The sequence below is a fragment of the Mucilaginibacter sp. P4_A11 genome (assembly GCF_056402535.1).
This window is the reverse complement of the sequence record NZ_JBFUHE010000010.1, coordinates 57,672-115,342: the sequence shown is the minus strand read 5'-3', so window position 1 is coordinate 115,342 and position 57,671 is coordinate 57,672. Positions and strand designations below refer to the sequence as shown.

Genomic DNA, 57,671 nt, shown 5'->3' with positions numbered 1-57,671 from the left:
ACCTTTAAAACCATATTGATCGTTACTTATTTTACTGCCCGGCCACCATTTATCCCACCCGCTTTTTGTGGTCAAAAACTTTGCAGTAATAACATCAGAAGCATCAATTGATATATGTTGTGCTATGACAGGTTTTTCGGGTAGTAAAATATAAGCTGCTGCAGCAATAACTACAAAAGCAGCAAAAACAATAAAAAAGATCTTCTTCATTCAGTTTATAAAAACACAGATAACAGGGGGCTATAAATTTAATAATATCGGGTGGATTATTGGTGTCTTTTACATAAAAACTCTGCTTTTTTATGTAAATAAAAAAAGAGGTGTCACAGGTTAAAAAACTCAAAAAACATGCGGTAGCATGCCAAAAAAAGCCTATATTGGCTGTTGATCAATTGAAAAAGCGGCAGATTTTACCTACAGATCTGCCTGTTTTTTAACCTATTTTACATTTTATGAGATCCTTTTTATTTTGCCTTACCGGAGTATTGTTTTTATTTGCATCCTGTAAAAAGCCCGACTATGAAAAAGTAATCCACGACCCCGAACTTTATCGCCAAACTGTTAAAAAGCTTAATGATATTGTGCTGGAAAACAACTTCCCGCCTGTTACGGCTTCCCGTAATTATGCATATGCCAATATAGCTGCATATGAAGTAATAGCCTCCGGTGATCCTGAACATTTTAAATCATTAGCCGGGCAAATCAAGCATTTACCGGCTATACCCAAAGCATCAAAAGATACCGCTGTTGATTACCAGTTTGCTTCATTACTTGCCTTTTGCACGGTTGGCAACGCGGTAACGTTTCCGGAAGGCAGTATGGATCAATATGTTGATGAGCTTAAAAAGAAAGCTAAAGATGCTGGTATGCCGTCAAATCTGTTTGAGGGCTCAGTAAACTACGCTGGTAAAGTAGCCAAATTTATATTGAAGTGGAGCAAAGGCGATCACTATGCGCAAACCCGTTCGGCAAGTAAATATACTGTGAAACAGCAGGATGGCCGCTGGATTCCTACTCCGCCAATGTACGCCCAGGCGCTGGAAGCGCATTGGGGCGAGATCAGGCCGATGGTGCTGGACTCTACGGCTCAGTTTATACCACCAGATCCACCAACTTTTAATGTTAAAGATCATAACAGTCCATTTTATAAACAGGCGCTTGAGGTAAAACAAATTGTTGACAGCCTAACCAAAGAACAAAAACACCAGGCCGACTTTTGGGATGATAATGCCTTTAAACTGAATGTAGTTGGTCATGCTTCGTTCGCAACCAAAAAGTTTTCGCCGGGAGGGCATTGGATGAATATTACTGCTATCGGCACAAGAAACAAAAAATATGATTTTGGCACCACTGTAAGCATTTATACGGAAACAGCTATTGCCATGTTTGATGGTTTTATCAATTGCTGGTACCTGAAATATCGTTCAAATTATGTCAGGCCAGAAACTATAATTACAAAATATATTGATGCCGACTGGCGCCCATATATCCAAACGCCGCCATTTCCGGAATATAGCAGCGGACATGCTGTGATATCTTCGGCTGCCGCCGAAGTGCTTACTAACGGGGTAGGTGATGACTTTGCTTATACAGATTCTTCAGAAATGGAATTTGGGATCGAACCCCTTTCGTTTAAGTCATTCCGGGAGGCTGCAAAATCGGCTGCCATGTCGAGAGTAATGGGGGGTATTCATTTTAAAAATGCCTGTATCATAGGCAATAAGCAGGGAGCCGAAATAGGGCAGCTGGTTATCAAAAAGCTGCAATTAAAGATTAAGTAATATTTAAAATTTAAAGCATTGATTTTGAATAAGATATTAAAGTTTGGTTTGTTTTTTACTTTGTTGGTCCCCGTAGTGTCAGATGCACAAAGCATTGATCCATGGAAAGTTAAAGCGGATAAAATTGATCCGGCTAACTATTACGGGATTACGGTGGCTAATGGGATGATCGGGATTGTATCAGCACCCGAACCTTTCAAGGTTAAAAATGTAGTACTGGCTGGCGCATATGATCTGTATGGCCGTGGACGGGTAAGCAATTTCCTGAACAGTTTTAACTTGCTTAACATGTATCTTGAAATTGATGGTAAGCGCATCGATGCCAAAAATATCAGCAATTTTAGGCAGGAACTGGATATGCAGCACGCTGCATTCACTACCTCTTTTGATTATGCCGACAAAGCAACGATAAAATACACCTACTATTCCCTTCGTCAATTGCCATTTACGGTTTTGATGGATGTTTCGGTAACAGCAAAACAGGCCATCAACATCACATCGGCCAGCGTAATGGAAGCTCCTGACGCGCTTAAAGAAGTGCAGAATTATTATAATGAAATTGACCGCCCGCATGTAACCATCAGTTTGCTTACTTCTACCGCAAAAAGCCCTACGGGCAAAATGCAACTATGCGCGTCTACCTCGTTTTTATTCAGTGAACCACACGGACAAGAGCCGCGCATTATCCACGAAATGTGGGATAACAACATGCACCTGATGAAATTCAGCAAGGCGATAGCCGCTGGGCAAACTTATAATTATGCGGTTACGGGCTCATGTATAACGTCGGCCCACCATGCCGACCCGCTGAATGAAGCTGAGCGTCTCACCATTTTTGCAAAACTGGAAGGCCGTGACAGGTTGATCAAATTTCACAACAAAGCCTGGGATGACCTGTGGACAAGCGATATCCAGATAGAAGGCGATGACCAGTCGCAGCAGGATGTTCATAGCATGTTATATCATTTATACTCATTTTCGAGGGCAGGTACAGCATATTCACCTTCACCCATGGGGCTTTCGGGTTTGGGTTATAACGGTCACGTTTTTTGGGATTGCGATGTTTGGATGTATCCGGCCATGCTGGTTTTGCATCCAGAAATAGCGAAATCAATGGTCGAATACCGGTTTGAGCGATTGGATGCCGCCCGGAAAAATGCATTTTCGCATGGTTATAAAGGGGCAATGTTTCCCTGGGAAAGTGCCGACAGTGGCGTAGAAGAAACGCCGGTTTGGGCGCTGAGTGGTCCGTTTGAGCACCATATCACCGCCTGTGTAGCTTTGGCCGCATGGAATTATTATTGCGTAACTCAGGATAAACAGTGGTTAAAAGAAAAAGGCTGGCCGATCCTTTCTGCCACTGCCGATTTTTGGGCAAGCCGGGTGGAGCGTAACGGTGCCGGTCATTATGATATTAAAAACGTAGTTGCGGCCGATGAATGGGCTGAAAATATCGACAATAATGCTTTTACCAATGCAGCCGCGAAAGCAAACTTGTTAAATGCGACAGCCGCCGCCAAAATTTTAGGTGAAAAAGCCGATGCCGATTGGGTAAACGTTGCCCAAAATATCCCGATCCTGAAATTAGATAATGGCGTAACCCGCGAGCATGCATCTTACAACGGAGAGGGGATCAAACAGGCAGATGTGAACTTGCTGGCTTATCCGCTAAAAACAATAACCGATCCGGCACAGATAAAAAAAGATCTTGAATACTACGAAACCCGTGTGCCCAACGAAGGCACCCCGGCCATGACACAAGCTGTTTTCGCCTTATTGTACTCGCGTTTGGGTAATGGCGATAAGGCATTTCACTTTTTTAAAGATGCTTACGAACCTAACCTCAACCCACCATTCCGTGTAATTGCCGAAACCAAAGGCGGAACCAATCCATATTTTGCCACAGGGGCTGGGGGAATTATTCAGAGTCTGTTGATGGGTTTTGGTGGTTTGGATATTACGCCAACCGGTATTATACAGGTAAAAAGCAAGTTACCCGCTAACTGGAAATCATTGAAGATTACAGGTGTTGGGATGAATAAGGCTACTTATACGATAAAGTAAATAATAAAAATGTCATTGCGTAGCGCGGCAATAGCACGAAAGCATACCCGCCTTGTATAGCATACGGTTGCTTCGTCGTTCCTCCTCGCAATAGCTAAAGACTTACGAAGTTTTCGAAACTTCGTAAGTCTTTAGCTATTTAGGGATTCCACATGCTGAGCGGATATGCAAGGCGTAAACTAAGCATGTGGAATATTAAAACCAATTATCTATGACAAAATTAAAAATGGGTGTCATGCTGAGCCAGTCGAAGCATGGCGGGCAGGCCTCTGCGCACGACCCTTCGACAGGCTCAGGGTGACAGGCCCTTTTTGTTCAATGTCATTTCATCTTCCGAGTCAGATGATTTTAAAACTCAACATAGCCTAATAACCTGGATAAAATCAATTCTGAACCTCCGCCGGTGTTTTTTCCAATTGCTCGGTATCGATATGGTACCTATTCACCAGATGCAGTAGTACCCCGTTGGTCCAGCCAAAGCCATCCTGTAAGGGGTATTCGCCGCCGCCGGCGGTTAATTGAGTATCAACTACATTATACTTTTCAAGCAATTTGCCGGTTTGCTTAAATACCCGGATGTTGAGCTTAAGCCATCGGGTGGCAATTTCTTTAGCCAGTGTATTATAGTTATATTTTTCAAGGCCATCTATAGCCATATATTGCAACGGGGCCCAACCGTTGGGGGCATCCCATTGCTGACCGGAAAAGTTTTGTGTAGTAACCAGTCCGCCGGGTTTTAGAAAGTTATTCTTAAGGCCATCGGCTACTAAGCGGGCCTGCTCATCGCTGGCAATTTTAAACTCCAGCGGAAACTCGCCGGCAAGTGTTTCCACTTCGGATTGTTTCTTCAACTGCCAGTTATAATCATCAAACCAGCCTGTTTTTTGGTTCCAGCAGTATTTCAGGATAGCGGCCTTACGGCTGTTTGCCCTGTATTTGTACATTTTAGCAAGCTTGGCATTGGGGAGTTGGTTCAGGCTGCGGGCGATGGTCATTTCCAAATTATATAATAAACAATTCAGGTCAACAGGGATAATATCAGTGGTTTGTATGGTTGGTAGCTTACCCGATGCATCAAACCAGCGTGTGCTGAAATCCCAGCCCGAAGCTGCGGCAGCCCGAATATTGCGGTAAAATTGCGCGGGCGGTTGTTTGGTTTCTTTGGCCGCATCAACATCTTTTATGTATGACTCTTCTCGCGGTTCATCGCTTTCGTCCCAATAGCGGTTCAACACAATGCCATCGGGCATGCGTACAACCCGGTGTGCTGCTTCATTGACCTTTATCGCTTCCCAGCCATGCATCCAATATTCATATTCTTTGATCAACTGCGGCCTGAAATGTACCAGCACTTTCTCTCCCTCAATTTTCGCTAATAAGTTTACCATCATGGCAAAAAAAGGCGGTTGCGAACGGGTAAGATAATAGCTGCGGTTGCCGTTGGGGATAAATCCGTATTTATCAATGAGGTAAGCAAAGTTTTCGACCATGTTGTGGATCACTTTAACCTGGTGGCTTTCCTGTAAACCAAGCATGGTAAAGTACGAGTCCCAATAGTAAATTTCCCTGAACCTGCCGCCCGGTACAATGTAAGGGTTAGGTAATGCAAGGGCTGATGAGAAAGGCTTTGCTTCATCTGGGCGGCGTTGTAATACCTGCCACAAAGTATCAATATGTTTGCGAATGCCGGCCGAGATATCAGTTTGGAAATTGTTATGTGATACAGGTACATTGAAATTAGCCGATACAAATGCCTGCAGGTTAAACCCGGGCTTATCTTTTTGCTCGTTATAAGCTTTCATGATCAGGGCCGGATCCTGCTTCGGTACAGCATCAACAAAAGTTTTATTGTCAGGGAAAATAGTTGAAGTTTGAACTGCCTCAAACAAGCCCGGGAACTGCTGCCGTGGCGTAGCAGTTTGAGAGTTAGCCCGTAATACGAAGAATAAAAATGTGAGTAAAAGAAGTTTTCTCATCGGCTTAAAATTATACCTTTTTGCAGGATAGGTAATTGGTTTATAACAGGATATAAATTTACTATTTTTGAAAAGAAAATAACTGGTATCTGCTTTGTTTTCAATGTTTTTTGTGCGATATTATTGCGGAGAGATATGGATATCAGGAATATCAACCAATTTAAAACAAAACACATAAGCCACTCATTATGATGAACTTTTTACGGAAGGGAAGTATTCTGTTTTCGTTATTATTTGCCCAGTTATGTTACGGCCAGTCGACTGCAAATAAGCTGCCATCGTGGGCATTTGGCGGGTTTGCCCGGCCTGCAAATATTAACCCGATCATATCGCCGGATACTACGTCCCGTTTCCTTGACCCTATGAGTAATAAGCAGGTTCAGTGGGAGGCAAATGACACTTTTAATCCGGCGGCAACCCTAAAAGGCAACAAAATAATAGTGATGTACAGGGCAGAGGACCTTTACGGTATAGGCATTGGCTTTCGTACCTCACGTGTAGGGTACGCTGAAAGTAACGATGGCATCAATTTTACCCGGAGGAAAGCCCCTGTTCTTTATCCTGACAATGACATCGCTAAAAAATATGAATGGCCCGGTGGCTGTGAAGATCCCCGTGTAGCCGTTACCCCCGAAGGTACCTACGTTGTTTTTTATACGGAATGGAACCGCGATTTACCAAGATTAGGTGTAGCTACTTCAAAAGACCTGATCCACTGGAAAAAGCACGGGCCGATATTTGAAACAGCCTACCATGGCAAGTTCTTCAATATCGCCAGTAAATCGGCATCTATACTAACCCAGGTAGTTAATGGCAAGCAGGTGGTTATTAAAACCAACGGAAAATATTGGCTGTATTGGGGCGAACATCATGTGTACGCTGCAACCTCAACAAATTTGGTGGACTGGTCGCCGGTGGTTGATAATAAAGGAGAGTTAAAAGAACTCATGTCACCGCGAGATGGCTATTTCGATAGCGATTTAACCGAATGCGGCCCACCCGCGTTGATGACTAAAAACGGTGTGATCCTGTTTTATAATGGCAAAAACAAACCGGGCGCAGGCGGGGACACCAGGTTCAACGCCAATTCATACTGCGCAGGGCAGGCCTTATTTGATGCAAAAGATCCTGCCAAGTTCAAAGCACGACTTGATATTCCGTTCCTGAGGCCGATGGAGCCTTTTGAGAAAAGCGGCCAATATATTAACGGAACAGTTTTTATTGAAGGAATGGTTTATTTTAAAAAGAAGTGGTTCCTGTACTATGGCTGTGCCGATTCGCGGGTGGCAGTGGCTGTATATGATCCGGCAAAGCCATCGCCCCCGGATCCAATAGATTAGGTTATCTGGTGTTAAATAAAAAAATATGAATTAAAACTTTTGGTTGTATTAGCCAAAGTATTATCTTCAGTGTTAAAATATTTAATATGCTTTATATTCTTGTTTCTGCCGCGGTTATTCTTTTTATTACTCACGTATTTTTGTTATTTACTTCATTTTCAAATGCGAGCCTGATCTCTTCAAGATATTTTTACTCGCATTTAACACTTTGGCTTACAGGTTTATCTGTTTTTGCTTTGGCTACATTGTATAGCGGCTCAAATCAGTCGGGCTTTCTTGATTATTTTGATACCTGGATGAGGAGATCATATATCCTGCTGTTTACTTTTGGTCTGTCGTTGGTTGCGCATTGTCTTGTTACCTTTTTAGTGCTGCCGTTATTACGAAAATCAAAAGCCTGATCGTAATTATAGAGAAAGAAGCGACAATTATTCACACGAAATTAGTACGGTTCTGAAACTAATTCAAGAGGTCGAGCAGGTCATCCTTTGAAAGTGAACTGGTAACGGTGCTATCGGGCTTGATCAGGGTATTGGCAATATCCTTTTTTGATTGCTGCATCACCATGATCTTTTCTTCGATAGTGCCGGGACAAATCAATCGCACAGCCACAATTTTTTTATCCTGGCCTATGCGGTGACAACGGTCTATGGCCTGGTTTTCGACAGCCGGGTTCCACCAGGGATCAACGAGATAAACGTAATCAGCTTCTGTCAAATTAAGCCCGGTACCGCCTGCTTTAAGGCTGATAAGAAATACCCTGATGCCGGGATCATTTTGAAACTCGTTAACCACTTGCTCGCGTTTACGGGTTTGACCGGTGAGGTATGAAAAGCGGATATCACGGGAACTTAATTCCTTGCGGATGAGGTCAAGCATTGAAACAAATTGCGAAAATATGAGGATCTTATGCTGATGTTTTTTACTCTCTATCTCTTCAATCAGCATCTCCAGCTTGGCCGATGCATCGCCCGGCATTTTTTCGCCTTTGATCAACATCGGCGAATCACAGATCTGCCTTAGTTTATTCAGCCCTTTCAATACGTTCATCGAGCTTTTTTTCAGTTCCTCGTTTGTTGTGGCCGAAATGTACTCCCTAAACTCCTTTTCGTACGAATCGTAGATATGACGCTGTTCCTGTTTCATTTCGCAATACAACACCATTTCTGTTTTTTCGGGAAGTTCGGCAGCTACCTGCTGTTTGGTACGCCTGAGAATGAAGGGTTTTACTTTTTCCTGTAGCTCGGCCGCGCGTTTACTGCCCTTGAACTTATCGATAGGAACAGCGTAAATATCTTTAAAGTACTGTTTGCTTCCTAACAAGCCCGGGCAGGCAAATGAGAGTTGACCATAAAGGTCGAATGTGTTATTTTCGATAGGGGTACCTGTTATGGTGATCTTATTACGCGATTTTAGCAACCGTACAGCCTTGTAGCGTTGCGATTCGGGATTCTTGATATTCTGCGATTCATCAAGGAAAACATAGTTGAAATTAAAATCCTTCAGGAAATTAATATCCGACAGTAAAGTACCGTAGGAGGTAAGCACGATCTCGTATTGGTGCAGGTGTTTGGTGTGTTTAAGCCGCTCGGCACCGTAAATGGTATGAATGCTGATAGATGGTGCAAATTTTTGCACTTCCTGCTGCCAGTTAAACAGGAGCGAGGTAGGTACAACAATAAGGTTGGTATTGTTTTCAGCCTTATGCCGTTGCAAAAGTATAAAAGCAATAACCTGGATGCTTTTACCCAAACCCATATCATCGGCAAGGCAGCCCCCAAAATTCAGGTTATCCAGAAAGTTTAACCAGTTCAAGCCCTGGTGCTGATAGGCACGAAGCGTTCCGTTTAATTCCGGAGGCACCAATACTTCATTAATAATTTCGGTGCCAGTAAGTTTCCTATTGTATACGGCAAGCTCATTTCGTACGTCCTCATCCAGCATTTCCTCATCATAATATTGCTGTATGGCTGTATAATTACTCTTTGAGGTGTGCAGGGTATCGTCATCAGAGATCTCGCCCGAATTAAAATAGTGGGTGAATTTCTCTATCCATTCGGCAGGTAAAATTCCCTGTGTACCATCATCAAGCCGTACATATTTGTTTTTGTTTTTTACAGCCTGATGCACCTGTTTTAACGACGCTCTTTTTTTGCCGAATTTTAAATCGATAACCGTATTGAACCAGTTGATCCCGCTCACTACATTGATAGTGATCTTTACTTTATGAGGGTTTAGCTTATTGCCCTCCAGTTCGTTAAAGCCAAGTATTTCGATGTTATGTTTATGCCATTCTTCAAATACATTCAAAAACCACTCTTCATCCAAAAAGTGCTTTTTATGCAGGTAGAAATAATCCAGGTCATTATCCAGTTGTTCGTTAAAATAGGGGTGTTGTTTTACAAGCAGGGCGGTAAAGGCTATTTCCTCATTGTCGCGGCGTTTAACCATAAACTGGTTACCTTTTTCGTCGGTGCCGTAGATCTGCCTTTGTGTGCGGATAGGGATCTCAGCCTCACCGTAACGCATCACTGGGATGATCATAACATGTGCCCCAAAATCCGACAGGTAAATGATCTTTTCGGCGGGCTGATCAAAGCCCTCTTTCTTTATTTGTTCCTGTGTTGCAGGTTTAATGTAGGTATAATCTATATGAAGCTTGTTTTCCAGCTTGTTAAGCAGGTGTGATTTCAACTCAGCAAACTTACTTTTATGCACCTGTAAACTGCCCTGTTTCTTTTTCAGCAGGTCGATTACATTTAAAACCTGCAAACTTTCAACAAGATAAAGCGTGTTGCCCGTACTGATAAAATAGGTATACTTAATATCAAGATCCTTTACATCATATAACAAGCCATCTATATTAAAAATACCATGTATCTCATAAAACTCATCCCAGGTATTCACTTTCAGTTCCAGGTTGCTTTTTAAGCTTTTAACTTGTACCGGGCTTACGGAAGTTGCTGTTACTTTATCAGATACACCGTTGTCATGCGCGTAAAAACTGTACGCCATAGGATTGCTAACGATAGCCTTTAGTGCTGCGATATCGGCTGTAGTTCTTTGGGTATTAATATGATTTTGAAACTTGTGTACCCCGGTAAAAAATTTGAGCTGTTGTGCATCATTAGTTTCCCAGATCAGGTCTAACGGCGCTATGGGCAACAACGGGTTCTTGATCTTTCCATCTTTAGTGCTTTGGGCTGCGTATAGTTCAACAAATAAATATTTATAGTATTTATGCTGTTTTAGTACTATACAGGTTGTTTTATCGGCATCGTCGCCGGGTTGTTCAATTGGTTCCGCGTTATCATTAACAATGATATTTTGCAGGTTAGCGAGGCTCTCTTTGGTAACGGCGGTTAAAGTTGCCGAACGGGGAATGATCTCAAAACTTTTAGATTGTGATCTGATCTCAAAGAACTTGTCGAGATCAGGTTCTTCTTCCAAACCATAATCGGCCGCTGCTTTTTTTAATTTTTTATGCCTTAACTGGTCATCAAAAAACACCCGCAGCTCATCCCGTTGTATGATGGCCGATAGTACCTGCGCCTGGTGTTCGCACAGTTTATTGCCTGTAGCATGGCATCCGCATGAAAGTGCCAGTTGCCCTTCATTGCTGGTAACAATTACCTCGGGGAAGGCAACTGTGCCCGATTGATTGGTAAAAGCCCCATGGTTAATTTCCAGGTGTTTGGCCAGTATTTGCCTGTAACTTTGTGAATCAAAATAAATACTTACAGCAGCGTGATGAGCGATAACACTTTCGCTTAGGTCGGTGATAGTTGCACCTTTAATGATGATGTTATGGTTGCTTTCGCCTTCCTGGTAGCTGATTATCCTGATCACTCTTGCTTAAATGTGTTGCCCGGTAAATATCATAACAATTATGGGAAACACTATAATTGCCAATGCATTTTCATAAACTATGTAACAATTACGTTCTTCATCAATTATTTACCTTTAGTAAATCTATCTGTCATAATTTTACTGTTTAGTTTAGTACTATGAAGTATCCGAAATTCTTATTGCATCTGTTCATATTAGCGCTCTCTTTTTGTTTTTATGCCTGCCATACCGTTACGGGGAACAAGCAAACCTCCGGCAATGAACAGGTTAATATGCACAGTGCTTATGACGATAGTACGCTTAACCGTCATATCCTGCCGGTTTTAATGCCTTATAACCGCATTATTGATCCGGCCGGAACAGTGATATCATTTGGCGATGCTGCTGATGAAAACCACAGCATGGATGTAAGATTAATACCCGGGACTAAGTTTATTGCCGTTGAAGACCGGTATGGTATCACCATAATTGATACAACCGTAAAAAAGGTAACCACCCGCTGGACCTACAAACAAGATACACGCTATCGCGGACTGACGAGCACCTATTCGGGTTTAAAAGTTGTAAATATTGCCGGTCAAACTCAAATATACTGGAGCGCTGCGGCCGGTAAGGGCAAAGATTCAAAATCGTGTGTTTTCCAGGCGATATGGAAAGATGGCAATATCAGTATACAAAACACTTTCAGTTTTAAAGCTGAAGGTGAATCGCCGCTGGCCTTACCTAACGATTTGGCTATTAATAAAGAAAACGGCGTAAATTATTTATATGTGGTCTTAAACGGAAATAACCAGCTGGTAAAGATCAATTTAACAGATAGCAAAACCGTTTGGACAAGATCAACAGGAGTTGCTCCTTATGGTATTACCATAGCAAAGGATAAAATATTTTTGACCAACTGGGCCGGGCCGAAAGCTATTGATACATTGAAGCGTGAAACAGCCGGCGTACCTTATGGCAAGGCTTACATAGATCCCAAAACCGGGGCAACGGCGCAGGGGACAGTAATGGTCATGGATTTGGCTAAGGGCGATGTGATCAAAGAAATTACTGTTGGTCTGCACCCCAATGCCATTATCAATAGTACCGATGAAGCTTTTGTTTATGTCGCAAATGGCAACAGCGATATGGTATCGGTAATTTCCACGAGCTCGCTGCAAAATATAGCTGCAATTGATGTTAAATTAAACCCGGGCAAAAAAAGTTATATAGGTGATACGCCAAATGCTTTAGCTATAAATGCTGATGGCTCCATACTTTACGTTGCCAATGGTTTAGATAACGCCGTTGCTGTAGTAAAACTGGGCAGTAAAACATCACTTAAAGGAACAGGTGGTAATGAAGTAAAAGGCTTTATCCCAACAGAAGCATATCCCGGCGGTTTGGCTGTTGACGGTAATAATTTATTTGTAACCAATCTGGAAGGAGAGGGCTCAAGAATAGGCACGGATGAAATAGGTAAAGGCAATTTAAAAGGTGATCTGCCAGCCGGTGCTGATGTTACTGCTTACAACTCGCACCACTTAAAGGCTACAGTTTCAGTGATAAGTATTCCGGGCGATGCTTTATTAAAACAATATACTCAAAAGGTTCAAAACCTGAACCTGAGTTTCCGTCAGCAAATAGCGCAATTATTGCCCCGCAAAAACATTGCACCAAAACCAATTCCCGAGCGTATCGGTGAGCCTTCGGTTTTTAATCATGTGCTTTATATCATCAAAGAAAACCGGACCTACGACCAGGTTTTAGGCGATATGCCGGAAGGTGACGGCAATAAGTCGCTTTGTATTTATGGCGATAGCATTACACCCAATCAGCATGATTTAGCGCGCAATTTTTTGCTGCTTGATAATTATTACGCTTCCGGCAAATGCTCTGCCGAAGGGCATCAGTGGACTGACGCTGCTATGGTTACCGATTATGTTGAAAAAAGTGTACGTTCATGGTTTAGAAGCTATCCGCACGTGCAGGAAGATGCGCTGGTTTATGATGGTAACGGTTTTATTTGGAATAATGCCGCTGATCATGGCAAAACAGTAAGAGTTTATGGGGAAGCCTGCGCCGTGCATTTTGATGATAAATTGAGCTGGAGCGATATTTATAATAATTATACAGCAGGAAAACCCTTTGCATTTAAAAACACCAGCACGATATCGCGCGTGAGGCCGATGTTGTCGCAGAATTTTCCGGGATCTGATGAACACAAGATCAATGAACAGTTAAGGGCCTCTGCCTTTATCAAAGAACTGCATGAATATGAGCAAAAGCCCGGCGACCAGTTGCCACAATTGATGATCATGGCGCTATCGGCCGATCACACGGTAGGCACCCGGCCCGGCTTCCCGACACCTGATGCTATGGTGGCAGATAACGATTTGGCGCTTGGCCGTATTGTTGAAGCAGTTTCAAAAAGCCGTTTCTGGAAAAATACGGTAATATTTGTCACCGAAGATGATTCACAGGCAGGGTGGGACCACGTTTCAGCTTACCGTACTACAGGGTTCGTGATTAGCCCTTATAGCCGGCTGCAACATAAAGTAAGTAAAAACTATAACCAGACCTGTATCGTGCGTTCTATTGAGCAAATACTGGGCTTACCTCCAATGAATATCATTGACGCTACCGCACTGCCCATGTTTGATTGCTTTACCAGCAAGCCATCACTATATACATACACCAGTTTAAAAAACAAGGTGCCACTTAATAAAATCAGCCAGCCTTTTTCTTCGCTTAAAGGCCCTGCTTTGCATTTTGCACAGCTGTCATCAAGGCCCGAATATGATCACATTGATGGGGGAAATGACGATGTAATGAACAGGATCTTATGGTTTGCCGCTAAAGGCAAAAAAGCTTATCCTGCCAAGCTGGCCGGGAAAGATGAAGATGATGACTGATTAAATTAGTTCGCTATAATCTCAATAATTTATAACGCTTGTCATATAATACTGGCCGCATAACATCTGCTTATGTTATGTGACAAGTGTTTTGTACGTGTCTGGGAAGGTGCTGGGAATTATTCTGTTTGATTATCAAATCCTTAAAGCAACAAACCCCTAAGGTTACATACGTAAAAATACGTTAAAAACATCTCGAAAATACCGTGAAAATACGGGGGCTCGTGTTCTCGATATTGCCTTATCTTTATTGTAACCTCATCAACGCCTGCAAGCGATTAATCAAACAATTTTACAACCTAACCAAAAAGATTATGAAAATTTCAGCGCTTGATGAAAGTGGCGAACCAGTTGACTGGTGGTTTATTTACAAAGTTCCACAACTTGATGGAGGTGTGGGCAACGACAAGGCTACGGGGTATGAGTATGTTTATTATGACTCCACCATCGATGCAAATACCGATGCCCGAAAAAGAATAATTGAAAAATCTCCTAATGTTCTGAACAGCGACAAGGGCGCGCTTAACCTCACAATGGAAGCGGTGTTCAAAAATTTCAAAACGCCTGCTCCAACCACCGGATGGATCCTTTACAACGATGAGATGCCCGAAAGCCTCAATAAACATGACGATGGCACCAGGGGGCATACCAAAGGGGTATTGGCATTTGACACCGAATCTGAAACCGCTTTCTGGTTGCTGCACTCATGGCCAAAATTTATGGAGCCGGGAGCAGAGAAAGATCCAACTCCCAAATATGGGCAAACATACTTATGTATTTCATTAGATTTAAAAACTGCGAATGCTATTGCCAAGCAAATGCTGACCCACCAGGAGCCGCAGATATACGATTTTAGAACTGCCAATTTGCCTCCGACGGCTGATCTATTCACACTAACACAACCATTGAAAAACCACCCGGATCCCCTCGGTGATTCAATTGATTTAAAATCCATTGGTGGCCTGGAATTTAAAGTTATAGCTAAGAACAGGGAATGGAATAAAGATTTTTGGAATGAATTAGTAGGTGACGTTTTAAAAGATGATCTGGATGTTGAAACATGGATCCGTGGCCCTATCCCGCCTATTGCAGATAGCGATGGTATTCATAAAACTTTTGACATTAAGTATATTAACTTGGGCTTTATGGGCGCACATTGGGCCTGGCCCGAAACAAATGACCACGCCAAATGGGGAGTTACCTTACATGACCCATGGATTTGCGTTGGCGATATTAACCGCATGATCTCACAACGAAAACGCGGAGGAGGGACTATTGCGTTTAAGAATCAAACCTTGTGGTCGGGACTTTCTAAAACAAGTTTGCTTTTGGCGCCTCCTGGGCATAACAGGACTGAAGCTCATGTCCTGATCCAAAAAACACATCACCTTCACGCGGAAGCACCACCAAGAACCCCGCCGGTATAAAAAATCACAAACTATTCTTTTCGATACAGGTACTGTTTTTACAAGGCCTGTATCGAAAGAATTGAATACATAGTAGAACACCGATGACATAATAAAAATTAAAGTCATGCTGAACTTGTTTCAGCACCCTACTCGCTAAGCGGCCATGCTAAGCAAAGCGGCCACCTGTCCTATGGGGTGCCGAAATAAATTCGGCATGGCGGTAGGCATATGTCATCTTTCCTTCAGAGGCCGCGGATTTTAATTCCTCAGCAGGACAGCTTCTTTACTAAATTATGCTGGATCATTTCTGAAACCTCGAAAAAGGTCATCAGCTTTTGCTGCTCGATACCTGCCTCAGCCAGTTCATTTATTTTTTCAACGCTCAGTTCAATATGCGGTATGGAGCTGAGGGCCAAGGCCGAAAGTGATAAATAATGCTGGCGCCTGTCGTTCGGATTGATGCTTATTTGTATCAGCCCGCGTTTTTCCAGATCAAAAACAATCACAGCCGTGCGCGATTTATCAATCTGAAGAAGCTCTGAAAGCCTGTTTTGTGTAATCTGCTTTTCCTCAACGGCAAGCGTTAATAGTGCTTCAAAGTGGTGATCGAGCTCAAAAGGAGACAGCTCGTTTAAGATCATTTTTGTGTATAGGTAGTTGATCTTTTTCAGTCGTTTTGATATCAATTGTACATTTTTCATATGCTTTTATGATAATAAGTCAATTCCCTTTATTAATTCGTTTCGCGTGATGATTCGTGTTCGGCACGTGCTTCCGCGATATCATACTCCAGTTCAGGATCGATATTCTGTGCCTCAACTTTCTTTGCTTTTTCCATCAACTCTTCATGATGGGCCTGCAAATAGGCCAGTTGCTTTTTTCCGTAGGAGAACCGGGTAAGCAGCACAAAGAGCACCGGCACAACAAAAATGGATATGGTTGATGACGCTATCATGCCCCCCAGCACCGTAACCCCTATGGTATTTCGCGATTCGGCACCTGCACCTGTAGCCAATACCAGTGGTAATACTCCTAAAATAAATGCTAAAGATGTCATGATGATGGGCCGTAAACGCAGGCGTACAGCCTCCAGTGTTGATTTAATCAGTTCTTCGCCCCGGTCAACCCTTAGTTTGGCAAACTCTACAATAAGAATGGCGTTTTTGGCCGATAAGCCTATCAGCGTTATCAAACCTATCTGTGCGTAAACGTTGTTAGTTATTGTTGGTGTAACAGATAGCGCAACTATGGCCCCAAATGCGCTGATTGGAACGGCAAGCATCACCGAAAAAGGCACCGACCAGCTTTCATACAATGCGGCGAGGAACAGGAATACAAAAATGATAGAGAATAGAAATATGTAAACTGTAATGGAGCCTGCTTTTATCTCCTCATAGCTTAAGCCCGAAAATTCATACGTGTAGCCGCGGGGTAACGTCTTGGCGGCCAGTTGCTTTAATGCCTCGATAATTTGGCCGCTGCTGTATCCCGGCGGGATGGCACCGTCAACCTCTGCCGAACGAAAAATGTTAAAGTGGGTGATCAACGGTGCGGCGACAATTGGCTTGTAGCTGATAACCGTACTTAGCGGCAACATCTGTCCCGCCGAATTGCGTACGTAATATTTGTTAATATCGGATACAAGCGCACGATAGGAGGTATCTGCCTGAACCACTACGTGATAGGTGCGGTTATATAGTGTGAAATTGTTTACAAACAAACTCCCCATATAAGCCTGCATTGTCGAAAATACATCCGAAATATTGATGCCCAGTTTTTCACATTTCTCCCTGTCGACATTTAATTCATAGCTTGGCGTATGCGCCGAAAAATAGCTGTAAGCACCTGCTGTTGCGGGTTCCTTTTTGGCGGCTGCTACAAATTTTTTCACTGTTTTTTCAAAGGCATAAATATCGTCGGTGGTATTCCCCTGTTCTATCTGCATGCTAAAACCGGCGGCCTGGCCTATGCCACGAATGGGTGGAGGCTGTGCAACAACTACGTTGGCATTCTTGATCCCGGCTTTGGCAATTTTCTGTTTAATTACATTCATTAAACCCGGGACCCTGGTATCGGGAGTTGTGCGGTCATCCCAGGGCGTAAGCATGCAAAACATGGAGCCGTTGTTTGAGTTAGCCCCGCCATTGAGGATATTAAACCCGGAAATAGCCGTGTAGTGCAAGATGCCTGGGGTTGATGCCACAATTTTCATCAATTTGGTCATCACATTAACAGACTGAATTGTTGACGATGCCTCCGGTAACTGATAAGTGATATATAACCTGCCACCATCTTCGGACGGTACAAAGCCAGAGGGTTTTATCTTAAACAGGATGTAGGTACCGGCGCAAATACATGCCAGCACGATGATAACATAGCGGGCTCCTTTTATGCAGCGTTTTACACTGTCGGCGTAGCTGAATGACATTTTCTCAAACATCCTGTTAAATGCATTGAAAAATCGGTCCAGCCAGTTTTGCTTTTGACCATTTACTTTACTGGGGCGCAGTAACAGCGTGCACAATGCCGGGGTTAAGGAAAGCGCAACAAAGGCAGACAGCATAACGGATATAGCAATGGTAATAGCAAATTGCTGATACAATCGCCCGACTATTCCCGGTATAAAGCCAACCGGCACAAATACCGACGCAAGGATAAGCGCGATGGCAATTACCGGTGCCGAAATCTCCTTCATGGCATGGTAAGTAGCCTCCTTTGGCGACATCCCTTTTTCGTCAATATAATGCTGTACAGCCTCCACCACTATAATGGCGTCATCAACTACAATCCCAATAGCCAGCACAAAGCCAAACATGGTAAGTGTATTTATGGTAAACCCCAATGGTATAAAAAAGCAAAATGTAGCCAGTATAGATACCGGGATAGCCATAATGGGGATCAAGGTTGACCGCCAGTTTTGCAGGAACAGGAACACTACTATGGCTACCAGTCCCAATGCTTTAAGCAATGTGCCAACTACTTCCTGCATCGAAACCTTGATAATGGTTATTGACTCAAATGGTACTACATAATCAACATCGCTCGGAAAAGATTTTTTAAGCTTCGCCAATGCTGCGTATACATTTTCGGCTGTTTGTAGTGCGTTGCTCCCGGGCGACTGGTATACCTGGATGGTAGATGCACGGTTACCATCGATAAACGCGTTGCTTGAAAAAGTAAATTTACCCAGTTCAACCCTCGCCACATCTTTCAGCCGCACAAGCTGGCCGGTACCCGGAATGCTTTTGATGATGATGTTTTCGTATTCTGTAGCTTTATTCAGCATACCATTAACCAATATCCCGGTTTCATAAACCTGCGATGATGATTGCGGAGGTGCACCTACAGCGCCTGCCGCAACATACATGTTTTGCGAGGACAGTGAGCTGGTAACATCGGCTGGCGTAAGATTATAGGATGCCATTTTATTGGGATTGAGCCATATGCGCATACTGAAATTATCTGTACGTGCAGATACATCGCCGACACCCGGTACACGTAATATGGCATCCTCAATAAATGTATTGGTATAGTTATCTAAAAAGGTGATATTATGAGTATGCTTTGGCGAGTAAATACCTATCATCATCAATTGATCGGGGTTACTGGCACGTACCGTTAAGCCCAGCTTGCTCACAACTGAGGGCAATAACGGCGAGGCGATCCCTACACGGTTTTGTACGTTAAGTGCCGCGATATGCACATTGGTGCCAATTTTAAAAGTAACCCTGATGCTCATGCCGCCACTGTTGGTATTGGTACTGGTCATGTATTCCATGCCCGGTGTTCCGTTTACCTGCTCCTCGATGGGAGTGGCGACTGTTTGCTCAACGGTTTGCGCGTCGGCACCGGTGTATGATCCGTTAACCGAAACACTTGGCGGTGAAATGTTCGGGTATTGGTCAACAGCCAGGTTAAACAGGCATATCAGCCCTGAAATCATCAATACTATAGATATAACGATTGCAGTGACCGGCCTTTTTATAAATGTATTTGCGATCATCGTTATTCAGTTTTATGTAACTCGCGGGATTTTTCAATCTCGTATTCCAGTTCAGGATCAATATTCTGGGCTTCAACTTTCCTGGCCTTTTCCTTCAGGCTTTCACTGTGGGCCTGCAGGTATTCGAGCTTCTCTTTACCATATGAAAAGCGGGTTATCACCACAAACAGCACCGGTACAATAAATATGGCTATGGTTGATGCGGCAAGCATGCCGCCAAGTACGGTATAGCCAATAGTTTGCCGGGCTACTGCTCCGGCCCCGGTAGCCAGCACCAATGGCAATATACCTAATATAAATGCCAGTGATGTCATGACAATTGGCCTTAAACGGAGGCTCACGGCTTCGAGCGTGGATTTGATGAGTTCCTCACCCTGGTCAACCCGTACTTTTGCAAACTCCACAATAAGGATGGCATTTTTTGCTGCAAGACCTATCAGGGTTATCAATCCTATCTGCGCGTAGACGTTATTGGTGAGGCCCGGAACCATTACAAGCGCCAGGATAGCACCTAAAGCTCCTATCGGCACTGCCAGTAATACCGAAAAGGGGACAGACCAGCTCTCATACAACGCAGCCAGAAAGAGGAATACGAACGTAAGTGAGAATATAAAGATGTAAATAGTAGTTGAACCTGCTTTTATTTCTTCATAACTCAGGCCCGAAAACTCAAACTCATATCCTTCGGGGAGTATGCGTTTGGCTAAGTCCTGCATTGCGGTTATGGCAGCACCGCTGCTGTAACCATCGTTGGTTGAACCGTCTACCTCGGCCGAACGGAAGATGTTAAAGTGTGAGATCAGCGGCGGTGCATCAACCGGCTTATAACTAATAAGTGTGCCCAGCGGTACCATACCGCCTGCCTGGTTACGCACATAGTATTTATCCATGTTAGATACCAGTTTGCGGTAAGCAGTATCAGCCTGCACTACGACGTGAAATGTGCGGTTATAGGTTGTAAAATCGTTGATGTAAAGGCTGCCCATATACGCCTGTATGGTGGTGAAGACATCCGAAACATTCACCCCAAGTTTTTCGCATTTCTCCCTGTCGACCGTTAAGCTGTAATTAGGCGTATGCGAGGTGTAAAAAGTGAAGGCCTTTTTTATGACCGGATTTTTATTGGCTTCGGTTACAAAGTTGTTCACCACCTTTTCAAATGCCTGCAAATTATCGGTGGTGCTGCGTTGCTCTATCTGCATGCTAAACCCAACAGTGGTGCCAATGCCCGGCAGGGGCGAAGGCTGGATCACCTCCACATTGGCATCATTTATACCGGCATCGGCAATGCGCTTTTGCAGTACGCCTATAATTCCGGGAACCTGTTCGCTTGTTTTATTCCTGTCATCCCAGGGGGCAAGCTGGCAGTAAATGGTGCCGTTATTTGAGTTGCTGGCATTGGTGACCACGTTAAGGCCCGACAATGCGGCATAATGCGCAACTCCCGGTGTAGAACCAATTACCTTCATTAGTTTCGACATTACTTCAACAGAACGTGCAGTTGATGATGCAGGTGGCAATTGAAAAGTAACGTATAAATTTCCATCATCTTCAGACGGTATAAACCCCGATGGCTTGCCCTGGAAAAGGAAATATGCGCCTGCACAAATACATATCAGTATAATGATGACCAGGCGTGATGCTTTTATACTTTTTTGCACGCCAAGCGTATACCGGCTGGTTATCCGTTCAAATACGTTATTGAAAACAAAAAACCACTTGTTGATACCCTTAGCTTCCTTGTTAATAGGTGATGGCTTAAGTAACAACGTGCAAAGGGCAGGTGTTAACGATAAGGCTATGAAAGCCGATATAATAACGGATATAGCTATGGTAATGGCAAATTGCTGATAAAGACTACCCACAATACCCGGTATAAAGCCCACCGGCACAAATACCGCGGCCAGGATCAGCGCAATGGCAATAACCGGGGCAGAAATATCCTTCATGGCCGTGTACGTGGCTTCTTTGGCCGACATATGATCATGATCGATATAATGCTGCACGGCCTCAACCACAATAATGGCATCATCAACCACAATACCAATGGCTAATACAAAACCAAACATGGTTAATGTATTAATAGTGAAGCCAAGCGGAATGAAAAAGCAAAACGTGCCGAAAATAGATACCGGTATGGCCAATACAGGAATGAGCGTTGAGCGCCAGTTTTGCAGAAACACGAATACCACCACGGCAACCAGGCCCAGTGTTTTTAAAAGCGTGCCTATTACATCACTCATGGATACTTTTACCACGGTAACCGATTCAAAAGGCACCTGGTACTGTACATCGGCCGGGAAATTTTGTTTCAGCTTGGCAAGGGCGGCGTATACACCGTTTGCGGTTTCCAGGGCATTGCTGCCAGGGGCCTGGTATATTTGCAGGTAGGATGCCTTATGACCATCGACAAAAGAATTGCTTGAGAAGGTGAATTTGCCCAGTTCAACCCGGGCAACATCTTTAAGGTAAACCATCTGCCCGGTTGACGGTATGGTTTTAACAATGATCTTTTCAAACTCGGATACTTTGCTTAACCTGCCGTTTACCAAAATCCCCAGCTCATAGGTTTGGGTTGAGGCTTGCGGCGGCACGCCTGCCGTGCCTGCTGCCACCTGTACGTTTTGTGCGTTAAGGGCGGCAATTACATCAGCAGGGGTTAAGCTGTACGATGCCATTTTTTCCGGGTTCATCCAAATCCGCATACTGAAATCGTCGGTAAAGCGGTTTATGCTTCCAACGCCCGGCACTCGTAAAAGGGCGTCCTGTATGAAAATATTGGTATAATTATCTAAAAAAGTAACGTTATGCGTGCCTTTGGGTGCGTATATGGCCACCATCATCAGCATGCTTGGGTTAACCGCGCGTACGGTAAGCCCCAGCCGGCTCACCACCGCCGGCAACAGCGGCGTAGCTATACTAACCCGGTTTTGAACATCAAGGGCAGCTACATCAATGTCAGTGCCTGGTTTAAACGTTACATTCAAAGTCATCTGCCCGTTATTGGTGCTGTTGCTTTGCATGTACTCCATGCCCGGAGTTCCGTTCACCTGTTCTTCAATAGGGGTAGCAACTGTTTGTTCAACAGTTTGAGCATCGGCACCGGTAAATTGGCCGTTAACCTGTACAATAGGCGGCGTAATATCGGGGTACTGATCTATAGGTAAAAGCAAGATGCATACCGTACCTGTAATTACCAATACAATGGATATTACAATTGCAGTTACAGGTCTTTTTATAAAGGTATTTGCTATCATAAATATTGTCCTGAATAAATTAAGTTGTTTTGTTGGCCCCGTTATTAACGGCCGCCTTTACCGCCTGTTGACGGTGCCGCTTTATTTGCCGTTGTTATCGGGGAACCGTTGCGCAGCAGTTGTACGCCATCAACCACAATCCGGTCGCCGGCTGTAATGCCACTTTTGATGATCATACCAGCGCCAATGGTTTGACCCGGCTGTACCTTTTTCTGCACCGCAAAAAGCCTGGATATTTTGTTTTTGACAGAGTCGGCCCCGGCCTTTGGATTATTAACCAGGCTGTCTTTGGCGGTAAATACAAAATATTCGCCCATTTGCTCAACTACAGCTTTGCCTGGCACCAGAAGTTGAGGCCCTGCTTCCTGGTTATGCACCCGTACAACGCAGCTCATTCCCACCTTTAACATACGTTGTGGATTGGCAAATACAAGTCTTATGGTAACTGAACCGGTTTGGGAATTAACCGCACGGTCAATAACCGAAATTTTACCATTTACAGGATAAAGTGAATTGTCTGATAATAAGAGCGTAAAAAGCGAATCTACAGTTGGGCTTTTGCGTTGTTGCAGGCGCTCAAATTGAGGCAGCTGTTTTTCATTGATTACAAAATCAACCGCCATCGGGTCATCTGTTGATATCGTATTTAATACGGTAGCGCCGGTGTTTACCACATCACCTAATTTAACCTGGCTAAAACCTATGGTGCCACTAAACGGCGCATAAACTGTAGCATAGTTTAAGTTGGTTTTAGCTGTTTTTACTGCTTGCCCGGCTGCACTTACCTGGTTTTGGGCGTTTTGCAACGCGATAACTGCATGGTCATAAAGCTGTTTGGCAACTGCATTGTATTTGTTTAAATACTCATACCGGTCGGCGTCCTGTTGTGCCTGGGTCAGGCTGCCTTCGGTAACTTTTCTGTTGGCAACTGCGGCATCATAATTATCCTGGTATATACGCCTGTCTATTTCAAAAAGCTTTTGCCCTTTTTCTACATGCGTACCTTCGGTAAAGAATATACCGGTTACAGCGCCCTGTACCTGTGGAAGCAGGTTGACCTGGCTTAAAGCGGCAGTTGTAGAGGGGTACTGATCGTAATAAAGCACATTTTTTGCTTTAACTTTCAGTAAGTTAACAGGTATTTCAGAATTAACAGGGGGCTGTTTTTGTTTGCACGAGCCCAGGATAAGGATGCTTATAAAGCTGGCGATTAATGATCTTTTATTCATGGAGGTTATATTTCTTGGCATTAATAAGTAATATCACCCATTGCCTTTTGCAGGTCTATCTTGCTTGACAGCAGCTGGAACAATGAGTTTGTATAATTTATTTCTGCGGTAATCAGATTTGATTCGGCTGTTATTACGTTCAGGTAGGCTACAACGCCTTGCTTATATTGCAGGTCGACAACAAAGTACACCCGCTTTGCCATGCCTACATTTTTTTGCTGCTCCTGGAAACTGTACAGGTTGCTTTTATAGTTGGCCAGGCTGACAGTATAATCTTTATAAAGCCCAAGTTTTAAGTCCTTCTCGTCCCAGTTGATCAGTTGTTCCTGCAAGTGAGCTTTATGTATATTATGTGTACGGGCAAAACCTGTAAAAATGGGGATGCTGAGCGATAAGCCAACCGATGAGCTTGGGTATGAGCCCGACAACAGATCTGAGAAGTGATTATTGCCAAACTGAAGCCCGTAGTTGAAAAAGCCGGACAAAGTAGGTAAAAAGGCATATTTATAATAGTTGGTAAGCTGCACCTGCAAATCTTTACGGGTTTGGATCTGCTGATACTCTATCCTGTTTCCGTATTGAAGCTGCTTTGTGGTATCGATACGGATATCGTTCATCATTTGCACGGTATCGATACTTACATTAAATTGTTTTTCGGGTTCGTACCCCATTAGTTGTTTCAAAGCTGCGTATTGCGGCACGAGGTTTTCCTTAGCTTGTTTTAATTGCGTTTTGGAGTTACTAAGGGTAATGGTTGCCTGTAAATAATCAGTTTCATCGGCAATACCGCCCTTGTACTGGTGATAGGCATCGCGCAGACTTTTGCCAAGTCTCGCTGTATCTTCCTTGAGTACGTTGATTTGCTGCAGGGTGAGCAGTACATTGTAAAAAGCTTTACTGACAGATGTTACCAGGTAAATTTTGGTGCTGTCTGTAACTTGTTTGGCTTGTTTTACCAGCAAGGGCGCGCTTTTGGCAGCGTATAACAAACCGGGACTTATAATAGCTTGCGATACTGATAATTCGGGAATAAACGTATTGGCGTAGCTACTGCGGATAGACGTGCCGGTGGTAGTTCCGGTCGTTGAGCCGTTACCTGTATTGGTTGAAATATTACTATTAGGTTGCTGTATGTAATGAACAAGATTGCCACTGGCATTAACCTGGGGCAGCCATGCCGCCAAATTAATGGCGTTTGAGGTGCGGGTTATATCAGTATTGATCAATGACCGATTTAATGCAGGCTGATTGACCAAAGCATAATCAATGCATTGCCTGAGGGTAAGATATTGGCCTGTATCCTGTGTATGAGGCATAACCGGAAAACCAACTTTGCCGGTATCCGGAACCTGATCAGGAGCAAGGAATTGCTTTTTATTGTTTTGTGCTGAAGCGTTTAATGATATAAGGCACAACATAGCCGCTGCCGGAAAACACAGGCGCACTAAGCTGATGCTGAAAAACGTGATTTTCATTATTAACCAATATTTATTTAGAATTGACTTTAACCAGGCGGCATATGCATATGCTGCAGGAGATGTTAGGACTGAAGCACTGTTATTTGCCTCAGTTCCATACTCAAACTCTGCAATGCTTATGCATTGCCCTGATTAAAATATTGTTGATGGGTACGCGGGAAAATCGCGCAATAAAGTATGGTCAAACCTGTTTGGGTTCTAAAATTTAGCAGACCATAAATGAGGATGTGATCAGATCCTTAACCTGCGCAGTTTGAGATAAGTATCTGGGTAAGAGATGTATGCGGGATCGGAATAGATTTCGCGTTTTTTTGCTAAAAACATTAAAGCTACAGCACTGAAGATAAATGCAAGTAAAGGGGTGAAAGCAGTTGTTTTGGGTACCAGGCTTTTACGTTTGCTTTCAATAACCGAACGGATGCCGTGATGCAGTGATGAAGTACTGTTGTTTTGGCTGTGATTTTTATGTAGAAACTCGTTATTGATTGAGGTTTTAAGTTGTAAAGCCGCTTTATTCAGATTAGGTAAGAGAAAGATACGCGTTAATGCAACAAATAAATACGCCACTAATACAAGCATATTTACAAACTGACTAACGATATTCTTAAACCTGTTCACCCTTTGAGTTTTACGTGTTTGTAGTACAATATAACGGTCAATAATGTTTGTAACTATTTAAGTACAAACATGAAAGCCATGGTTAATCATGCAAAGACTAATGTGACATACCGCCAACAAGCAATGAAAATCCTGCTGAAAGGGCGATTTCCCTATTAAAGTAGCTAAATATCCGCTATCCTTAATTCAAATATTCTTTGCTCAGCAATAATAGTAAGATTTATTTCCTGCCGTTGTAAAAATTGCTTTACACCATTGAGTATCTATCTCCGATATCACTGTCTTTGTGAATGATAATACGTTGTATCCGGTATTATTTCGTTCTCCCTAATTAATTACTCTTTATAAATCTAACCTTACTGGTTATCAAATATTGTTTGGCCAACATTGAAGTTGTCTGTCTTCATAAAACAGACAGGGGAAAGTTGCATCCCTGAAAATGCAGCATCATCAAATGTGTTTTATTTATAAATCCTTTAAAAACTTCTGTTTAAGGAGCGATTGACGATTATTTAATGTCTTCCGCCGCCACATATAGTGTTTTTCGGGATTAACTGTAACGTTTTCTTTAACCAATTAGTAAACGTGCCTGTAAATAAGGCCGGCTAAACGCCTGGCAATACATTAAGAATTTTTAAAAAGTATGAGAAACAAATTATTAGTATTAATTAGCTGCTGCATAATTGTTGCGGCGGGCTGTAAAAAAACAGTTTCACCCGAAAGTATCGCCGCAGAAAAAACCGGCGATAGTAAGCTTAAAACAAATGCCACATTCAGTTTCATACATCCGGGGATGCTGCATACCTCTGCCGATCTGATCCGAATGCAAACGCAGGTGAATGCTAATGCCTCACCCTGGGTTGACAGTTATAATTTACTTACCGCCAATTCCTACGCGCAACTTAGCTACAATATGGCCGGCCCGAATGATACGATCACCCGAACCAATACGGGCGGTAATTATGTACATGTTATGCGGGATGCTGCCGCAGCCTACCAGGATGCTTTGGAGTGGTACATTACCGGCAATAATGCCTATGCAGATAAAGCGGTGAGTATTCTTAATGCCTGGGCAACAACGTGCAAGGCGATAGGAGGAGATTCGAACTATGCACTGGCCTCCGGTCTTTACGGATATCAGCTTGCAAATGCTGCCGAGATCCTTCGTTCGTACAGTGGCTGGTCGGCAACGGATTTCAGTAATTTCAAAACATTTATGTTAAATGTTTTCTACCCCGCGGCCAATGGCTTTTTAACCAATCACAATGGTACCTGCGATACGCATTATTGGGCAAACTGGGACTTGTGCAACATGGCTACCATTTTATCTATCGGTATTCTTTGCGATGATCAGGCCAAATTTAACCAGGCCATAACTTATTTTAAGAGCGGCATCGGGAATGGGAACATCGATAGGGCTGTGTTCTATGTTCACCCCGGAAACTTGGGGCAGAATCAGGAAGCAGGTCGCGACCAGGGACACGCGACGCTGGACATATCACTGGTAGGTGCGTTTTGCCAAATGGCTTTTAACCAGGGCCAGGATCTGTTTGCCTATGAGAGCAACAAGGTACTTGCCTTAGCTGAATATACCGCAAAGTATAATCTGAATATTACAGTGCCTTACAATACCTACAACAACTGCGACAATGTTAATCAAACCGTCATTTCAGCTGCTTCGCGAGGTACTATTCGCCCAAGCTGGGAATTGATCTATAACCATTATCAGAATGTGATGGGCGTAACTGCAACTTATAGCAGTCAGTTTGCAACCCAGGTAAGACCCGAAGGTGGCGGCGGAAACTATGGTTCCAGCAGCGGCGGATTTGACCAGTTGGGATTCGGTACGCTTACCTGTACCGTTGGTGCACAACCCATTGCTAATGGTACATATCATTTAGTTAACCGGGCTACAGGTAAATACCTCGATAACATAGGTGCAACAACAGATGGAGCTAACGTTGGGCAATGGGCTTCGAGCACCAGCAATAATCAAAAATGGACATTAACCTATACCGGTGGTTATTACAAGTTGATTTGCGTATCCAGCGGAAAAGCACTGGACAGCGATGACCATACGGCCGATGCTTCAACCGTTGTACAGTGGACCAGCGGGAGCAGTACCAATCAACAGTGGACAATTGTTCCGATAGGTTCATACTATAAAATTGTAAACCGGACTAATGGTAAATGTCTTGATACCGGTGGGGGTACAGCAAACGGCAGCCCAATGGAATTTTACGGCAACAATAGCAGCCTTAACCAACAATGGAGTATAGTGCCATGATATAGGTAGTTTAATATAATAAAGCAATGGCTACCTGTATTACCGGATAGCCATTGCTTTAAAATGATATGCTTTGATCTGATTAAACCTCACTCAAATTAAATGGCAATTTCCTTATCCGTTTACCTGTTAAATCAAATATAGCATCGGTAAGTGCTGGGGCAAATGGTGGTAGTCCGGGTTCGCCCACACCTCCTGCATCTGCTGTGTTTTCCATAATATGTACTTCAACAGTAGGGATGTCGCTCATTCGAGGCATCAGGTAATCGTAAAAATTATTTTGTTCTACCAATCCGTTTTTGAAAGTAATTTCATGGATAGTAGCTGCGCCCAGTGCCATAACAACCGAGCCCTCAACCTGGGCTTTAATAATATCAGGGTTAACATACCAACCGCAATCCATAACTGCCCAAACTTTATCGATTCTCACTTTTCCATCCTTGTGCCTGGAAACCTTCACAATCTGACCTACCGTAGTTTCAAAACACTCGGTTATGGCTACGCCGAAGCCTTCATTCTTTTTTCTTGACTTCCAGCCCGACACTTCTTCCATCCTGTCAATCAGGCGCTGACAACGCTCGTCCTTTAAATATTTCCTTCTAAAATCAAGCTGGTCTCGCCCTGCCAAAGCGGCCATTTCGTTGATAAAGCTCTCGTAGCCGAAGCCGTTTGTAGAGGCATAAACCGAACGCCACCACATGTTAGGCAAGGGCATTTCATAGGGCACATCCGCAAAGCTTATATTCTTGATGCTATCAAAATAAGGTTTTAAAAAGCCTTCTGTTGTACTGTCATTAGCTTTTCCTCTTTTATCATTGTTCCAATGGTCTATGTTCTGACCGGCCATTTTGAACTTCAATGCGCTTATTTCACCGTTTTCAATGGCTCCCTGCCCCCTGTAAGAGACCCCGGCACGATAGGGGCCTTGTTTTACGTCATCCTCTCTCGACCAAATAACCTGAACCGGTGCGCCGATTTCTTTTGAAATAGCTACGGCCTCATAAGTGTAATCCAAAAAGGCTTTTCGCCCGAAGCCTCCGCCTAAAAAAGTCATATTAACGATCACTTTTTCTTTAGGCATTTTAAATTTATCACTGATATCACCCTGCACCCAATCCGGTGCCTGGATCGGGCCCCATATCTCTATCTTATCTTTTTGATAATATGCCACGCAGTTTAATGGCTCCATCGCAGCGTGTGCCTGGTAAGGCGTTTGGTAGATCACATCGATCTTTTTGTCTGATTTGGCTAAAATACCGTCTGGCTCACCTTGTTTTTTAAAAGAAATGCCTTCTTCTTTTAGCAGTAATTCTTCATGTTGTTTGTATATATCTGCGGTGTTCACATGTTCAAAGCCGCTTTCATCCCACACAATTTTTAAAGCTTTTTTACCTTGCATGGCAGCCCAGGTTGAATCGGCAATAACTACAACGCCATCGCGGGTGGTATTAAAAACCAGCATTTGGATTTTAAACACCTGCTTAACCCCCGGAACTTTCCTTGCCGCGGAGTCATCAAAGCTTTTAAGCTTGCCGCGCAATCTTGGGTTACGTTCAACAGAAGCATAAAGCATTCCCGGCAGCTTTTTGTCGAGTCCGAAGATAGCTTCGCCGTTGGTCTTCATTGGGGTGTCCAGTCTTTGAAGCGGCTTTCGGATCAGTTTATATTGAGATATCTCCTTCAATTTAACGTTGGCAGGAGGGGGCAGTTTTGATGCTGCCGACACCAGTTCTCCATAATTTAGTTTTTTTCCGGATGGCCTGTGGATAACGTGGCCTGATTCTGCGTAACATTCACTTGCAGGGACGTTCCATTGGTTCGCTGCTGCCGTGATCAGCATCTCCCGTGCTGTAGCACTTAACTTGAGCAGGTTTTTATAAGATCCCCTAATGGTGGAACTTCCGCCGGTAATCTGACTACCAAATTTATCAGGGTTACCCTGCGCAAAAATCACGTTGATGTCCTTCAGATCTACCTCCAATTCTTCTGCTATGATTTGTGGTACAGATTGAAAAGATCCTTGTCCCATTTCTGCACGATGGTCGGTAAGGGTTACCTTGCCATCAGTATCGATGCGCATCCATGCGTTAAAATCAAACCCCGACTGACCTTCGGTTGCCGATATTAATTGCTCCTTTTTTGCATTTGCCGGAAAATAGAAGCCAAGGCAAAGTGCCGTTCCGGCAACACCGGATACACGGAGAAAATTTCTTCTTGATATCGCGTTAGTTTCCATAATGGTTACTCTTATCGTTTAAATATATCATTTTGCCTTTGCCGAAGGGGCGTATGCGCCTTTGGCTATCCATAAACGCACCTGTGCTACAAAGGCCGGCCTGCTCATAGGCGGCAATGTTCTGCCATCACCGGGATGCCATGCCCAACCTACCAGGTCATCTTTAGCCATATGATCGATAAGCTGCTGCCTGCTACGGCCGCCATTTTGTTTAGGATCAAGAAGCTGCAACGCTAACTGACGAGGAGTGCGCCCCTGAAATACCATTCGCATCTTAGCGGGAGGCAGTCCCCACTTAGGGTTTCCGGGCGGCATATGTAAACCTACAGTGTTCGCTGCCTGATGGCAGTTACTGCAACGTGCAGCATAAACACCGTGTCCGTCAACACCGCGCTTAATATTCATTGTATGCAGATGACTGTCATCTCCCTGCAAAGGCACATCCCCGGAGGGATGACAATTCATACACCTCGCGCTCATTAATACTGTATATACAGACATAAACGCCCTGGTTGAACCAACACTATCCTTTATTATCCGGGGAGCATTATTAATTTTGGAGGGCTCTGTTCTGAATGACAGCATCAGTATTCCCCCAATAATGAGTATAGCGCATATCACTGCCAATTTCTTCATAATTTGGCCCCCTCCGTTTGCATGGCTGCTACTTTGTGGATGGCGGCGCGGATCCGCTGATAGGTACCGCATCGGCAAATGTTTCCCGACATTGCATCGTCAATATCCTGATCGGTAGGGTTGGGGTTTTCACGCAACAGCACCACTGCAGACATTAGTTGGCCCGACTGACAGTAACCGCATTGCGGAACATTCATTTCGTTCCACGCTAATTGCAGGGGATGATCATTATTTACTGACAGCCCTTCAATAGTTGTAATCCGTTGACCTGCTGCCCGGCTGATTTTGGTAACACAGGAACGTACAGCTTCGCCGTTCAAATGAACGGTGCAAGCACCACACTGAGCAACACCACATCCGAACTTAGTGCCGGTTAGCCCCAATAGGTCACGAATGACCCACAATAAAGGCATATTCGGATCAGCTTCTACCTCCCGATGCTGTCCATTAATTGTAATGGCTATCATATGCTTTTGTTTTAGTTTGAGATAATCTATGTTATAAAAGGCAAGATTTTGTAAATCAATATAAATTTATACATAAAAATCAAACTAAAAGTTGAGGAATAAAACATATTTTTTGTTTGGGTGATTTCGGTTGTTATTAATTGAGTATAAGAAAGAGAGGGGATATTAAATAAGAAAAAAAATCCCCGGGGTAAGTCCGGGGATTATACATAACAGGCTTACCTCATTTCAGTATTTTGTGGCAATAGGAAGAGGAGGGTTTACAAGGATTTTAATCTTCCTTGTTATTCCTCATCTTCACCTGTAGCACTTTCTGATGACAGGATGTAAAAGGCGCCCTTGGTTACAATTTTAATATCAGCGGGTAATTCCTTCACAAGCCTGATTTCAGTATATCCCAGATCGTTTACGCCGGTAACAACCTCAGCTTTCTCAAAAACATATCGTTTATCCATATCGCCTTTATCCTTTTCAATTTTTTGTTTTTGAGATTTCGACCCGGTGATCCGCGCGAGGTAGTAGATATATTCTTTGCCACCCTTTTTAACAACGGCTTCGTCCGGAACTGCCCTTGCTGTTTGCTTGCCCACATCTATCAGGGCTGACACATACATGCCCTGGATCAGGTTACTTTTAGCTGCCTCCTCAATAATGGCATGGGCAATAATGGCTTTGCTTTCATTTTCAAAAGATTGGTTTACGCCGTAAATTTTCCCCGTGATCTCGCGGTTATTTTGATTGGTAAGGGTAAAATAAACCTGCTGACCTGCTTTCACTTTGAACAGGTCTTTCTCGTATACAACCAAATCGCAATGCACTTTTGAGTTATCGATAATGTTCATTAGCGGCCTTGCCGGCTCGGCATATGACCCCGTTTGAATAGCGATTTTACCGATGGTACCGCTGATGGGTGCATAAACAGGTATCTGGGTGATAAAACGTCCGTGCGCTGCACTTTCCGGGTTAACACCAACCTGCCTGAGCTGGCGGCTTAGTGCGGCAACCTTTGCCTGTTCAGAGCGAAAGGCGCTTTCTGATTGCTGAAATACCTTCCCTATACCTGCATTGGCATCGTTCAATTCCTTTTGACGCTCATATTCTTTAGCAGCATATGACAGGCTGCTTTGCGCGGTCATGTAATCCTGTTGCAGTTGTATCAGCTGATTGTTTTCAATGGTTGCCAGTTGCTGCCCTTTGTTGATGTGCTGCCCCTCCAGCACAAATACCTGGTTAACTACGCCGCCCATAAGCAGTGTTACCTCTGCCTTATTTTGAGGCGGCACCTCCAGTTGTCCGCTCGCTTTTACTACAGACTTTAAGTTTTTTTCTTCAATATTACCCAGCTGAATGCCAACAGCGTCCAGTTGTTTTTTTGAGAGTATAATGCCGCTGCTTTTGGCTTCAGGCTTTTCGTTTTTCGTTTCCTCCTTGTCGCCGGGTTTAGGTTGTTGTGAGCAGGAAGCAAAAAGGATTAATGTTAATATGCTTAGGGCAAAGCCTGTCTTATATTTTATAGAATGGAATGTTATCATGTTATTTTCCTCCTGTGGTAAGGTATGTCAGTTCAATTACGATTTGATTATAATCGCGCAAAGCAGAAAGGTAGGCGAGGCGAATGTTCATGGCCTGGGTCATATTTTGGATAAATTCAATATAGCCGATCTCGCCTTTACTATAGGCGAATTGTGCTATCCGGATCTGTTCGGAAGCCTGCTTTAACCCGGCCTCATCATAATAACTGAGGGCCTCATCGTACTTTGCCAATGTCTGCAAAGCCTGGTTATATTGTTTGGTGAGCAGTAGGGTTGCGTTTTGCTGCTCGGCCTGTGCTATCTGTTGACCAACCTGCGCCGCTTTTATCTTGCTTTTCTGCGCACCAAAAAATAACGGAACGGCAATGCCTGCTTCAAATCCGCCAATGCGTGTTCCCGGAAAGTAACCGCGATTGATGTTGGCCGGGTTAAATGCGCCAATTAATAACTGCTGGCGATATCCCAATGTCAGATCGGGCAGGTAACGGCTTTTTTCGGCCTTCACTTGAGCATCGGCCAGGGTGCTGCGCTGCTGGTAATAAGCTAATTGTGGATGGGCAATTACTGTGCTGCTATCCGAAGCTATAAACGTTAGTTTTACCAAAGGTGTCGGTGTAATAACGGGCAGGTAACTTATCGCCATTAACTGCTGCAATTCCTGCCGACTGATCAATACATCAGCCTCTGCCTGCTTTTTAGCTACCTGTATTTCCTTATAGGCGTTTACTGCCGATAGTTGTTCCAGGTAGGATGTTTCACCGGTTTTATACCGTAAGGCCGCCCGCTCCGCGAAACGTTTATACAGGCTGTCCTGGCTAATGAGTTGCTTGAATTTGTTTTGGGCATACAGCAATTGGTACCAGGTTAATTTTACCTGTCTAACCAGTTCGTTCTCGCTAATGATCTTTGCTTTTTCACTTAAGGCAGTTTGGGTGGTCAGCACTTTGCGCTGTGCACTGTAAACCGTTGGAAAGGCAAAGGTTTGCGTAACTCCCAAACTGTTGTCAATATTACCGCCGGATGTTGGGTCCTGGGTAAGGGTTATAACAGTTTTTTCAGGGTTAAAGGCCGTGCCCTGTAAAGCTTTGTTTTGGCTCACTTCCAGCGCAGACCGCCGCAATTGAGGGTTATTTTGAATGGCAGTTTGAATACTTTCCTCTAAAGTAAGGGGTTTTGCGGTTTGGGCCTGTGAAACTTCGCTTGTAAGCAAACCGCCAGTCAACAGTAAGAGTATAAGAGGGGTTTTTGCTGGAATGGGTAGGGTTGAATGCGCTTTCCGCTGGCGGTCTTTAGTAAATAAAACATATAGAACCGGCAGCACCAGTAAGGTTAGGAGTGTTGCCGAGATTAGCCCGCCAATTACAACTGTGGCCAGTGGCCTTTGTACCTCGGCACCCGCTGTGCTTGAGATGGCCATCGGCAAAAATCCCAATGAAGCCACGGTTGCGGTAAGCATCACCGGACGTAACCTAACCTGTGTACCTTTTTTAACGCGCTCAATGATATCGCTGATACCTTCGGTCTCTAATTGATTAAAATAGCCGATGAGCACAATGCCATTAAGAACGGAAACACCAAACAAAGCGATAAAGCCAACGCCTGCCGAGATACTGAAGGGCATATCTCTTAAATAAAGAGCGGCAACACCGCCAACAGCAGATAATGGCACGGCAGAAAATATCAGCAGGGTTTCTCTTACCGAACGGAACGTGAAGAACAACAACACGAGGATCAATAAAAGCGCAATGGGCACTGCTATCATTAAGCGGCTTTTTGCCTCCTGTAAGTTTTGAAATTGACCGCCATATGTGGTATAATAGCCTGCCGGCATTTGTAACTTACTATCCAAAAGCTGCTGAATTTCCTTAACTGTGCTTTCAACATCGCGGTCACGAACATTGAAACCTACATAGATCCTTCGTTTGCCATCTTCACGACTGATCTGTGAGGGTGCATCTTCAATTTTAATGGAGGCCACCTGGCTAAGCGGCACCTTATTACCGCTCGGCAGCGGAATATAAAGGTTTTCAATATTGACGATGTTTGAGCGCAATTCACGCTGCAAGCGCAGTACGATCTCAAAGCGCTTTTCGCCCTCGAATACCACACCGGCTACACGTCCGGCGAAGGCAGTGCTCAGGGCTGTGTTAACATCTTCGATATTAAGGCCGTACTGGGCAATTTGATGGCGGTCATAAGTAACAGCGACCTGCGGCAAGCCGCTTACCCGCTCAACAACAGGTTCGCTTACGCCTTTTACATTACTGATAAGTTTTGCAGCTTTATCCGCCTGCGCAGAAAGCACATCCAGGTCGTCGCCAAATATTTTGATCGCGACATCCTGCCTAATTCCCGTCATCAGCTCGTTAAAGCGCATTTGCATGGGCTGCGTTACCTCCACATTGATTCCCGGAATGTCTTTTAATGTTTCCTCAATCTTTTCCATCATTTCTGTACGATCGGTTGCTGAAGTCCACTCATCCTTCGGTTTCATGGAAAGCATCATATCGCCGCGCTCAAACGGCATGGGGTCTGTAGGGACCTCGGCGCTGCCTATGCGTGTTACTGCCTGTTTGATCTCAGGGAATTTTTTCTTGAGCAGTTTTTCTGCTTTGCCAAAAGTTTCGACCACCTGCGAGAGCGAAGTACCCTGCATCATCGCTATCTCAACCGTAAGGTCGCCTTCCTCAAGCGTTGGGATAAATTCGCCGCCCATTTTTGAAAAACCCCAGATAGCCAATCCCAATAAAACAGCCGAAAGAAACACAGTCAGCTTCCTGGCTTTAAGCACAGCATTCAGCGCCGGTGTGTAAATGCGTTGCAAGCCTTCAATGAGGCGATCTGAGATATTACGTTTGTGATGAGTTTTCTTACTCAGAAATAGGGCGCTGGCCATCGGTACATAGGTTAATGAGAGTATGAATGCCCCCAGGATGGCAAAAGCAACGGTTTCGGCCATCGGTCTGAACATCTTTCCCTCTATGCCAGCCAACGCAAAAAGCGGCAGATAAACAATCAGGATAATGATCTCCCCAAAGGCAGCACTGTCGCGGATCTTTGACGATGCTTTATAAACTTCATCGTCCATTTCTTTTTGATCAAGGATATCCTTTCCTGAAAAGCGGTTAGATTCCGTAATGCGATGTACAATAGCTTCAACAATGATCACGGCACCATCTACGATCAGGCCGAAATCAATTGCTCCTAAACTCATCAGGTTTCCCGAAACGCCGAAGATGTACATCATGGTAACGGCAAAAAGCATGGCCAGTGGAATAACCGATGCCACAACCAAACCAGCGCGGAGATTGCCCAATAACAGCACCAATATGAATACAACGATGAGGCCACCCTCAATAAGATTGCGTTCTACAGTGCCGATTGCCCGGCCTACCAGTTCAGTGCGATCAATGAAAGGTTCGATAACAACCCCCTCGGGTAAGGATTTTTGCACCTGTGTCATTCGCTCTTTAACGCGTTTGATCACTTCATTAAAGTTTTCACCTTTAAGCATCAATGCTACACCGGCAACAACTTCGCCCTGTCCGTTGCGGGTTACTGCGCCATAACGATTGGCGCTGCCATACTGTACCCTGGCAATGTCACCGATCACTACTGGGGCATCCCCACGGTTTTTCACTACAATATGCTCAATATCGCTGAGTGATTTTACCTGGCCAAGGCCGCGGATAAAATAAGCATTGCTGCGTTGCTCAATGTATGAGCCACCTGTATTCTGGTTGTTTTTTTCCAGTGCGGTGTAAATATCGCCGACGGTAATATTCAGGCTATTTAACCTTTCATTATCAATGGCTATCTCATATTGCTTAACATAACCGCCCCATCCGCTGATCTCAGCTATACCGGGCGTTCCGGCAAGCTGCCTTCGTACAATCCAGTCCTGTATCGTACGCAAATCAGTCGCACTGTATTTGTGCTCATAACCAGGTTTGGTATGGATCACATATTGATATATTTCACCAAGTCCGGTTGTAATAGGAGCAAGGGCGGGCTTTCCGGTATCTTTTGGGATTTGATCTTCTGCCTCTTTCAGCCCTTCACTGATCTGTTGGCGGGCCCAATAAATATCAGCGTTATCCTCAAACACAACGGTGATAACGGAGAGCCCCGAACGTGAAATGGATCGTTTCTCAATGACTTTCGGAACGTTGGCTATAGCCAACTCAATGGGAGCAGTAATATACTGCTCCACTTCCTGTGCACCTAATGTGGGTGCCTGTGTGATGATCTGCACCTGGTTATTGGTAATATCAGGCTGCGCGTCGATAGGTAGTCTGCTGAGTGAATAACTCCCGGCAGCTACCAGTAATATTATAAATGCCCCCACAACCAGCTTATTGCTGATCGAGAACGCAATGATCTTATCAAACATAAAATTTGGATTAATACGAATACTTCCCCAGTAATAGCAATAGTGCTATCCCGAAAAAAAATGAACTTTAAAAAGGAATCGTATTAACCTATCTGAGGCGGTTGCCAGATAGAAATGCTTTGCTCGGGGAGCGCCGGAACGTTTGGCTCGCCAAAAGATTTTTTAACTTCCTGCAAAAATAAACCCGTTACAGGCTGATAAGTTGAGATGGTTCGCACTGTTGAACAGCAGGAACAGGTACAAAATGGGGTACAGGTTTCTTTACCCGCTTCTTCATTACCTGAGTGGCTTGAACTGATAGTAGTGTAAGACTTTATCATATCTGTAAAGTCATCCTTATCCCTGCATGGCAAAACGGCCAATAAGGTCATGTAGATGCTAAATATGATTGTCAAACACTTCATATAAGGCAAAATTAAAATTTTGTTCAAATATCGCAATGTTATTATCGCATTATGACAAAAGCTTTGAAGAATAACTGATATCAAAAAAACACGTAGTTAAAGAGTAAATGGGAACTTTGCGATTTCTTAAAATCACTCCGTTCTCAGGTTCTTCATCGGATTAGCCAAAGTGGCTTGGATAGATTGGGTATTAACCGGTGTTTGCACTATCAAAAGGGCAATACCTGCAATGATGCAAATATCCACCAGGTCATTTCGGTATGAAAAGCAAAACCAGCCAACCATTCATGCGTCGACCATTGGGCTACAGGGATTGCCATTAAGGCTGATATCAAAACTAACCACAGGAAATCCTTTGATAACTCAGGTGCAATTTGCCCCTCACTTGCTTCCTGTATCATTCGTCCACCGATAGCCTGGCCACACATTTCGCAGCAAAATGAAGTTATCACGAGCGTTGTATGTTTTCTGATAGTGTGGGATTGGCGTTCGCATTCATTTTTCTTATTGCATTTTTCTGGGCCCAGCGAACGGGGCAAAACAAGGATAGGTACGCGTCCTGTTGGATGATCCGGAGGATATCGATACCGAAAAGTGATATCTGTCATCTTTTGCGCAAATCTCCATCATTCTGCCGCTTAAGCCAAGGCAATAGTTTTACACCATAATAAAAACACTTTATGCAGCCCGAAAAATTTTACTATGACAACAAGATCGTGCGGAATTTTGGCATCACCACCGTGATCTGGGGAATAATTGGGATGACCGTGGGCCTCATCGTTGCTATACAATTGTATAGCCCGGGGATGAACATGGGCAACCAGTATACCACCTTTGGCCGCATCAGGCCCTTACACACCAACGCCGTGATATTTGCCTTTGTGGGTAATGCCATTTTTATGGGCGTGTATTATTCACTGCAACGACTGCTTAAGGCAAGGATGTTCAGCGACTTGCTTAGTAACATTCATTTTTGGGGCTGGCAACTGATCATTGTTTCGGCCGTGATCACATTACCGCTGGGCCTTACCACATCGCACGAATATGCCGAATTGGAATGGCCCATTGATATTGCAATTACAATAATATGGGTAGTGTTCGGCATCAATATGTTTGGTACCATATTTAAACGCCGGGAAAGGCATTTATATGTAGCCATCTGGTTTTACATAGCCACTTTTGTTACCATAGCTGTATTGCACATCGTCAACTCGTTTGAGCTTCCGGTATCTGCCTTTAAAAGCTATATGGTTTATGCCGGTGTGCAGGATGCCCTGGTGCAATGGTGGTACGGACATAATGCGGTAGCATTTTTCCTTACTACGCCTTATTTGGGTATGATGTATTACTTTTTACCCAAAATGGCTAACAGACCAATTTATTCGTACAAATTAAGCATCCTGCACTTTTGGGCGCTGATATTTATTTACATCTGGGCCGGTCCGCACCACCTGTTATATACCACATTGCCGGGCTGGGCGCAATCATTAGGGATAGCTTTTTCCATTATGCTGATTGCTCCGAGCTGGGGAGGTATGATCAACGGGCTGCTTACACTGCGTGGTGCCTGGGATAAAGTGCGCGACGATGTTATCCTGAAATTTATGGTTGTTGGTCTTACTGCTTATGGTATGGCAACTTTTGAAGGCCCTATGCTTTCGCTGAAACAAGTTAACGCTATTGGGCACTTTACCGATTGGATCATTGCCCACGTACACGTAGGTGCTTTGGGCTGGAACGGTTTCTTAACCTTTGCTATACTTTACTGGTTGATACCACGCATTTATAAAACCCAGCTCTATTCTAAAAAAATGGCGTCCTTCCATTTCTGGATCGGCACCTTAGGGATCCTGTTTTACGCAGTGCCAATGTATTGGGCCGGCTTTACTCAAGGTTTAATGCTTAAGGAGTTTACTCCTGAAGGTATCCTGAAATATCCAAACTTTTTAGAAAGTACACTGCGCATTATTCCTATGCACGTGATGCGTTCTGTAGGTGGTGGATTTTACCTGTTGGGTGTAATTGTGATGGCCTATAACCTGGTCCGCACCGCCATGCAAGGTAAACTCGTTGCTAACGAAGCAGCACAGGCAATGCCACTTGAACCGTTGCCGAAAACCGCCAAAGAAGGCACCTGGCACCGCACGCTGGAACGTAAACCTATCCAGCTGATGATAGCCGCTTTGATCGTGATTTTGATAGGTACGTTTGTTGAGCTGATGCCTACGCTTACTATCTCATCAAATATCCCAACTATTGCTGCGGTTAAACCTTACACGCCATTGGAGTTACAGGGCAGGGACATTTATATCAGGGAGGGTTGCTCAAACTGCCACTCACAAACGGTAAGACCTTTCCGGTCGGAAACCGAGCGTTATGGAGAATACAGCAAGGCCGGAGAGTTTGTTTACGATCATCCGTTTTTATGGGGATCAAAACGCACCGGGCCTGATCTGGCCCGCGAAGGAGGGAAGTATGGCAACGCCTGGCACTATAATCACCTGATGGACCCGCGACTGATGTCGCCGGGAAGTATCATGCCAAATTACGATTGGCTTTTAACCCAAATACTTGATACCACCACAACCACCGCTAAAATAAATGCTATGCGTACGCTGGGGGTACCTTATGCGCCGGGTTATGAAAAAATAGCTAACCGCGATCTGGACAATCAGGCCAAAGAAATAGCGGCCAACCTTTATACCGATCATATCAAAATCAAGAACGATAAAGAGGTAATAGCCATTATTGCCTACCTGCAACGCCTCGGAACAGATATTAAAGCCAACAAAACCGCCAGTAAATAAATAGCCATGTTTAAACAATTTACAGAAAGCATCAATGGTATCCAGGTGTACCTGCTTTTTTCCTTAGCCATATTCCTGGTGTTTTTTATTGTAGTATCTGTGCTGCTTTTGCGCCTCCGAAAACAACATATCGATCATATGAGCGACCTGCCATTGGAGGACGGTAACGGCGAATCACTTAATCCTTATCAGCTATGAAACACTACCGCATATTGTTTTTAATACCATTTGTATTATTGATACAGCCGGGCATGGCCGTTGCTGATAACCTGATCTCCGACGATCTGCAAAATGAGATAGCTTATTGGATAATAGTGGGCATGCTGTTGTTATTTGTTGTGGCGATGCTCGTGCTGCTCATGACTTTTAAAGTACTTGCCAGGGTAGTTCTCAAATCGCAGGGGTACACGGAAGCCCAGATAGCCGCTGAAATGGCCCCCGTTAAAAAGGTTAAAAAGCCCAAGGCCGAGGTTTGGAATAAGCTGTTATCGTTAAGGCCGCTTGCCGAAGAAAAAGAACTGCTTATTGAGCATGATTATGATGGCATCCAGGAATTGGATAATCCGATACCGGCCTGGTTCATGTACCTGTTTTACGCTACCATCATTTTTTCTGTGGGATACCTGTTAAACTACCATGTTTTTCATTTCGGGCAGCTACAGTACGAAGAGTATAATACCGAGATGGCGCAGGCAGATATCGCTAAAAAAGCTTACCTGAGCAAAGCGGCCAACCGGGTTGACGAAAATACAGTAAAGTTAGATGCGGAACCGGCGGTACTTGCCTCCGGACAAGCCATATTTAAGCAAAGTTGTGTGCCCTGCCATGGTGATCATGCCCAGGGTGTTGTTGGCCCCAACCTTACTGATGATTACTGGCTGCATGGCGGCAAGATCAATGAGGTATTTAAAACCATCAAGTACGGTATACAAGCCAAGGGGATGCCTACCTGGGAGAAGCAATTATCGCCAAAACAGATTTCGGATGTGGCAAACTATATAAAATCATTGCATGGTACCAATCCGGCAGGCGCTAAAGAGCCTCAGGGTGAAAAAGAAAGCGATGATACAGCTAAGGCGGCAAAAAAGGTATAGCATATTTATCATTTAAGCAATGGAAGGATTACTGGCGGGCAAGGAAAACAGGAAGCGGCAATGGATGTATCCGCTGGTGCGCAAGGGCAGGTTTTACAAATGGAGAAGCTGGCTGAGTTATTTTTATCTCATCTTCTTTTTCTCCGGACCGTTTTTACGCATTGGCGGGCAGCCATTGCTGCTGCTTGACTTTATGAACAGGCATTTTGTACTGTTGGGACAGGTGTTTTGGCCGCAGGATATTTTCCTGTTCATGCTGGCTTCGCTGGTATTCCTTGTTTGTGTTGTAGTGTTTACTCTTGCCTTTGGGCGGATTTTTTGCGGATGGATCTGTCCGCAAACCATTTTTATGGAAATGGTTTTCCGTAAGATAGAGATCATGATTGAGGGGGATGCCAACAAGCGCAAAAAGTTGGATGCCGGCCCCTGGACTAAGGAAAAGATCAGAAAGAAAACGCTTAAACATGTTTTGTTTGTACTGGTATCATTCCTGATAGCCAACACTTTCCTGGCTTATATCATCGGCAGCGAAAATCTGATCAGGATAATGGTGGAACCTATTACACTGCATTGGGTGGGTTTTGCCAGTATCTGGATTTTTACGCTGGTGTTTTATTTGGTTTATAGCCAGGTACGTGAGCTGGTTTGTACGGTGATATGCCCCTATGGCAGGTTGCAAAGTGTATTAATAGATCAGCATACGCTGGTGGTGGCTTATGATGATGTGCGTGGCGAACCAAGGGGTAAATTAAGCAAGGTTGCTGATCCCTTTAATCTGAAGGGGGACTGTGTGGATTGCAGTTTGTGTGTTGCAGTTTGCCCAACAGGTATCGATATCCGTAAGGGAACGCAGATTGAATGTATTAACTGTACTGCCTGCATTGATGCCTGCGACCAGGTAATGGACAAGATAGGTAAGCCCCGCAACCTGATCGGCTATTTCTCCGAAAATATGATCAGGCTAAAAGAGAAGCCAACTTTTACAGGACGTATGATGGCTTATACAGCGGTGATCACAGTTTTGGTAACTGTGTTGAGCTACTTTATTTTCAGTCGCAGCGATATGGATATGACGGTTATGCGTAGCGCCGGCATGCTTTATCAGCAACAACCCGGAGGGTATATCAGCAACATCTATAATGCCGAGATCATCAATAAAACGGATAAAAGCAAAAACATAACTATTGTGGCCGATGACCCTTCGATCAAAATAAAATACATCCAGGCGCCTGCTGTTATTGCCAAAGGAGGAACAGAGAAAACAGTGTTTTTTGTTATGCTGCCCGCCTCACAGATCCACAATGCTAAAACAAAAATCCGTTTACGATTAATAGTTGACCATCAAATTATTCAAACGGTAAGCACCAATTTTATAGGACCAATAAACGACTAAGCAAATGAATTGGGGAAAAGGAATTATTGCAGGGATGGCGGCATTTATGCTGTTTATCCTGAGCATGTGCATCTACATGTTCAACGCGCCGACCGATGATTACGACCATCAGTACTACGAAAAGGGATTAAGTTTCAATAAAGATCATAGCCGCGAAGAACAGGTAACTAAAGATCACGCCGAACCGGTAATAACACAGAACAATGACCGGCTCACGATAGCTTTCACCCACCCGGTAACAGGAAAGGTAAGTTTTATGCGTCCGTCTGATAAGGCTATGGACAGGTCATTTAAATTGGATAGCGGAGCCGGTAAATCAGCCGAAATTGATTTGCAGGGCATGGCCAAAGGCCCCTGGCAATTAACATTTGAATGGGAAAGCGACCATAAAACGTACCTGTACCATAAGGAGATATACATCAAATGAGCAATAACCAGATCGCATTTTTTATAGGATTGTTTGGGAGTGTGCATTGTATTGGCATGTGCGGGCCATTAGCTTTTGCCGTACCTGTTTCGCAAAACCGCTGGTGGCTTATCATTGCGGATAAGCTGCTCTATAATATTGGCCGGGTGATCACTTATACATTTTTAGGCTTACTGATAGGCATAATTGGTAAGCAATTGTGGCTTTATGGCCTGCAGCAGGGGATAAGCTTGCTGAGCGGTTTGCTGATCATTATAGCTGGTTTCTCACGTTTATTTAAGTTGAGAAGATCATCTAAAATGAAACTGGCTCCTGTTATGTTATCGCCAATTAACAGGCTGCTGCAATACGCCATAAAGCATCGGGCTGGTCATTTGGTTATTGGGCTGCTCAACGGTTTTTTACCCTGCGGCTTTGTTTACCTGGCGTTAGTAGGGGCGGTAAACAGCCCATCGCCTGTAGATGCCGCTGGGTATATGTTTTGGTTTGGAATGGGTACTTTTCCGCTGATGCTGGTGGCTACAATCAGCTCGGGTTTTATTGGCCCAGTAGTGAGGCGACGAATTAACCGGGCCATGCCTTACCTGATGGTTTGCCTCGGCTTCTGGTTTATTTTGCGGGGATTGAATCTTAATATTCCGTATCTGAGCCCTGCTAAGCAATCATCGGTTATTGGGGTATGTAGATGATTGATAGCTTGGTTGTTGTAAAAAAAAACCGTCATTGCGAGGCACGAAGCAATCGCGAACTATACAGATCGGCTCTGCTAATAGGGGATTGCTTCGTGCCTCGCAATGACGCGGCGGAGATGTTGTTTAGACTTAGGAAAATTGCCGGTTAAATCATATCGCCATACTAAACAACTGCGTAGCCGGTTTATTAGCCCATAGCCGCGCATCGATAGCCATACAAATATTGCGTAAAAAGTTTTTGCCTTCAGGCGTTACTTTCAATCCCCAGGAGTTAAGTTCTATTAATCCGTCTTCAGCTAAAGGTTGTAAGCGTTCTATCCCTTCAAGTAATGCTTCACAAGGTTCCGTATGATGGCTCCAGGTGGTTTGCCCTTTACACATGATATCCTGGATGTGCCTGCGAATGATCATATCGTCCTGCGTTAAAATATGGCCCTTAAAAACGGGTAGTTCACCATTTTTTACCAGCTCCAGGTATTCTTCAACTGTTTTTACATTTTGGGCGAAAGCATACTGCGAATCACTGATGGATGATACTCCCAGACCAACCAATAATTGGGTGTGCTGATGGGTGTAACCCATAAAATTACGATGCAGGTTGCCGTTTTGTTCGGCCATTAACAGTTCATCGCCGGGGAGGGCAAAATGGTCCATGCCTATTTCTACATAGCCGTAGTGCTTCAGTAATGAGCGACCAACCTCGTATAGTTTAGCTTTGAGTTTTGCGTCTGGAAGGTCTTTTTCGGTAAAACGGCGCTGACCGGGTTTTAGCCAGGGTACATGCGCATAACTGTAAAAAGCAATCCTGTCCGGCATTAATTCGGATACATGCTGCATAGTCGCAGCCAGTCCGGGTAAAGTTTGCAGGGGCAAACCATAAATAAGGTCATAATTGATGGAGGCATAGCCAATACGGCGCGCCTGCCCGGTAACCGCCTGTACCTGCTCCAAACTTTGCTGACGATTGATGATGAACTGAACTTTGGGATCAAAATCCTGGATCCCCAGGCTTAACCTGCGGAAACCGAGATCATACAAAACCTGTAAATGATCGACAGTAGTATTTGCCGGATGAGCTTCAAAACTGAAACCTGCATCCGGATGTATATCAGCATTAAGCAGGATAGCGCTGATGAGCGTTTTGAGGTTTGCCGGGCTAAAGAATGTAGGCGTGCCGCCACCAAGATGGATCTCACGGATGACAGGCTTTTTGCCGAAGATATTTTTATACATGGCCCATTCCAGCAACAAAGCTTTGATGTATGGTTCCTCAACCCGGTGGTTTTTGGTAATGCGGGTATTGCAGCCGCAGTAAGTGCACAGGTTTTCACAAAAAGGTAAATGAATGTATATGCTGATACCATCCTGCCCGTTGCTTTCAGTAAAAGAGCGCTTTACTGTTTGTATCCATTCCTCTTTGTTAAATGCAATTGTATCCCAATAGGGCATGGTTGGGTAACTGGTATAGCGCGGCGCAGCCACATTGTATTTGGCTGTAAGTGATTGTTCCATAATGGTTAAGTTTTAAAGCGTAGTAGGGAAAGTATTAACCCGGCAACTGTTGGCACATACACAGGCCTCGCCCGAGCATTTGTTTTGCTGCCACTGGTCAAGGTTACGAATGGTTTGATCGGCTATTTCCTGCAAGGCCTCTTTGGTCAAATAAGCCTGGTGCGGGGTAACCAGTACGTTAGGATAATTTAACAAGCTATGCAATAAAGGATCTTTAATAAGGTCATCTTCATGGTCTTCAAAAAACAGGCCTTTCTCAAACTCGTATACGTCTAAACCCAGGTAACCTATTTTGCCGGTTTTCAGGGCGGCTATGGCGTCGGTGGTACGGATAAGTGCACCTCTTGAAGTATTAATGAGCATTACCCCGTTTTTCATCAGGCTGATAGTCTCGTTTTTGATAAAATGTTTGGTTGCCGGCGTAAGCGGCAAATGAAGCGAGATAATATCGGCAGTTGCCAGTAACTCATCCAGCGCGACGGGTTTAATGTTCGAAACATCCGAAGGGAATGCGGGATCGTAAGCGATAACATTGCAGCTAAGGCCGCTGAATATTTTTGCAGCAGCTTTGCCGGTATTACCGAGACCAATAAGTCCCACCGTTTTACCTGAGAAGTTGAACCCCATCAATTCATCGTTCCTGAAATCAAAATGATGACTATGCTCGTCAGCCCTGATGATCTGCCTGTTCAACGCAAATGCGAGCGCTACGGCATGCTCGGCAATAGCCTGCGGCGAATAGGAGGGAATGTTTGAAATATTGATATGGTATTGCGCAGCAGCTTGTTTATCAATATGATCTGTACCGGTTGAACGGGTTATGATCAGTTTTACACCAAAACCGGCAAGCTTTTCGATTACCGGGGCGGCTACATCATCATTGGTAAAAACTATTACCGCGTCCTTTCCTTCAGCAAACATGGCTGTATCCGGCCCGAGGGCATTGGATATTAATGTAATGTCGTGCTTTTTTTGGTTGGCTTTTGCCAGAAACTCCTTTTCAAAAGGCTTGATACTATACGCTACCGCTTTCATTTGCAATGATTTATCAGGAGTAAAGTTACTCCCGATAAAGGGCATACGGAATGAGCCGCATCAACCGCAAAAGTGATGTTGATCAGTTTCTCATTTTTGAAAGCACGTTGATATCAAGCCGAATGACCCAGGCGTCTATCCCATTTTTGGGTGATTTCTTTATCAATACGTGGGGTGCAGCGGAAAATTATAATAAGTTGAACCTAAACCTCGATAACGGGTCTGCGTAAAGCTTAAATGCGATTTTCAGCAGTTTCATACTGTCAACCTCGAAATTGAAGAGTGCTTTGACTTTATCCGGCAGATCTCGTTCGGTCTCAATCCTACGATATCCATGCATATTGTGGCACACGGCCATCTGCCATCTCAAGAATATCTTCTCCACCGGTACTGATGGGCCCGGCTGCTGGTTTGAAATACAACTTTATTTATTGGAAATAGTTTTACTTCCGGAGGCGAGATCAATTGAGATTAGCAGTGACCTTGAAAGTGAAAAATTACTTTTTGATTTTACTCGACAGGTATTCCCGCGGTCAGTATTTAAACGAATAATATTTCGCAAATGGAGGTTGAAGAAAAGCGCTGGATACTCATAAAGAAAGGTGCATTTAAAACTAAGCGGCCCTAATTACACCATTCGTCTATCTTCTTAGTTTTGTCTTTTTTGATGAAAATAACCTCGAGCTATGACATGAGCTTGTTAATTATTGTTAAAATAAATAAATTAAAAATAAATAGGATATCCAAAACAATATAACGATATTTAAAATGTATGGATTGAGGACCTGATCCCGGTCGACTTGCGAAGATGGGCATTGTTACCGTTTTTCCGCGCGGCTTTATCGCTTTCAGCTTTTTAAGCTTCCCCCATACTGAAAGCGTTTCCATGAAAAAGATTTTGTTGTTAGACGACAACCTGGATATTGTTCAGATTGTTGAAGAAGTACTTGCTTACGAACAATTCCATGTTCAATCTACAACCAAAAGTATCGAATTTGTATTTATAGCTGAGAGATACCATCCTGATTTATTTTTGATTGATTTCCGCCTGAGTGATGGTAATGGTGGCGACCTTTGCAGGACGCTCAAGGCGCATACTTTGCTGAAACACATTCCCGTGGTCATATTTTCGGCCTATGTTCAGCCAAACCTTGACTTCAGGGACTTTGGTTGCGACGAAGTGATCAGTAAACCGTTCGACCTTGATGTGCTTGTTCAAACGGTACGGCGGCTAACTGGGCAAAGCATGCCAGCAGATAGCGAGAACGCCTGATCGCCCCTTCGATTTTATCTATTTAACTTTTTGTCGCTTTTTCAGGTCTTAATAACTCATAGCCGATAGTAAGCTAATTAAGCTTATCAAAGTTTAAGTTTTTATGTATCTGCAAATACAATTAACATTATTATCACTTCCCAAAAAATTCAGCTATCTGCCCATTAATATGAAATCACAGGCAAATCAATCACTAAGTATTATTTCGTTACGCAATGTTTTTATTGAACAACTTAGTATCCTTTATAACGCAAAGGTGAGTTTAATAGACCGGCTTCCACAACTGGTTGACCAAGCTACCTTTGAAAATCTTAAAATGGCATTAGAGGAGGATCTTGATGATACAAAAAAGCAAATGACCGCCCTCAAAACAATCTTCAAGTTAATGCAGGAATCCTGGCTAACCCATAGTTGTTTAGGCATGAATGCTGTTATTGACGAAGCGCATAAGCAAGTGGTTTTTAACCAGGATAAGCATTTTGAAAGCGATATGTCAATCTTATTTTATATGTCAGTGATCGAAAACTTACAAGTGGGTGCCAGCCAGATATTAAACATGATGGCGTTAAAGCTTGCCTATTTGCCTTATGCTCAACTTCTTGGTGAATGCCTGGATATGGGTAAAGACAATGCAAGTCTTTTTCATTATGTCGCCGAAGAATACCTGGCAAGTTAAGAACGGGGGGATAATTCATCTGATAAGCCTGGCTTGCATAGCAAGCCAGGCCCTATAATTATACTACTGTGTCCTTTCTCAGGATACCCAATATCAGGGATATCACAGCGATCACCAATAAAATATGTATCAAGCTGCCTGCTGCATAGGCAAAAGTTCCGATAGCCCATCCTATAACAAGAATAACCGCTATGATGTACAAAATTGATCTCATGGTTATATTTTTTTTAGATAGTTAATCTTCTGCGGGTTCAGTGCTGGCCTCATAATTGGCCTGGCTTTCTGCAATCTCTGTTAATTTGGCATCTGCTGTTTTTTCTTCATCCAGTGTTAGTACAAACAATTCGGCAATTTCATAATAGCCTAATGTTTTAGCCAGGGCGATCATGCCGCCATAAGAAGCAATCTCATAATGTTCGGCTTTTTGGCCGGCAAAAATTAGCCCTACATCGCGCTGCGCGGTACCTTCCTCTGTCGCGCTGATGATTTCATCACCTTCATCGGTTATCCCTGCCATAGCCTCGCATTTTCGGCTTTCGGGCTCCAGTCCCAGTATGGCAAAGGCCTGTTCTAAACGTTGAACGTGGATTTCTGTTTCTGATAAATGGAGTTCAAAAGCGCTTTTTAATTCCTGTGAAGTAGCCGCTTCCGCCATATCCGGTAGGGTATCTACAAGTTCCTGTTCGGCCCAAAGTAAGTCTTTTAATTCGTTAACAAAAAACTCCATCAGTTTGGAATTACCACTTCCGGTTTCCTGTTCTTCCTGCCAATTTTCTTCTTCTTGCTCGATACTTTCCGGTTCAGGCGCATAACCTGCCGCAGTTTGGTATTCAACAGCCGCGCCCCGATACGATGGCTGTGCATCAAATTCATTGGTAACTTTAGGGTAACCCGGCTCATTGTTCGTGGTCGATCCGGTATCGTCAATGTTGTCGTCATTTGCATCTTCAGCTGTTTCCACCTGGTTACGCAGAGATTTGATCAGGTCATGACCTTCATTAATGCCTTGCTGTTGTCTTTGTAAAGTTTGTGTAAGCTCAAAGTCAAGCCCATTATCCGGATCAAGCGCATCGTTGTAAGCAGTTTTTGCTGCATCTTCACCACGCTCGCATTCGTTTAACACAGCTAAAAGATCATGGCCGGTAAACGTTGCCTTAATGTCTATCCAGGCGCGGTGCAAGTCACCGGAGGTACTGGTACCTTCGGCTACATCGTCTCCATGTTGCCGGGCAATGTCCGTTAATTCTGCCACATATTGTCGACTTTCGCCGGCGAGTTTATTAAAAACAACGGTTAAACCGTTATCATCATTTTCCAGGTCGGTGCCCGCTTTTTCAAAACCGGCTACGCGGTCATTATTGATCTTGATGAGGTCGTTGATCATGTCGATCGCTTTTTCAGATATTTCCATAGGTAGTTGTTGTTTGTTTCAGGTAGATATTATTTTTATTTAACCGGCGGTATTGCCGTTTTCGGTGTTGTTTGATAGATATGTCCGGTCTCCTCTGGAATCCAGTTTAACCACAACTTTATCGTAATGATTTCCGGGCTGATTACCCGCTGCCTTTTCAAATTCATCAGCTTAATGTTTCACCGGGTTAGCGGGTACGTGTCCCGAAGGGTCAGCGTTACCTTTGCTTGCAGAATCACTTGCCGGTTTTTTAGCCGAATCCCGGCGATCTTTATTGATCGTTGCCGTGTCGCGAATGGCAGGCCCTCCAGCCCTGTTTACGCTGGAGGAGTCCGGCTGCTGCCGATCTTTTTCTGACTATCATGCTCATTGCAGGATGCCATGATGATCGGTAATGAAAAGGTCATCACTAAACCATACAATTTTTTTACACGCTTCATCTTGATTGAGGTTATGCATTGACTGGTTCGTAAGTACTCCATTGGGCAGTGCCTTTTGGTTCGGCGTTTTTTACTTCCGCACTTTTTACAGCGCTCATTTCTTTATCAAGTTTATCCTTGGTTTTCAAATCTTTGCTGTAGTCCTGCGGTAATTTGGTTTGACCTTCGGTTTCCTGCGCCTGGTGCAAAGGGTTTTCTACAAAGATCCATTCCTTGCCCAAGCCCGGCATTTCGCCTTCATTCCATGGGCCGCGCACGGCACCATCAGAAAGATTGTAAGCCTGTTGCGTAAACCGCGGATCAGCCGCCAAAACGCCCGGCGGAAAGTTATTAGGGATGCTCTCCAGCGCTGCTTCGAACATTTTGTAATGGGCCACTTCACGGGTCATTAGGAAAGACAGCGTTTCATGGATATATGGATCATCGGTAAATTTCATCAGGTGTTCGTAAACCAGCTTGGCACGTGATTCGGAAGCCAGGTTGCTGCGCAGGTCGACAGTCAGATCGCCGTTAGAGTGAATATATGATGCACACCAGGGAATGCCCTGGCTGTTGCGTGGCGTTACACCGCCGCCGGTAATCATCACAAACTGCGGGTTAGCGGTCAGCGCTTCATGAATGATATTTTCTTTCGCCGCTTTTCCGTTCATAACCTGCATGATCTCGGAATTATCGGCAGCATTTTTGAGTTCGCCGTTTACACCTTTTAGCAACATCTGTATTGTTGCGCCAACAATCTCCAGGTGACTGAATTCTTCGGTAGCGATGTCCATTAACATATCGTATTTATCCGGATGCGGAACTTTTGCGCCGAATGCCTGGGTAAAATACTGCATGGCCGCAGCCAGTTCTCCGTTTTCGCCGCCGAATTGCTCTAATAATAAATTAGCAAAACGCGGATCGGGACGGGATACCCGGGCATTGAATTGTAAGTCTTTAACATGGTGAAACATAATGTCGTTGTTTTAAGTAAATGATACTTTTACAACTACCAGGGGTACATTATGTTTTATAATTAATTAAATAATTTAATTATAAATATAAAAACAAAATTCCAATAATTGAGGTTATCGTACAGCTCCGCCTTTTTCTGAGTTTATAAAGGATGCCCGATTTGTATGCGGCCATAATATTTTAAATCACGATGTAAAATACATTTCATCACCACTCAATCAAGCTGCAATCTCTATTGATTCCAACTTGCCTGAATTTTGACACAACTCAATTTTTTTAAATAAATTTGCGAAACCAATTAGTTGCGTATATATTTGCAACCAATCAGTTTCTTATTTTTAAAATAAACCAATCATGAAAAGTAAAATCTTATTTGTTTTATGCCTGTTAACCGGGCTGATGTTTATTAATGCGGGCCTTAATAAGTTCTTAAACTATATGCCAATGCCCAAGGATATGCCTCAAAGTATGGTGAAAGTAATGCAGGCCTATATGGAAATAGGATGGATTATGCCGTTGGTGGGTGTCGCCGAAATTGTTGGTGGCTTGCTGCTGATCTTCGCAAGAACAAGGGCCCTTGGTGCTGTTGTGCTCGTTCCTATTTTAACAGGGATCCTGTTGGCCAATATCAGTATGGCCCCATCTGGTTTACCTATTGCATTGGTATTAACCGCAATTGTTGTTTGGGCAATTATTGACAATTGGGAAAAATACCTGCCTATGATCAGGAAATAAATTTTCACATAAACCGGTCGACTTTATTTAGCCGGTATGTAATTGACACTTCAAATGAGAAGAGATATTTTTCAGGCCGTTGCCGACCCTACACGTAGGGCCATCATCGCCTTAATTGCATTACAGGCAATGACACCTAACGCCATTGCCGAGCATTTTGATACTACACGTCAGGCCATTTCAAAGCACCTGAAGGTTTTAACCGAATGCGAACTGATAAAACCAGAGCATCAGGGTCGGGAGATTTATTATCAACTGGAGATTGACAAAATGAAAGAAATAGACAAATGGCTGGAGCAATTCCGCAAGATTTGGGAAACCCGGTTTGCGCAACTCGATAATCTTTTATCAACCTTAAAAAAAACACATAAATGAAAAACAACCTGTATTTCGATTTCACTGCTGACAAAGTAAAAAATACGCTGACCATTAAGCGTGAGTTTTTGGCCGACAGACCATTGGTTTGGGACTGCTATACCACAAGTGAATTGCTCGACCAGTGGTTTGCGCCCGCTCCGTTAACCACCAAAACAAAATCAATGGATTTTATTCAGGGTGGTCACTGGCACTATGCCATGGTTGAACCAAATGGCACAGAGTACTGGGGTTTAACAGAATATGTTAAAATCCAACCAATTGATTATTATACAGCATTAGATGCTTTCAGTAATGCAGATGGTGAAATAAATGAAGACCTGCCCCGTGCGGAGTGGCTTGTGAATTTTACCGATAGGGGAGAGAACGCTTTAGTGGAAACTATCGTTACCTATAAATCGCTTTCTGATCTGGAGACCGTTATCCAGATGGGTATGGAGCAGGGAATGATGGCAACACTCGAAAAGCTTGATCAGTTATTACTAACCTTAAAAAAATAATAAAATGAGCAGCAAGATCACTGTTACCGCAACTGTAAATGCAGATGTTAAAAAAGTTTGGGACTATTACACCAATCCTGAGTACATTACAAAATGGAACTTTGCCGATCCTTCATGGCAATGCCCTTCTGCATCAAATGATATGCAGGTAGGGGGGAAATACTCAGCAAGAATGGAAGCCAAAGACGGAAGCTTTGGTTTTGATTTTGAAGCTACTTACGATGAAGTTGTTGATGGTGAAAAGTTTACCTATACCATGCCAGACGGCAGGCAGGCAAGTGTTTCATTCAATGAAAATGGCAGCCAAACAGAAGTTGAAGTAACTTTCGACCCGGAAGGACAAAATCCTCTCGAAATGCAAAAAAATGGCTGGCAGGCTATACTCAACAACTTTAAGAAGTATACTGAAGAAAACTAAAGTTGGTTAAAGCAATTTTAAACAGCGACTGTATTAATACAGCCGCTGTTTTGATTTAATAGGGGTTTTGCTTTTACTGCCCGGTTAAAATTTTTAAATCTGAAATAGCCATGCGGTAGGATAGTTGTGCTGTATACATATCTGCCCGGGCTTTGGCCAGCAATGCTTTGGTGTTCAGTAGATCAGTTAATTTATTGAGGCCTGCAGTCTGCTTATCCTGCTGGATCTTTAGTTCTTCCTGCCGGTAGGTAACCGATTTTTGTGCTACGGCAATCAGCGCCTGTGCCTGGTCAATTTTCCTGTAAGCTTTTTTAATATCATTGCTTACCTGCAGTTCTGTATTGATAAAGTACTCCTCAGCTTGTTTTAATCCAAATTGCCTTTGACGGGTTATTTGTTTGTTTGAAAAAATACTTTGCAGGTCCCATTTAAGGCTCAAGCCGATAAAAGTATTGTTTACAGGTAACAGGGCATTGCCAAACTGGTGTGCATATCCACCCGTTAATCCGAGTTCGGGGATATTACTTTGCCTTGATGATTTGATACCGAGTGCGGCCTTCGATTTATTCAGATTAGCTATTTGCAGATCAACATTTGAATTTTTAGCGATGCTCTGGTATTCTTCTACTGGGTTCATGGATTGAATATCAGCCTCAATTTCCACCAACCTGATTAAGGTTGCTGTAATACCGGTAATTGTTGTTAAATCGCCCATGTAATCCTGTACCTGAATATTCAATTTCAGGATATTTTGCTCCTGGTCGGCAATATTAGCTTGTAAACCGGCTTTATCAGTATTAACTGTTTTGCCCGCCAGTATAGCGTTTTCTACATCTGTGAACTTTGATTTGGCTAATGCCAATGCAGCTTCGGCCTCTTCCAAACGCTTTTGTGTTATCAGGATCCCGTAATAAAGCTGCTCTGTCGACTGTTTGATCTGCAGCTCAATTTTAAGTTTTTCTTTTTCCGTTAATAATACATCGGTTTTATCCGCCTGCAGTCCCGTTTTTATTTTCGCCTGTTGCGTAATCGGCTGATAGGCCATTATTCCGACTACGGAACTATTATACCCGCCAACCGTAAAACTCTTATCTGTGCCGGGGCTTGATGGGCCGATAGTACCTGCCGGAATGGTCAGTTCACCTAAACTAAAACTATGCAGGTAGTTTCCGTTTAAGGTAGTTAAAGGATATCTTTTGATTTTATCTTCTTCTATTTTTGCCTGCTTCTCCCTGATCTGCCATAATTTAGTGGCGAGCGCGTGGTTATTTCGTAAAGCAGAGTCGATTAATTGCTCTAATGAATATGTTGGTATCTCCTGCGCTTTTAGCGATAGGGTACACCAGATCAAATATACCATGAGCAATATCCCCAATTTTATTGTATGTTTCATTTGATTAATGCTTTAATGGGTTTTCAATTACGCCCGGTTTTGATTTGATCCATCCTATGTATAGTACAGGTACAGATATTAAGGCCATGGCCATGCTCCATACCACGCCGAATGCCAGTACGCTTGCAAGCGGTGCCCACATCGGCGAGCCGGAAAGGATCATGGGCAATACGCCAATGGCGGCTGCCATTGCCGTAAGAAATATTGGTCTCAAACGTCTTTTGCCGGATTCGATAGCGGCCGATTTAATGTCAAGCCCGTGTTTAATGAGCTCGTTTGTGTGATCAACCAGGATGATGGCATTGCGCACTACAATTCCCGACAGGGCGATCAGGCCGATGAATGCAGTGAAGCTGAAATAGTTCCCGGTAACAAACAAGCCCAATATGGCTCCGAACAGGCTCAGCGGAATAGTTAACATCACTATGGTAGCCTCTTTAAGGTTCCTGAACTGAAACAGCAGGATAAAAAATATCAGCACCAGACTTACGAGCAATGCCGTAATCAACTGCCCCATAGATTCCTTTTTATTGAAATCCTCACCGCCGTATTCAATGCGGTAGCCGCTTGGTAGTTGCAGCTTGCTGATTGCAGGCCTTATCGCTGCCAGCAGTTCTGACGGGAGCATATCATGAGTGGTTTCACTCTGTACGGTAAGTGTCCGTACGCCATTGCGATGCATGATCCGCCCGGTTTGCCATTGCGGAACCAAATCTGCTATTTGCCTTAAGGGCACTTCGGCTCCCGTAACAGGCGATCTTAAATAAGTATTCTGCAAATCACCGGTAGTTTGCCTGTTTTTTTCATCCAGCCTCAGCGCAATGTTTACTGCATCGGTACCTTCATATATTGTAGAAATAGCCGCTCCGCTGAAACCGGTGTATACCGCCTGAGAAATACTCCCGGTGGTATAACCCAGGCGACTTGCCTCATCTTTCAACTTTATGCCGATACCGTAATAATCTTCTGCAAAATCGTTTTTGACAAAACGGCTGCCCTTTGCCTGTTTCACTATATTGCTCACCTGTTCGGCAATGGCTTTTAAATGATCAATATCCTCTCCAATGATCCTGACTTCAACAGGTGCTTTTAGCGATGAACCCTGCTGCATCAGTTTGATATAGGTTGTGCCTTCAGGAATAAGTTTCCCAACTTTAGCACTTAGCTCTTCAGAGAGTGCGTCTGTGGTTTCTTCTGAAGTAGTGTTTATCAGTATCTGGGCATAATTGCTCGTCGGGAACTCCGGCGAAAAGTTATAATAAAACCTGGGCGAAGCGGTGCCTGTAAACGTGGCATAGGGAAGTACCCGTTTATCTTGTTTTATCAATGCCTCAGCCCTCAGAATGGCTGCATTGGTTTTCTCGAGTTTTGTCCCTGTTGGCATCCATAATTCTACTACAAACTGGCCTCTTTCTGCCGCGGGGAAAAACTGCTGCCTTATACCACCCGAAAACAATAATCCCGCAAGCACAATCGGCACCAAACTGCTGATGATGGTGATTGTTGGATGTTTGACGCACCAGTCAAGCAGGGCATCATATCCATTCTGCATTAAATCCAGCAATGATTTCTTATGCTTCTTTTGGGGGGCTTCTTCGGCAGATGCTGCCTTTTCATGCAAGCCCTTTTTAATAAAGGTATAGCACAGGAGGGGAGTTAAAACCATTGCTACAAAAAATGAAGAAGCTAAAGCAACCGCAACGGTTATAGGCAATGCAAAGATAAATTCGCCCACTGTACCGCTTATTAAAACCATCGGCATAAATGATGCAATGATCGTAACTGTGGCTGCCAGTACCGGGATCACCAAATCGTTGGCGCTGCGCCAGGCGGCAGTCCATCGTTCAACACCCTCGTCCAGCAGTTCCACATAATTGTCGGCTATAACTATGGCATCATCTACCACCATTCCCAGCACCAGGATCAAGGCTGCCAGCGATACCTGGTGCAATTCGATACCGAGCGCATGCATTACGGCAAAGGTTACTGCTACGGTCATTGGAATAGCCATGGCGGCCACTGTTGCAATGCGCAGGGGCAACAATAAAACAACTACAATGATTACGGAAAGAATAGCCAGGAAAAACTCCCTGATAAAGTGTGAAATATTTTCATCTACTACCTGCGGCTGATTAACAATGGTAGTGATTTTAATATCCGAAGGAATTACCTTTCTGGCTTCTGCAATTTTCCGGTTAACCTCTTCGCCGAATTTTACAATATTGTTCCCTTCCTGCATCTGCACAGAAAGCATCATAGCCTTGTTGCCGTTTACAGTTATAATGCTCTGCGGTTCTTTATAGTCTCTTTTCAAAGTAGCCACATCACCGAGTTTAACTACAGAACCAGACTGCGAGGTGCCCACTACCTGGTTAACAAGATCTGTTTCGGTATTATAATAGCCGTTGGTATAAAGGGGGGCCTTATTGCTATTGGTTTTTACCTCTCCGGTTGCATTGATGCTGTTTTGCGACTGTAAAACCTGCACCACCTGTTGTGCATTGACGCCGTACTGGGATAGCTTTTCAGAAGTAGAGGACACTGCAATTTCCTCCTGCTGTTCGCCAATGCGTTTTATTTTTGAAGTAGCCGGGATAGTACGCAGGTAGTCCTCCAGCTTTTGAGCGTAATGCTTTAGCTCCTGGTAGCTTGCCTTGTTACTTTCCAAACCAATCACAAGGGC

General features: G+C 43.9%; 43 protein-coding genes (2 of these 43 cut by a window edge). 20 read left to right on the top strand and 23 right to left on the bottom strand.

Features of this window, described 5'->3' with window-relative positions; genetic code table 11:
• Positions 1-210 carry the beginning of a GyrI-like domain-containing protein gene (locus AC1DUD_RS19565; RefSeq protein ID WP_477377415.1) on the bottom strand. The gene continues 723 nt to the left of window position 1, outside the view, so the window shows 210 of its 933 coding nt (coding positions 1-210); the start codon lies at positions 208-210; its stop codon lies off the left edge, out of view.
• Positions 211-452: 242 nt separating this feature from the next.
• Here AC1DUD_RS19565 and AC1DUD_RS19560 point away from each other — a divergent pair, with 242 nt between their 5' ends.
• On the top strand, positions 453-1,781 hold the full coding sequence (locus tag AC1DUD_RS19560) for a vanadium-dependent haloperoxidase (protein WP_477377413.1): 1,329 nt from the start codon (positions 453-455) through the stop codon (positions 1,779-1,781).
• A 24-nt stretch (positions 1,782-1,805) separates the two neighbouring features.
• Positions 1,806-3,845, top strand: a complete 2,040-nt coding sequence (locus tag AC1DUD_RS19555; protein ID WP_477377411.1) for a glycoside hydrolase family 65 protein — start codon at positions 1,806-1,808, stop codon at positions 3,843-3,845.
• Between the two features lie 383 nt (positions 3,846-4,228).
• Here AC1DUD_RS19555 and treA read toward each other — a convergent pair whose 3' ends face one another.
• The gene (gene treA / locus AC1DUD_RS19550) at positions 4,229-5,821 is read right to left on the bottom strand and encodes an alpha,alpha-trehalase TreA (protein ID WP_477377409.1); all 1,593 of its coding nucleotides are present in this window, start codon (positions 5,819-5,821) and stop codon (positions 4,229-4,231) included.
• A gap of 188 nt (positions 5,822-6,009) precedes the next feature.
• Between treA and AC1DUD_RS19545 the strand changes: the two genes are divergently transcribed.
• Both AC1DUD_RS19545 and AC1DUD_RS19540 read left to right on the top strand, forming a co-directional pair.
• Positions 6,010-7,161 (top strand): glycoside hydrolase family 130 protein, encoded by a 1,152-nt coding sequence (locus AC1DUD_RS19545; RefSeq protein WP_477377407.1) that lies wholly within the window; start codon positions 6,010-6,012, stop codon positions 7,159-7,161.
• A gap of 86 nt (positions 7,162-7,247) precedes the next feature.
• Entirely contained in the window at positions 7,248-7,562 is a 315-nt protein-coding gene (locus AC1DUD_RS19540; protein ID WP_477377405.1) for a hypothetical protein, read from the top strand.
• A gap of 58 nt (positions 7,563-7,620) precedes the next feature.
• On the opposite strand, the gene AC1DUD_RS19535 is transcribed toward AC1DUD_RS19540, so the two are convergent.
• Positions 7,621-11,010, bottom strand: a complete 3,390-nt coding sequence (locus AC1DUD_RS19535) for a DEAD/DEAH box helicase (protein ID WP_477377403.1) — start codon at positions 11,008-11,010, stop codon at positions 7,621-7,623.
• Positions 11,011-11,168: 158 nt separating this feature from the next.
• On the opposite strand from AC1DUD_RS19535, the gene AC1DUD_RS19530 reads away from it, so the two are divergent.
• Both AC1DUD_RS19530 and AC1DUD_RS19525 read left to right on the top strand, forming a co-directional pair.
• A complete protein-coding gene (locus AC1DUD_RS19530; protein WP_477377401.1) occupies positions 11,169-13,904 on the top strand; it encodes a bifunctional YncE family protein/alkaline phosphatase family protein in 2,736 nt (911 codons plus the stop codon).
• Positions 13,905-14,218: 314 nt separating this feature from the next.
• On the top strand, positions 14,219-15,331 hold the full coding sequence (locus AC1DUD_RS19525) for a deoxyribonuclease II family protein (RefSeq protein ID WP_477377399.1): 1,113 nt from the start codon (positions 14,219-14,221) through the stop codon (positions 15,329-15,331).
• Between the two features lie 248 nt (positions 15,332-15,579).
• On the opposite strand, the gene AC1DUD_RS19520 is transcribed toward AC1DUD_RS19525, so the two are convergent.
• The 6 genes from AC1DUD_RS19520 to AC1DUD_RS19495 form a co-directional block, all read right to left on the bottom strand.
• Complete coding sequence (locus AC1DUD_RS19520; RefSeq protein WP_477377397.1) at positions 15,580-16,014, bottom strand: MarR family winged helix-turn-helix transcriptional regulator; 435 nt, start codon at positions 16,012-16,014, stop codon at positions 15,580-15,582.
• Positions 16,015-16,046: 32 nt separating this feature from the next.
• Positions 16,047-19,316, bottom strand: coding sequence for an efflux RND transporter permease subunit (locus AC1DUD_RS19515; protein WP_477377395.1), 3,270 nt, complete (start codon positions 19,314-19,316; stop codon positions 16,047-16,049).
• A gap of 2 nt (positions 19,317-19,318) precedes the next feature.
• A complete protein-coding gene (locus tag AC1DUD_RS19510; RefSeq protein ID WP_477377393.1) occupies positions 19,319-22,573 on the bottom strand; it encodes an efflux RND transporter permease subunit in 3,255 nt (1,084 codons plus the stop codon).
• A 44-nt stretch (positions 22,574-22,617) separates the two neighbouring features.
• Positions 22,618-23,802: an efflux RND transporter periplasmic adaptor subunit gene (locus tag AC1DUD_RS19505; RefSeq protein ID WP_477377391.1), complete on the bottom strand. Its 1,185-nt coding sequence runs from the start codon at positions 23,800-23,802 to the stop codon at positions 22,618-22,620.
• A gap of 20 nt (positions 23,803-23,822) precedes the next feature.
• Positions 23,823-25,277, bottom strand: coding sequence for a TolC family protein (locus AC1DUD_RS19500; protein WP_477377388.1), 1,455 nt, complete (start codon positions 25,275-25,277; stop codon positions 23,823-23,825).
• 234 nt (positions 25,278-25,511) lie between these two features.
• The gene (locus AC1DUD_RS19495; RefSeq protein WP_477377386.1) at positions 25,512-25,898 is read right to left on the bottom strand and encodes a hypothetical protein; all 387 of its coding nucleotides are present in this window, start codon (positions 25,896-25,898) and stop codon (positions 25,512-25,514) included.
• A gap of 643 nt (positions 25,899-26,541) precedes the next feature.
• Here AC1DUD_RS19495 and AC1DUD_RS19490 point away from each other — a divergent pair.
• Positions 26,542-28,185, top strand: a complete 1,644-nt coding sequence (locus AC1DUD_RS19490) for an RICIN domain-containing protein (protein ID WP_477377384.1) — start codon at positions 26,542-26,544, stop codon at positions 28,183-28,185.
• An 82-nt stretch (positions 28,186-28,267) separates the two neighbouring features.
• On the opposite strand, the gene AC1DUD_RS19485 is transcribed toward AC1DUD_RS19490, so the two are convergent.
• The 7 genes from AC1DUD_RS19485 to AC1DUD_RS19455 all read right to left on the bottom strand — a co-directional run bounded on the left by AC1DUD_RS19485 (position 28,268) and on the right by AC1DUD_RS19455 (position 38,305).
• Complete coding sequence (locus AC1DUD_RS19485) at positions 28,268-30,421, bottom strand: xanthine dehydrogenase family protein molybdopterin-binding subunit (protein ID WP_477377382.1); 2,154 nt, start codon at positions 30,419-30,421, stop codon at positions 28,268-28,270.
• Positions 30,422-30,448: 27 nt separating this feature from the next.
• A complete protein-coding gene (locus AC1DUD_RS19480) occupies positions 30,449-31,057 on the bottom strand; it encodes a hypothetical protein (RefSeq protein ID WP_477377380.1) in 609 nt (202 codons plus the stop codon).
• Positions 31,054-31,524 carry a (2Fe-2S)-binding protein gene (locus tag AC1DUD_RS19475; protein WP_477377378.1) on the bottom strand — a complete coding sequence of 157 codons (471 nt, stop codon included), beginning with the start codon at positions 31,522-31,524 and terminating at the stop codon, positions 31,054-31,056. Before AC1DUD_RS19475 ends, AC1DUD_RS19480 begins: the two co-directional genes overlap by 4 nt.
• Positions 31,525-31,808: 284 nt before the next feature.
• Positions 31,809-33,056: an efflux RND transporter periplasmic adaptor subunit gene (locus AC1DUD_RS19470; protein WP_477377377.1), complete on the bottom strand. Its 1,248-nt coding sequence runs from the start codon at positions 33,054-33,056 to the stop codon at positions 31,809-31,811.
• A gap of 1 nt (position 33,057) precedes the next feature.
• Positions 33,058-37,449, bottom strand: coding sequence for a CusA/CzcA family heavy metal efflux RND transporter (locus tag AC1DUD_RS19465; RefSeq protein WP_477377376.1), 4,392 nt, complete (start codon positions 37,447-37,449; stop codon positions 33,058-33,060).
• A gap of 83 nt (positions 37,450-37,532) precedes the next feature.
• Positions 37,533-37,853: a DUF6660 family protein gene (locus AC1DUD_RS19460; protein WP_477377375.1), complete on the bottom strand. Its 321-nt coding sequence runs from the start codon at positions 37,851-37,853 to the stop codon at positions 37,533-37,535.
• A 209-nt stretch (positions 37,854-38,062) separates the two neighbouring features.
• The gene (locus tag AC1DUD_RS19455; RefSeq protein WP_477377374.1) at positions 38,063-38,305 is read right to left on the bottom strand and encodes a hypothetical protein; all 243 of its coding nucleotides are present in this window, start codon (positions 38,303-38,305) and stop codon (positions 38,063-38,065) included.
• 9 nt (positions 38,306-38,314) lie between these two features.
• Here AC1DUD_RS19455 and ccoS point away from each other — a divergent pair, with 9 nt between their 5' ends.
• From ccoS to AC1DUD_RS19420, 7 genes are read left to right on the top strand one after another with little or no spacing between them, the layout of a single operon-like run.
• Positions 38,315-38,521 (top strand): cbb3-type cytochrome oxidase assembly protein CcoS, encoded by a 207-nt coding sequence (ccoS, locus tag AC1DUD_RS19450; protein WP_477377373.1) that lies wholly within the window; start codon positions 38,315-38,317, stop codon positions 38,519-38,521.
• Positions 38,522-38,533: 12 nt separating this feature from the next.
• Positions 38,534-40,660 carry a cytochrome-c oxidase, cbb3-type subunit I gene (gene ccoN, locus AC1DUD_RS19445; RefSeq protein ID WP_477377372.1) on the top strand — a complete coding sequence of 709 codons (2,127 nt, stop codon included), beginning with the start codon at positions 38,534-38,536 and terminating at the stop codon, positions 40,658-40,660.
• A gap of 6 nt (positions 40,661-40,666) precedes the next feature.
• Complete coding sequence (locus AC1DUD_RS19440) at positions 40,667-40,858, top strand: hypothetical protein (protein WP_477377371.1); 192 nt, start codon at positions 40,667-40,669, stop codon at positions 40,856-40,858.
• Entirely contained in the window at positions 40,855-41,754 is a 900-nt protein-coding gene (locus tag AC1DUD_RS19435) for a cbb3-type cytochrome c oxidase N-terminal domain-containing protein (RefSeq protein ID WP_477377369.1), read from the top strand. The genes AC1DUD_RS19440 and AC1DUD_RS19435 overlap by 4 nt, the downstream gene beginning before the upstream one ends.
• Positions 41,755-41,773: 19 nt before the next feature.
• Positions 41,774-43,147, top strand: coding sequence for a cytochrome c oxidase accessory protein CcoG (gene ccoG / locus AC1DUD_RS19430; protein ID WP_477377367.1), 1,374 nt, complete (start codon positions 41,774-41,776; stop codon positions 43,145-43,147).
• Positions 43,148-43,151: 4 nt separating this feature from the next.
• Positions 43,152-43,574, top strand: a complete 423-nt coding sequence (locus AC1DUD_RS19425; RefSeq protein ID WP_477377365.1) for a FixH family protein — start codon at positions 43,152-43,154, stop codon at positions 43,572-43,574.
• Positions 43,571-44,263 (top strand): sulfite exporter TauE/SafE family protein, encoded by a 693-nt coding sequence (locus tag AC1DUD_RS19420; RefSeq protein WP_477377363.1) that lies wholly within the window; start codon positions 43,571-43,573, stop codon positions 44,261-44,263. Before AC1DUD_RS19425 ends, AC1DUD_RS19420 begins: the two co-directional genes overlap by 4 nt.
• A gap of 153 nt (positions 44,264-44,416) precedes the next feature.
• Here the strand turns inward: AC1DUD_RS19420 and hemN are convergent, their stop codons facing one another.
• Both hemN and AC1DUD_RS19410 read right to left on the bottom strand, forming a co-directional pair.
• Positions 44,417-45,778 (bottom strand): oxygen-independent coproporphyrinogen III oxidase, encoded by a 1,362-nt coding sequence (gene hemN, locus AC1DUD_RS19415; RefSeq protein WP_477377361.1) that lies wholly within the window; start codon positions 45,776-45,778, stop codon positions 44,417-44,419.
• A 12-nt stretch (positions 45,779-45,790) separates the two neighbouring features.
• The gene (locus AC1DUD_RS19410; protein WP_477377359.1) at positions 45,791-46,813 is read right to left on the bottom strand and encodes a 2-hydroxyacid dehydrogenase; all 1,023 of its coding nucleotides are present in this window, start codon (positions 46,811-46,813) and stop codon (positions 45,791-45,793) included.
• An 886-nt stretch (positions 46,814-47,699) separates the two neighbouring features.
• Here AC1DUD_RS19410 and AC1DUD_RS19405 point away from each other — a divergent pair.
• Together AC1DUD_RS19405 and AC1DUD_RS19400 are read left to right on the top strand one after the other, a co-directional pair.
• Positions 47,700-48,086 carry a response regulator gene (locus AC1DUD_RS19405; RefSeq protein ID WP_477377357.1) on the top strand — a complete coding sequence of 129 codons (387 nt, stop codon included), beginning with the start codon at positions 47,700-47,702 and terminating at the stop codon, positions 48,084-48,086.
• A gap of 169 nt (positions 48,087-48,255) precedes the next feature.
• On the top strand, positions 48,256-48,762 hold the full coding sequence (locus tag AC1DUD_RS19400; RefSeq protein ID WP_477377355.1) for a DUF892 family protein: 507 nt from the start codon (positions 48,256-48,258) through the stop codon (positions 48,760-48,762).
• A 58-nt stretch (positions 48,763-48,820) separates the two neighbouring features.
• Here the strand turns inward: AC1DUD_RS19400 and AC1DUD_RS19395 are convergent, their stop codons facing one another.
• From AC1DUD_RS19395 to AC1DUD_RS19385, 3 genes are all read right to left on the bottom strand, one after another.
• Positions 48,821-48,976 carry a lmo0937 family membrane protein gene (locus tag AC1DUD_RS19395; protein ID WP_477377353.1) on the bottom strand — a complete coding sequence of 52 codons (156 nt, stop codon included), beginning with the start codon at positions 48,974-48,976 and terminating at the stop codon, positions 48,821-48,823.
• A gap of 21 nt (positions 48,977-48,997) precedes the next feature.
• Positions 48,998-50,173, bottom strand: a complete 1,176-nt coding sequence (locus AC1DUD_RS19390; RefSeq protein ID WP_477377351.1) for a DUF892 family protein — start codon at positions 50,171-50,173, stop codon at positions 48,998-49,000.
• Between the two features lie 451 nt (positions 50,174-50,624).
• The gene (locus AC1DUD_RS19385) at positions 50,625-51,566 is read right to left on the bottom strand and encodes a manganese catalase family protein (protein WP_477377349.1); all 942 of its coding nucleotides are present in this window, start codon (positions 51,564-51,566) and stop codon (positions 50,625-50,627) included.
• 355 nt (positions 51,567-51,921) lie between these two features.
• On the opposite strand from AC1DUD_RS19385, the gene AC1DUD_RS19380 reads away from it, so the two are divergent.
• From AC1DUD_RS19380 to AC1DUD_RS19365, 4 genes are read left to right on the top strand one after another with little or no spacing between them, the layout of a single operon-like run.
• Positions 51,922-52,302, top strand: a complete 381-nt coding sequence (locus AC1DUD_RS19380) for a DoxX family membrane protein (RefSeq protein WP_477377347.1) — start codon at positions 51,922-51,924, stop codon at positions 52,300-52,302.
• Between the two features lie 54 nt (positions 52,303-52,356).
• On the top strand, positions 52,357-52,677 hold the full coding sequence (locus AC1DUD_RS19375) for an ArsR/SmtB family transcription factor (RefSeq protein WP_477377345.1): 321 nt from the start codon (positions 52,357-52,359) through the stop codon (positions 52,675-52,677).
• Positions 52,674-53,177, top strand: coding sequence for an SRPBCC family protein (locus AC1DUD_RS19370; RefSeq protein ID WP_477377343.1), 504 nt, complete (start codon positions 52,674-52,676; stop codon positions 53,175-53,177). The genes AC1DUD_RS19375 and AC1DUD_RS19370 overlap by 4 nt, the downstream gene beginning before the upstream one ends.
• Before the next feature lie 4 nt (positions 53,178-53,181).
• The gene (locus AC1DUD_RS19365; RefSeq protein WP_477377341.1) at positions 53,182-53,595 is read left to right on the top strand and encodes an SRPBCC family protein; all 414 of its coding nucleotides are present in this window, start codon (positions 53,182-53,184) and stop codon (positions 53,593-53,595) included.
• Positions 53,596-53,668: 73 nt separating this feature from the next.
• Here AC1DUD_RS19365 and AC1DUD_RS19360 read toward each other — a convergent pair whose 3' ends face one another.
• Together AC1DUD_RS19360 and AC1DUD_RS19355 are read right to left on the bottom strand one after the other, a co-directional pair.
• The gene (locus AC1DUD_RS19360; RefSeq protein ID WP_477377339.1) at positions 53,669-54,988 is read right to left on the bottom strand and encodes a TolC family protein; all 1,320 of its coding nucleotides are present in this window, start codon (positions 54,986-54,988) and stop codon (positions 53,669-53,671) included.
• A gap of 4 nt (positions 54,989-54,992) precedes the next feature.
• Positions 54,993-57,671, bottom strand: the 3' portion of a protein-coding gene (locus AC1DUD_RS19355) for an efflux RND transporter permease subunit (protein ID WP_477377337.1). It continues 420 nt past the right edge of the window; the window shows 2,679 of its 3,099 coding nt (coding positions 421-3,099); the start codon falls outside the window, past its right edge — the gene reads right to left on this strand; its stop codon occupies positions 54,993-54,995.

Coding starts and splice junctions, on each gene's coding strand:
- AC1DUD_RS19560 (WP_477377413.1), top strand. CDS start 453: ATGAGATCCTTTTTATTTTGCCTTACCGGAGTATTGTTTTTATTTGCA.
- treA (WP_477377409.1), bottom strand. CDS start 5,821: ATGAGAAAACTTCTTTTACTCACATTTTTATTCTTCGTATTACGGGCT.
- AC1DUD_RS19545 (WP_477377407.1), top strand. CDS start 6,010: ATGATGAACTTTTTACGGAAGGGAAGTATTCTGTTTTCGTTATTATTT.
- AC1DUD_RS19540 (WP_477377405.1), top strand. CDS start 7,248: ATGCTTTATATTCTTGTTTCTGCCGCGGTTATTCTTTTTATTACTCAC.
- AC1DUD_RS19530 (WP_477377401.1), top strand. CDS start 11,169: ATGAAGTATCCGAAATTCTTATTGCATCTGTTCATATTAGCGCTCTCT.
- AC1DUD_RS19525 (WP_477377399.1), top strand. CDS start 14,219: ATGAAAATTTCAGCGCTTGATGAAAGTGGCGAACCAGTTGACTGGTGG.
- AC1DUD_RS19520 (WP_477377397.1), bottom strand. CDS start 16,014: ATGAAAAATGTACAATTGATATCAAAACGACTGAAAAAGATCAACTAC.
- AC1DUD_RS19515 (WP_477377395.1), bottom strand. CDS start 19,316: ATGATCGCAAATACATTTATAAAAAGGCCGGTCACTGCAATCGTTATA.
- AC1DUD_RS19510 (WP_477377393.1), bottom strand. CDS start 22,573: ATGATAGCAAATACCTTTATAAAAAGACCTGTAACTGCAATTGTAATA.
- AC1DUD_RS19505 (WP_477377391.1), bottom strand. CDS start 23,802: ATGAATAAAAGATCATTAATCGCCAGCTTTATAAGCATCCTTATCCTG.
- AC1DUD_RS19500 (WP_477377388.1), bottom strand. CDS start 25,277: ATGAAAATCACGTTTTTCAGCATCAGCTTAGTGCGCCTGTGTTTTCCG.
- AC1DUD_RS19490 (WP_477377384.1), top strand. CDS start 26,542: ATGAGAAACAAATTATTAGTATTAATTAGCTGCTGCATAATTGTTGCG.
- AC1DUD_RS19485 (WP_477377382.1), bottom strand. CDS start 30,421: ATGGAAACTAACGCGATATCAAGAAGAAATTTTCTCCGTGTATCCGGT.
- AC1DUD_RS19480 (WP_477377380.1), bottom strand. CDS start 31,057: ATGAAGAAATTGGCAGTGATATGCGCTATACTCATTATTGGGGGAATA.
- AC1DUD_RS19475 (WP_477377378.1), bottom strand. CDS start 31,524: ATGATAGCCATTACAATTAATGGACAGCATCGGGAGGTAGAAGCTGAT.
- AC1DUD_RS19470 (WP_477377377.1), bottom strand. CDS start 33,056: ATGATAACATTCCATTCTATAAAATATAAGACAGGCTTTGCCCTAAGC.
- AC1DUD_RS19465 (WP_477377376.1), bottom strand. CDS start 37,449: ATGTTTGATAAGATCATTGCGTTCTCGATCAGCAATAAGCTGGTTGTG.
- AC1DUD_RS19460 (WP_477377375.1), bottom strand. CDS start 37,853: ATGAAGTGTTTGACAATCATATTTAGCATCTACATGACCTTATTGGCC.
- ccoS (WP_477377373.1), top strand. CDS start 38,315: ATGTTTTCTGATAGTGTGGGATTGGCGTTCGCATTCATTTTTCTTATT.
- ccoN (WP_477377372.1), top strand. CDS start 38,534: ATGCAGCCCGAAAAATTTTACTATGACAACAAGATCGTGCGGAATTTT.
- AC1DUD_RS19440 (WP_477377371.1), top strand. CDS start 40,667: ATGTTTAAACAATTTACAGAAAGCATCAATGGTATCCAGGTGTACCTG.
- AC1DUD_RS19435 (WP_477377369.1), top strand. CDS start 40,855: ATGAAACACTACCGCATATTGTTTTTAATACCATTTGTATTATTGATA.
- ccoG (WP_477377367.1), top strand. CDS start 41,774: ATGGAAGGATTACTGGCGGGCAAGGAAAACAGGAAGCGGCAATGGATG.
- AC1DUD_RS19425 (WP_477377365.1), top strand. CDS start 43,152: ATGAATTGGGGAAAAGGAATTATTGCAGGGATGGCGGCATTTATGCTG.
- AC1DUD_RS19420 (WP_477377363.1), top strand. CDS start 43,571: ATGAGCAATAACCAGATCGCATTTTTTATAGGATTGTTTGGGAGTGTG.
- hemN (WP_477377361.1), bottom strand. CDS start 45,778: ATGGAACAATCACTTACAGCCAAATACAATGTGGCTGCGCCGCGCTAT.
- AC1DUD_RS19410 (WP_477377359.1), bottom strand. CDS start 46,813: ATGAAAGCGGTAGCGTATAGTATCAAGCCTTTTGAAAAGGAGTTTCTG.
- AC1DUD_RS19405 (WP_477377357.1), top strand. CDS start 47,700: ATGAAAAAGATTTTGTTGTTAGACGACAACCTGGATATTGTTCAGATT.
- AC1DUD_RS19400 (WP_477377355.1), top strand. CDS start 48,256: ATGAAATCACAGGCAAATCAATCACTAAGTATTATTTCGTTACGCAAT.
- AC1DUD_RS19395 (WP_477377353.1), bottom strand. CDS start 48,976: ATGAGATCAATTTTGTACATCATAGCGGTTATTCTTGTTATAGGATGG.
- AC1DUD_RS19390 (WP_477377351.1), bottom strand. CDS start 50,173: ATGGAAATATCTGAAAAAGCGATCGACATGATCAACGACCTCATCAAG.
- AC1DUD_RS19385 (WP_477377349.1), bottom strand. CDS start 51,566: ATGTTTCACCATGTTAAAGACTTACAATTCAATGCCCGGGTATCCCGT.
- AC1DUD_RS19380 (WP_477377347.1), top strand. CDS start 51,922: ATGAAAAGTAAAATCTTATTTGTTTTATGCCTGTTAACCGGGCTGATG.
- AC1DUD_RS19375 (WP_477377345.1), top strand. CDS start 52,357: ATGAGAAGAGATATTTTTCAGGCCGTTGCCGACCCTACACGTAGGGCC.
- AC1DUD_RS19370 (WP_477377343.1), top strand. CDS start 52,674: ATGAAAAACAACCTGTATTTCGATTTCACTGCTGACAAAGTAAAAAAT.
- AC1DUD_RS19365 (WP_477377341.1), top strand. CDS start 53,182: ATGAGCAGCAAGATCACTGTTACCGCAACTGTAAATGCAGATGTTAAA.
- AC1DUD_RS19360 (WP_477377339.1), bottom strand. CDS start 54,988: ATGAAACATACAATAAAATTGGGGATATTGCTCATGGTATATTTGATC.